Source organism: Bacillus stratosphericus (assembly GCF_020524495.1).
In the GTDB taxonomy this organism is placed as follows: domain Bacteria; phylum Bacillota; class Bacilli; order Bacillales; family Bacillaceae; genus Bacillus; species Bacillus stratosphericus_B.
On the sequence record NZ_JAIVLB010000023.1, the window covers coordinates 1 to 50752 of the forward strand.

The 50752-nt window shown below is 40.3% G+C and carries 58 protein-coding genes, 3 pseudogenes and 2 riboswitches; of the genes and pseudogenes, 10 read left to right on the forward strand and 51 right to left on the reverse strand.

Annotated elements, in window-relative coordinates:
* Positions 1–97: 97 nt before the first annotated feature.
* Positions 98–721, reverse strand: a complete 624-nt coding sequence (locus LC033_RS10510) for an ECF transporter S component (protein ID WP_226568205.1) — start codon at positions 719–721, stop codon at positions 98–100.
* Positions 722–869: 148 nt separating this feature from the next.
* Positions 870–1000: riboswitch (FMN riboswitch) on the reverse strand.
* A 288-nt stretch (positions 1001–1288) separates the two neighbouring features.
* Between LC033_RS10510 and serA the strand changes: the two genes are divergently transcribed.
* Complete coding sequence (gene serA, locus LC033_RS10515) at positions 1289–2863, forward strand: phosphoglycerate dehydrogenase (RefSeq protein WP_226568206.1); 1575 nt, start codon at positions 1289–1291, stop codon at positions 2861–2863.
* A 35-nt stretch (positions 2864–2898) separates the two neighbouring features.
* On the opposite strand, the gene LC033_RS10520 is transcribed toward serA, so the two are convergent.
* The 15 genes from LC033_RS10520 to LC033_RS10590 form a co-directional block, all read right to left on the reverse strand.
* Positions 2899–3546: a peptidoglycan DD-metalloendopeptidase family protein gene (locus LC033_RS10520; protein WP_226568207.1), complete on the reverse strand. Its 648-nt coding sequence runs from the start codon at positions 3544–3546 to the stop codon at positions 2899–2901.
* Positions 3547–3647: 101 nt separating this feature from the next.
* Positions 3648–4748 carry an RsiX family anti-sigma factor gene (locus LC033_RS10525; RefSeq protein WP_226568208.1) on the reverse strand — a complete coding sequence of 367 codons (1101 nt, stop codon included), beginning with the start codon at positions 4746–4748 and terminating at the stop codon, positions 3648–3650.
* Complete coding sequence (gene sigX / locus LC033_RS10530) at positions 4660–5268, reverse strand: RNA polymerase sigma factor SigX (protein WP_226568209.1); 609 nt, start codon at positions 5266–5268, stop codon at positions 4660–4662. The genes LC033_RS10525 and sigX overlap by 89 nt, the downstream gene beginning before the upstream one ends.
* A gap of 189 nt (positions 5269–5457) precedes the next feature.
* Positions 5458–7227, reverse strand: a complete 1770-nt coding sequence (locus LC033_RS10535) for an ATP-binding protein (RefSeq protein WP_226568210.1) — start codon at positions 7225–7227, stop codon at positions 5458–5460.
* Complete coding sequence (locus tag LC033_RS10540; RefSeq protein ID WP_226568211.1) at positions 7224–7946, reverse strand: response regulator transcription factor; 723 nt, start codon at positions 7944–7946, stop codon at positions 7224–7226. The genes LC033_RS10535 and LC033_RS10540 overlap by 4 nt, the downstream gene beginning before the upstream one ends.
* An 85-nt stretch (positions 7947–8031) precedes the next feature.
* Positions 8032–9210 (reverse strand): c-type cytochrome biogenesis protein CcsB, encoded by a 1179-nt coding sequence (gene ccsB, locus LC033_RS10545; RefSeq protein WP_226568212.1) that lies wholly within the window; start codon positions 9208–9210, stop codon positions 8032–8034.
* Positions 9194–10873 carry a cytochrome c biogenesis protein ResB gene (gene resB, locus LC033_RS10550; RefSeq protein WP_226568213.1) on the reverse strand — a complete coding sequence of 560 codons (1680 nt, stop codon included), beginning with the start codon at positions 10871–10873 and terminating at the stop codon, positions 9194–9196. The genes ccsB and resB overlap by 17 nt, the downstream gene beginning before the upstream one ends.
* Position 10874: 1 nt before the next feature.
* Complete coding sequence (gene resA / locus LC033_RS10555; protein WP_226568214.1) at positions 10875–11405, reverse strand: thiol-disulfide oxidoreductase ResA; 531 nt, start codon at positions 11403–11405, stop codon at positions 10875–10877.
* A 90-nt stretch (positions 11406–11495) separates the two neighbouring features.
* A complete protein-coding gene (gene rluB, locus LC033_RS10560; RefSeq protein ID WP_226568215.1) occupies positions 11496–12230 on the reverse strand; it encodes a 23S rRNA pseudouridine(2605) synthase RluB in 735 nt (244 codons plus the stop codon).
* Between the two features lie 132 nt (positions 12231–12362).
* Complete coding sequence (locus tag LC033_RS10565) at positions 12363–12899, reverse strand: spore maturation protein (protein WP_226568254.1); 537 nt, start codon at positions 12897–12899, stop codon at positions 12363–12365.
* 4 nt (positions 12900–12903) lie between these two features.
* Positions 12904–13491: a nucleoside recognition domain-containing protein gene (locus LC033_RS10570; protein WP_226568216.1), complete on the reverse strand. Its 588-nt coding sequence runs from the start codon at positions 13489–13491 to the stop codon at positions 12904–12906.
* Positions 13479–14630 carry a D-alanyl-D-alanine carboxypeptidase family protein gene (locus LC033_RS10575; protein ID WP_226568217.1) on the reverse strand — a complete coding sequence of 384 codons (1152 nt, stop codon included), beginning with the start codon at positions 14628–14630 and terminating at the stop codon, positions 13479–13481. The genes LC033_RS10570 and LC033_RS10575 overlap by 13 nt, the downstream gene beginning before the upstream one ends.
* Before the next feature lie 52 nt (positions 14631–14682).
* A complete protein-coding gene (locus LC033_RS10580) occupies positions 14683–15219 on the reverse strand; it encodes a DUF3907 family protein (protein WP_226568218.1) in 537 nt (178 codons plus the stop codon).
* A 92-nt stretch (positions 15220–15311) separates the two neighbouring features.
* Positions 15312–15905 (reverse strand): SMC-Scp complex subunit ScpB, encoded by a 594-nt coding sequence (gene scpB / locus LC033_RS10585; RefSeq protein WP_226568219.1) that lies wholly within the window; start codon positions 15903–15905, stop codon positions 15312–15314.
* Positions 15895–16653, reverse strand: a complete 759-nt coding sequence (locus tag LC033_RS10590; protein WP_226568220.1) for a segregation/condensation protein A — start codon at positions 16651–16653, stop codon at positions 15895–15897. Before LC033_RS10590 ends, scpB begins: the two co-directional genes overlap by 11 nt.
* 210 nt (positions 16654–16863) lie before the next feature.
* Between LC033_RS10590 and LC033_RS10595 the strand changes: the two genes are divergently transcribed.
* Together LC033_RS10595 and LC033_RS10600 are read left to right on the forward strand one after the other, a co-directional pair.
* Positions 16864–16956 (forward strand): YjcZ family sporulation protein, encoded by a 93-nt coding sequence (locus LC033_RS10595; RefSeq protein ID WP_008359694.1) that lies wholly within the window; start codon positions 16864–16866, stop codon positions 16954–16956.
* Between the two features lie 88 nt (positions 16957–17044).
* Positions 17045–17569: a DUF309 domain-containing protein gene (locus tag LC033_RS10600; protein WP_226568221.1), complete on the forward strand. Its 525-nt coding sequence runs from the start codon at positions 17045–17047 to the stop codon at positions 17567–17569.
* Between the two features lie 24 nt (positions 17570–17593).
* On the opposite strand, the gene LC033_RS10605 is transcribed toward LC033_RS10600, so the two are convergent.
* From LC033_RS10605 to LC033_RS10635, 6 genes and pseudogenes are all read right to left on the reverse strand, one after another.
* Positions 17594–17947: a GNAT family N-acetyltransferase gene (locus LC033_RS10605; RefSeq protein ID WP_226568222.1), complete on the reverse strand. Its 354-nt coding sequence runs from the start codon at positions 17945–17947 to the stop codon at positions 17594–17596.
* A gap of 114 nt (positions 17948–18061) precedes the next feature.
* Positions 18062–18526 carry a 6,7-dimethyl-8-ribityllumazine synthase gene (gene ribH, locus LC033_RS10610; protein WP_226568255.1) on the reverse strand — a complete coding sequence of 155 codons (465 nt, stop codon included), beginning with the start codon at positions 18524–18526 and terminating at the stop codon, positions 18062–18064.
* A 38-nt stretch (positions 18527–18564) separates the two neighbouring features.
* Positions 18565–19176: pseudogene (gene ribB / locus LC033_RS10615) on the reverse strand (3,4-dihydroxy-2-butanone-4-phosphate synthase); the annotation flags it as partial.
* A gap of 11 nt (positions 19177–19187) precedes the next feature.
* Positions 19188–19841 (reverse strand): riboflavin synthase, encoded by a 654-nt coding sequence (ribE, locus tag LC033_RS10620; protein ID WP_226568223.1) that lies wholly within the window; start codon positions 19839–19841, stop codon positions 19188–19190.
* Positions 19842–20089: 248 nt separating this feature from the next.
* Positions 20090–20231: riboswitch (FMN riboswitch) on the reverse strand.
* A gap of 115 nt (positions 20232–20346) precedes the next feature.
* The gene (locus tag LC033_RS10625) at positions 20347–20691 is read right to left on the reverse strand and encodes a hypothetical protein (protein WP_226568224.1); all 345 of its coding nucleotides are present in this window, start codon (positions 20689–20691) and stop codon (positions 20347–20349) included.
* Positions 20692–21311: 620 nt separating this feature from the next.
* Positions 21312–21749 (reverse strand): peptidylprolyl isomerase, encoded by a 438-nt coding sequence (locus LC033_RS10635; RefSeq protein ID WP_226568225.1) that lies wholly within the window; start codon positions 21747–21749, stop codon positions 21312–21314.
* Positions 21750–22070: 321 nt separating this feature from the next.
* Here LC033_RS10635 and LC033_RS10640 point away from each other — a divergent pair, with 321 nt between their 5' ends.
* Positions 22071–22955, forward strand: coding sequence for a DUF1002 domain-containing protein (locus LC033_RS10640; RefSeq protein WP_226568226.1), 885 nt, complete (start codon positions 22071–22073; stop codon positions 22953–22955).
* Between the two features lie 41 nt (positions 22956–22996).
* Here LC033_RS10640 and lysA read toward each other — a convergent pair whose 3' ends face one another.
* The 23 genes from lysA to LC033_RS10755 all read right to left on the reverse strand — a co-directional run bounded on the left by lysA (position 22997) and on the right by LC033_RS10755 (position 40951).
* Complete coding sequence (gene lysA / locus LC033_RS10645; protein ID WP_226568257.1) at positions 22997–24322, reverse strand: diaminopimelate decarboxylase; 1326 nt, start codon at positions 24320–24322, stop codon at positions 22997–22999.
* 115 nt (positions 24323–24437) lie between these two features.
* Positions 24438–25910 (reverse strand): spore germination protein, encoded by a 1473-nt coding sequence (locus LC033_RS10650; RefSeq protein WP_264188718.1) that lies wholly within the window; start codon positions 25908–25910, stop codon positions 24438–24440.
* Entirely contained in the window at positions 25864–26472 is a 609-nt protein-coding gene (gene spoVAEA, locus LC033_RS10655; RefSeq protein ID WP_226568228.1) for a stage V sporulation protein SpoVABEA, read from the reverse strand. The genes LC033_RS10650 and spoVAEA overlap by 47 nt, the downstream gene beginning before the upstream one ends.
* Positions 26473–26478: 6 nt before the next feature.
* Positions 26479–26829: a stage V sporulation protein AE gene (gene spoVAE, locus LC033_RS10660; RefSeq protein WP_226568229.1), complete on the reverse strand. Its 351-nt coding sequence runs from the start codon at positions 26827–26829 to the stop codon at positions 26479–26481.
* A complete protein-coding gene (gene spoVAD, locus LC033_RS10665; protein WP_226568230.1) occupies positions 26829–27845 on the reverse strand; it encodes a stage V sporulation protein AD in 1017 nt (338 codons plus the stop codon). Before spoVAD ends, spoVAE begins: the two co-directional genes overlap by 1 nt.
* 12 nt (positions 27846–27857) lie before the next feature.
* Complete coding sequence (spoVAC, locus tag LC033_RS10670; protein ID WP_226568231.1) at positions 27858–28310, reverse strand: stage V sporulation protein AC; 453 nt, start codon at positions 28308–28310, stop codon at positions 27858–27860.
* 21 nt (positions 28311–28331) lie between these two features.
* Positions 28332–28748: a stage V sporulation protein AB gene (locus LC033_RS10675; RefSeq protein WP_226568232.1), complete on the reverse strand. Its 417-nt coding sequence runs from the start codon at positions 28746–28748 to the stop codon at positions 28332–28334.
* Complete coding sequence (locus LC033_RS10680) at positions 28738–29358, reverse strand: stage V sporulation protein AA (RefSeq protein WP_226568233.1); 621 nt, start codon at positions 29356–29358, stop codon at positions 28738–28740. The genes LC033_RS10675 and LC033_RS10680 overlap by 11 nt, the downstream gene beginning before the upstream one ends.
* Before the next feature lie 114 nt (positions 29359–29472).
* On the reverse strand, positions 29473–30240 hold the full coding sequence (gene sigF / locus LC033_RS10685; RefSeq protein WP_226568234.1) for an RNA polymerase sporulation sigma factor SigF: 768 nt from the start codon (positions 30238–30240) through the stop codon (positions 29473–29475).
* 12 nt (positions 30241–30252) lie between these two features.
* Positions 30253–30693 (reverse strand): anti-sigma F factor, encoded by a 441-nt coding sequence (spoIIAB, locus tag LC033_RS10690; protein ID WP_226568235.1) that lies wholly within the window; start codon positions 30691–30693, stop codon positions 30253–30255.
* Positions 30690–31043: an anti-sigma F factor antagonist gene (spoIIAA, locus tag LC033_RS10695; RefSeq protein ID WP_226568236.1), complete on the reverse strand. Its 354-nt coding sequence runs from the start codon at positions 31041–31043 to the stop codon at positions 30690–30692. The genes spoIIAB and spoIIAA overlap by 4 nt, the downstream gene beginning before the upstream one ends.
* 162 nt (positions 31044–31205) lie before the next feature.
* Positions 31206–32360: a D-alanyl-D-alanine carboxypeptidase family protein gene (locus tag LC033_RS10700; RefSeq protein ID WP_512699438.1), complete on the reverse strand. Its 1155-nt coding sequence runs from the start codon at positions 32358–32360 to the stop codon at positions 31206–31208.
* Between the two features lie 157 nt (positions 32361–32517).
* Positions 32518–33330, reverse strand: coding sequence for a purine-nucleoside phosphorylase (locus LC033_RS10705; RefSeq protein WP_226568238.1), 813 nt, complete (start codon positions 33328–33330; stop codon positions 32518–32520).
* Positions 33331–33341: 11 nt separating this feature from the next.
* The gene (deoB, locus tag LC033_RS10710; RefSeq protein WP_226568239.1) at positions 33342–34526 is read right to left on the reverse strand and encodes a phosphopentomutase; all 1185 of its coding nucleotides are present in this window, start codon (positions 34524–34526) and stop codon (positions 33342–33344) included.
* 153 nt (positions 34527–34679) lie between these two features.
* Positions 34680–35570, reverse strand: a complete 891-nt coding sequence (gene xerD, locus LC033_RS10715) for a site-specific tyrosine recombinase XerD (protein ID WP_226568240.1) — start codon at positions 35568–35570, stop codon at positions 34680–34682.
* A 6-nt stretch (positions 35571–35576) separates the two neighbouring features.
* Positions 35577–35804, reverse strand: a complete 228-nt coding sequence (locus LC033_RS10720; protein WP_226568258.1) for a YqzK family protein — start codon at positions 35802–35804, stop codon at positions 35577–35579.
* 118 nt (positions 35805–35922) lie between these two features.
* The gene (gene fur, locus LC033_RS10725; protein WP_003215577.1) at positions 35923–36375 is read right to left on the reverse strand and encodes a ferric iron uptake transcriptional regulator; all 453 of its coding nucleotides are present in this window, start codon (positions 36373–36375) and stop codon (positions 35923–35925) included.
* A gap of 121 nt (positions 36376–36496) precedes the next feature.
* The gene (gene spoIIM / locus LC033_RS10730; RefSeq protein ID WP_226568241.1) at positions 36497–37141 is read right to left on the reverse strand and encodes a stage II sporulation protein M; all 645 of its coding nucleotides are present in this window, start codon (positions 37139–37141) and stop codon (positions 36497–36499) included.
* A 115-nt stretch (positions 37142–37256) separates the two neighbouring features.
* Positions 37257–38387, reverse strand: coding sequence for a S8 family peptidase (locus LC033_RS10735; protein ID WP_312887866.1), 1131 nt, complete (start codon positions 38385–38387; stop codon positions 37257–37259).
* 110 nt (positions 38388–38497) lie between these two features.
* A complete protein-coding gene (brfA, locus tag LC033_RS10740) occupies positions 38498–38752 on the reverse strand; it encodes a ribosome rescue factor BrfA (protein WP_226568242.1) in 255 nt (84 codons plus the stop codon).
* A 24-nt stretch (positions 38753–38776) separates the two neighbouring features.
* Positions 38777–39229, reverse strand: a complete 453-nt coding sequence (locus tag LC033_RS10745; RefSeq protein ID WP_226568243.1) for a GNAT family N-acetyltransferase — start codon at positions 39227–39229, stop codon at positions 38777–38779.
* Positions 39216–40397 carry a TIGR00375 family protein gene (locus tag LC033_RS10750; protein WP_226568244.1) on the reverse strand — a complete coding sequence of 394 codons (1182 nt, stop codon included), beginning with the start codon at positions 40395–40397 and terminating at the stop codon, positions 39216–39218. The genes LC033_RS10745 and LC033_RS10750 overlap by 14 nt, the downstream gene beginning before the upstream one ends.
* On the reverse strand, positions 40394–40951 hold the full coding sequence (locus LC033_RS10755; RefSeq protein WP_226568245.1) for an NUDIX hydrolase: 558 nt from the start codon (positions 40949–40951) through the stop codon (positions 40394–40396). Before LC033_RS10755 ends, LC033_RS10750 begins: the two co-directional genes overlap by 4 nt.
* A gap of 167 nt (positions 40952–41118) precedes the next feature.
* On the opposite strand from LC033_RS10755, the gene LC033_RS10760 reads away from it, so the two are divergent.
* Together LC033_RS10760 and LC033_RS10765 are read left to right on the forward strand one after the other, a co-directional pair.
* Complete coding sequence (locus tag LC033_RS10760) at positions 41119–42045, forward strand: aldo/keto reductase (RefSeq protein ID WP_226568246.1); 927 nt, start codon at positions 41119–41121, stop codon at positions 42043–42045.
* Between the two features lie 224 nt (positions 42046–42269).
* The gene (locus tag LC033_RS10765) at positions 42270–43196 is read left to right on the forward strand and encodes an alpha/beta hydrolase (protein WP_226568260.1); all 927 of its coding nucleotides are present in this window, start codon (positions 42270–42272) and stop codon (positions 43194–43196) included.
* 26 nt (positions 43197–43222) lie between these two features.
* Here LC033_RS10765 and LC033_RS10770 read toward each other — a convergent pair whose 3' ends face one another.
* On the reverse strand, positions 43223–44485 hold the full coding sequence (locus LC033_RS10770) for a Rap family tetratricopeptide repeat protein (RefSeq protein WP_226568247.1): 1263 nt from the start codon (positions 44483–44485) through the stop codon (positions 43223–43225).
* Between the two features lie 496 nt (positions 44486–44981).
* On the opposite strand from LC033_RS10770, the gene LC033_RS10775 reads away from it, so the two are divergent.
* On the forward strand, positions 44982–45398 hold the full coding sequence (locus tag LC033_RS10775) for an IS3 family transposase (protein ID WP_226568248.1): 417 nt from the start codon (positions 44982–44984) through the stop codon (positions 45396–45398).
* A 68-nt stretch (positions 45399–45466) separates the two neighbouring features.
* Here LC033_RS10775 and LC033_RS10780 read toward each other — a convergent pair.
* A pseudogene (locus tag LC033_RS10780) lies at positions 45467–45658 on the reverse strand (transposase); the annotation flags it as partial.
* A 275-nt stretch (positions 45659–45933) separates the two neighbouring features.
* On the opposite strand from LC033_RS10780, the pseudogene LC033_RS10785 reads away from it, so the two are divergent.
* Positions 45934–46047, forward strand: a pseudogene (locus LC033_RS10785) (IS3 family transposase); the annotation flags it as partial.
* 139 nt (positions 46048–46186) lie between these two features.
* Here the strand turns inward: LC033_RS10785 and LC033_RS10790 are convergent.
* The 4 genes from LC033_RS10790 to LC033_RS10805 all read right to left on the reverse strand — a co-directional run bounded on the left by LC033_RS10790 (position 46187) and on the right by LC033_RS10805 (position 48186).
* Complete coding sequence (locus LC033_RS10790) at positions 46187–46426, reverse strand: YqkC family protein (protein WP_024422884.1); 240 nt, start codon at positions 46424–46426, stop codon at positions 46187–46189.
* A 12-nt stretch (positions 46427–46438) separates the two neighbouring features.
* Positions 46439–46765: an iron-sulfur cluster biosynthesis family protein gene (locus LC033_RS10795; RefSeq protein WP_226568249.1), complete on the reverse strand. Its 327-nt coding sequence runs from the start codon at positions 46763–46765 to the stop codon at positions 46439–46441.
* A 111-nt stretch (positions 46766–46876) separates the two neighbouring features.
* On the reverse strand, positions 46877–47857 hold the full coding sequence (locus LC033_RS10800; RefSeq protein WP_226568250.1) for a GNAT family N-acetyltransferase: 981 nt from the start codon (positions 47855–47857) through the stop codon (positions 46877–46879).
* Positions 47854–48186 (reverse strand): hypothetical protein, encoded by a 333-nt coding sequence (locus LC033_RS10805; protein WP_226568251.1) that lies wholly within the window; start codon positions 48184–48186, stop codon positions 47854–47856. The genes LC033_RS10800 and LC033_RS10805 overlap by 4 nt, the downstream gene beginning before the upstream one ends.
* 281 nt (positions 48187–48467) lie before the next feature.
* Between LC033_RS10805 and LC033_RS10810 the strand changes: the two genes are divergently transcribed.
* Together LC033_RS10810 and LC033_RS10815 are read left to right on the forward strand one after the other, a co-directional pair.
* On the forward strand, positions 48468–48917 hold the full coding sequence (locus LC033_RS10810) for a YfmQ family protein (protein WP_226568252.1): 450 nt from the start codon (positions 48468–48470) through the stop codon (positions 48915–48917).
* 464 nt (positions 48918–49381) lie between these two features.
* Positions 49382–50617, forward strand: a complete 1236-nt coding sequence (locus LC033_RS10815) for an MDR family MFS transporter (protein ID WP_226568253.1) — start codon at positions 49382–49384, stop codon at positions 50615–50617.
* Positions 50618–50752: the final 135 nt, after the last annotated feature.

Here is a 50752-nt window from a genome sequence, read left to right on the forward strand (position 1 = left end):
AGAATAGTGTTGAAATTGTTGTCCCTTTCTAGCCATAAAAAATCCCCTCCAAGTATAGTGTAACAGCCAAGATATGTTCTTGGGCTTTTTACACTGTCTACTTAGAGGGGATAATATCATATGCAGGGGCTTTTTTATATTCATTATTTTGAAGTTGGCGTTTATCCTCAAACCATGGACGCATTTTCACAAAAATGAAGCTAAACACGATGGTAATGATGATTCCTTTAATAAAGTTAAAAGGTAAGATTCCTGCTGTAATGGTTGTCTTGAGCGCATGATCAGAAAGTTCAGGTGCATTTAAAAACCATGTATAAGCGGGAAGGAACAAGAAGTAATTTAAAATGCTCATCATTACGGTCATGAGCAATGTTCCCATAATCATAGACCATGCCATCCCTATTACTGATTGAATTTTTTTAAACATAAAGGCTACCGGCAAGATGAATAATGTACCTGCGATAAAATTGGCTACTTGCCCAACAGGAACGCCAGACATACTGCCTTGAATGAGGTAATGCAATACATTTTTTAATGCCTCAACGGCTATTCCTGCACCCGGCCCATAAATTAAAATCGCAATAATCGCTGGAATATCGCTGAAATCAATTTTTAAATATACTGGAAGCCCTGGAAAAGGAAAATCCAATAAAATTAAAACAAACGAAATACTGCTAAGCATACTTGTGACAACTAAACGTTTCACTCTACTTTGATTCAAAGTTCTCTCTCCTTTTCGATCAGATCTTTCGAAAAGAGGATTGTTCAATTCAACCATAAAAAGACCGCTCTCGATAACATCACAGGAGCGGGAAATTTAGGCTACACAAATAGACGTTTGAACAGTTATGTTTTCAACGTTTATGAACCTCCATCTTCTCCCATCCAGACTATACTGTCGGCTTCGGAATCACACCGAATCCTGCCAAAAAGGCTCGCGGGCTTAGAGACTAAGCTCATCACCGCCGGTAGGGAATTGCACCCTGCCCCGAAGATTGATCATTATTCAATTCGAAATCATTATATATGATATATGAGCATTTGTACAGAAATAAAAATCCTGAGCAATTTAATCAGTTTTAACAAATGTTTAAAAACAAAAAATGATAATGACAAATGCGTAAAAATTGGTGATCTTTTGTTTAAAGGTGTCCATTACCCATAATGACATAAAGAAATGTTCGTGTTTTCTTTTTCGCTTTACTGCTTTAATTTGATTGACATAGTGAAAAGGAATATGGTAAATTATCAGATATTTATGACGTTTATTTTAGGAGGAAATCTAACGATGTTTCGAGTATTAGTCTCAGATAAGATGAGCAATGATGGTCTTTTACCACTTTTAGAATCAGATTTTGTTGAAATTGTCCAAAAAAATGTAACAGAAGTAGAAGATGAGCTCCACACGTTTGATGCATTACTTGTCAGAAGCGCCACAAAAGTGACAAAAGAACTTTATGAAAAAATGACTTCATTAAAAATTGTTGGCCGTGCCGGTGTGGGAGTAGACAATATTGACATTGATGAAGCGACAAAACATGGCGTCATTGTTATCAATGCACCAAATGGTAATACGATTTCAACAGCAGAGCATACGTTTGCAATGATCTCATCCCTGATGCGTCACATTCCGCAAGCCAATATTTCTGTTAAATCAAAAGAATGGAACAGAGGCGCATATGTCGGTGCTGAGCTTTACGGAAAATCACTCGGAATTGTTGGTCTAGGCAGAATTGGAAGCGAAATTGCCCAGCGTGCAAGAGCTTTTGGCATGACTGTAAACGTGTTTGATCCATTCCTCACAAAAGAGCGTGCAGAAAAAATTGGTGTCAATGCTAAATCACTCGATGAAGTACTTGAAGTATCAGATATTATCACTGTACATACACCATTAACTAAAGAAACAAGAGGACTTCTCAATCAAGAAACGATTGCGAAAACGAAAATAGGCGTTCGTCTCATAAACTGTGCCCGTGGTGGTATTATTGACGAAGGTGACCTTCTTGAAGCACTTGAAAGCGGCCATGTGGCAGGAGCTGCACTCGATGTATTCGAGGTAGAACCCCCTACTGATAACCCGCTTGTGGATCATCCAAATGTCATTGCAACTCCGCATCTTGGTGCATCTACAAAAGAAGCGCAATTAAATGTAGCGGCTCAAGTATCTGAAGAAGTCCTTCAATTCGCAAAAGGACTCCCTGTCATGTCATCTATTAATCTACCAGCGATGACCAAAGACGAGTTTAAAAAGATTCAACCTTATCATCATTTTGCAGGAAAACTTGGACGTCTTGTCTCTCAATCCATGAGAGAACCTGTAAAAGAAGTGAGCATTTCTTACGAAGGCTCTATCTCAAAACTGGAAACATCCTTTATTACGAAAAGTCTACTGTCTGGCTTTTTAAAAGAACGCGTAGACTCGACTGTGAATGAAGTAAATGCTGGTATGGTGGCGAAAGAACGTGGCATTAGCTTTAGTGAAAAAATTTCCTCTAGCGAATTTGGTTACGATAACAGCATTTCAATTGAAATCAAAGGTGACGTTTCAACCTTTACTTTAAAAGCAACCTATATCCCGCATCTCGGGGAACGCGTTGTCTCTATTAACGGATTTAATATTGATTTTTACCCAGATGGACATCTTGTCTACATTCAGCATACGGATGCACCTGGTGTGATTGGTCAAGTTGGACAGATTTTAGGCGAACATGATGTGAACATTGCGACAATGCAAGTGGGACGTAAAGAAAAAGGCGGCGAAGCCATCATGATGCTTTCTTTTGACAAGCATCTTGAAGACGAAATTGTCCAAAAGTTAACTGAAGTGAAAGATATTCTATCTGTACGTCTGATTGACCTATAAAAAACAATGGTAAACCTCATGCAAAAGCATGAGGTTTATTTTGTTGAAATCATTAAACGGTCTCCCGTTCGAATTAAGTGACTTTGTAGCTCATTGATTTTCTTCAATTGATCAACGGTCATCTGATGTGCTTTAGCAATCGACCAGAGGGTATCCCCTTGTTTAATGACGTATGTACTTTTTTCATGTCCATTTACATGAAGGGCTCGCTCTTGAAAACGATCCAGTGCGATGATTGTGAGCGGATCTACCGCATCTTCTTTGTTTACTGACCAATTGCCTCGGTGCACCTCAAAATGCAAATGAGTGCCCCTAGAGGCCCCTGTGTTGCCAATGATGCCAATCAGCTGTCCTGCTTGTACATGGTCTCCGCTTTTAACAAACCGCTTGTGTAAATGGGCATAGACGGTTTCATACCCATTTGGGTGCTGAATAAACACGACTTCTCCATATGTCGCAGATACATAGGAACGAGTGACCACACCGTCGCCCGTAGCCATAATGGATTCTCCTTCTGGCGCAGCAATGTCTAATCCCTTATGCGAACCACCTCTTGTCCCAAACAAATCGGTGACTTCTCCTTTAACTGGTTCCACCCATTCGGTTGTGTTCTGTGCATGTGCAAATGGCGATAAGATCAAGAGAAAGAAATAGCTGGCACATATGAAGCAATACCTTTTCATCAGTGACTTCCCTTTCTTTGAGGTTCTTTTCATGACAGCTTAGTATACAGCAAGGATGACCTTTTCTATACATCCAAAAAGAACGCAATATTTTGCGCCCTTTAACGTTCTTTTATGACAACTGGATTTGGCAGAGCCGGCACCTCTATTGGTTCCTTTAATTCATATGGTCCTACTTGATCTGTCCCTGCATGTTGAATCGTGACATCTGTAAAACCAAAATCTTTCGCTGTGAGCAGAAGACCTTCAATGAGTAGAATATGATCAATTGAGTCTGTTAATTGCCCTGATGCTGTGATGGTCACATGTTTTCCTGTCGATGTCACTTCTTTAATAACTTCTTCTTTAATTAATGGATCAAGTCCTGAATCACTTCCCTGCTTCATGGCCTCAATCGCAGATTTATAAGATGGATAATGACTTTTTGAAGGCACCAAAAATGTCCCGCTCTGATTCTCTAATAGGTAATAAGCGTGCTTTGTTTGTTTATCAATTGAAATGGTGCCAATGCTTCCATGTTCACTCAATTGGAGATGAGAGCCTTTGACTGACTTGACCTGTACTTGCTTATATTGACTCCATTTTAGCGTTTCTTTTACCATGTCTTTAAATCGGTTGGCTTCTTTTAATGTATCAAGAGACAAATCATTTTTTAGCTGAAAGACCAACGTATCCCCTTTTTCACTAATATCCACCATATCCATATAAGATTGAAGAGGCTTGATCATTGCCGGCAGTTGTACCTTTTCATATGTGCTCACCATTGCCTGCACATTGTCGTTTTGATTTTCTTTTCCAATACTAATCGGGACAACTTGAGAAGTGGATTCATCTATGTATGCAATCGTCATATACTTATGTTGGTCAGCTGCTGAAACAACATGTAAGGGCTCATTTGTGTTTTTTACTGCCTCTAGTGTCGCATTCACCTGCCCTTTGTCAGCATTTGATTCCATTTTCACTTTCTTCATATCGTGAGCAGATGGCTTAAATAAATGAGGAGAAATCAAAAACGCCATAAATAAAACCACAACGGTTGCCACCGCTGGACCAATCCATATGACACTTCTCTTCTTTTTCCCGCTTGCCATCAGCATCTTCTGGTAAATCTGCTTAGATGAACGGTTGTCCTCCACCTTTGGAAGCTGACTTAGTAACACCTTGATTCGTTCTTCGCTCCAATCGGACCTGTTCGTTTTCATTCAATAGCTCCTCCTTCAAAAGCTCCATATGTTTTCGGAGCACTTTCAGGCCTCGGTGCTGAGTTGTTTTGACTTTGCTTTCCGAGAACTTTAGCGCCTTTGCCGTCGCGATGATTGAGTAGCCCTGGATAAACCTTAAAATGATGACAGCCCTTTGATCAATGGTGCAATGATCAAGTGCGGCATAGATTTCTTTTACATTTTCATCCTTTACAGCCAATTCATCTGGGAGCAAGTCTGGATCTTTCACATCCTGCTTATCCCAATCAAACGTGCCTAGCACCCGTTGTCTAATGGTTTGCTGTTTGCGAAACCAGTCTATTGCCACATGCCTTGCAATTGAAAACAGCCATGTTTTCTCACTGCTTCTTCCTTCAAAAGTTTCATATGAGTGAAGTACCCGAATGTAAACCTCCTGAACGAGATCCTCTGCCTGATTTTTATCTTTTACCATATAAAATAAAAACTGGTACAAATCTTGATGGTACGAATCATATATTTTTTGAAAGGTTTCATGCATAGGAAACCCCTCCGTTCACTTATTTTTGTCGAGTGACTCTTACAAAACGTTACATTACAACTTTATGACAAATATATTACAAGTTCAACAATTTTGATATGGGTTTTTGTTTAACTTCTCCTTAAAAATATGCAAATAGAAAAAACACTTCATTTTCTTTCGAAAAGAAGTGTTTCTCATTTAACAAGATTAGACGAGTTCCTGCTTTTTTCTCGGAATATAGAAGGTGAAATGTGTACCTGTACCGGCTTTACTGTGAGCATGAATCGAGCCTTGATGTGCCTCTATGATGTTCTTTACAATCGCAAGACCGAGTCCAGTACCAGAACGTCCTCTTGTTCTTGCTTTATCAGCTTTATAGAACCGTTCGAAAATAAATGGCAGGTCCTCTTCGGGAATTCCACTTCCCGAATCTTTTACATCCATCTTCAACCCGTTCTCCACCGATTGAACCGAAAAGTGAACCTCTCCCCCCTTTGGTGTATGCCGAATGGCATTATCAATGAGATTGGTAAAAACCTGCTCAATCTTATCTGGATCGTATACAAAGTGTGGTTCTTTCACTTGAATCTCATACGTGAGATTGATTTGTTTTTCTTTCGCAATCCCAAGAAACTTGCGGTAGATTTTCTCAATTAGCTCTTCTGTATCAGTTGATTCAAGATTAAGCGTAATATGACCAGCTTCCATCCGCGCTAGATCCAGAAGGTCATTGACAAGACGCCCCATTCGCAGTGATTCGTCATAGATAATTTGCGCAATTTCTTTCTTTTCCTCTTCTGATCCGGCAATGTCATCTACAATGGCCTCACTATATCCTTGTAGCATAGCAATTGGTGTACGAAGTTCATGACTGACATTAGCAATGAAGTCTTTTCTTAGCTTATCAAGTCTTCGTTCCTCTGTCATATCTCGAAGCACCGCAACCGCTCCCCTAACATCCTGCTGATTATAGAGAGGAGACATGAGAAGAACCCATGTACGTCCCTGCAATGTTACTTCGATCATTTGCTCTTTTTCCGTGCTGACGGCTGTATGAAAGAGATTTCGTGCTTCTGGCGGAAGTTCATCTCCGTCTTTGATCTTCATATTTTGCTCATAATACCAAGCCTGCAAGAACCTTTCAGCAGGAGGATTTGTCATGAGGATCGTTCCATCAATATTGATGGTGATGACGCCATCCGCCATACTGCTAAGAATATTGGACAAATGCTCCTTTTCTTGATTTAAGGCTGTAATATGGAATTTAAGCTGCTTCCCCATTTGATTAAAGGCGATGGCCAGTTCTCCAATTTCATCTTGCGTTAAAATAGGGATCTTTGTATCAAATTTCCCTTTTGCCAAATCTTGTGCTCCCTCTCTCATCTTTCTCAGAGGATAGGTGACACGTGTAGATAAGAAGAAAGCGAATATTGTGGTAAGAACAATCGCTATTCCTGCTGCTAAAAAGATATAACGCGTCGTATGTTTGGTTGTCTGTTCTACAGCGAGGAGTGACTGAGAAAGAAAAACCATGCCTTTTTTTTCGTTCGCCCCATAAGGAACACCTACTACAATTCGTTCATCCTTCTGATTTCCTGCACGTTTACTGATTTTTTTTCGCTCTTTCAGTGCTTGATTCAACTCTTTATCCGCTACAATTTGTTCCTTTGTTATCGCAGGAAGATTTCCGCCTTTTTCAGACGAATACCATTCTAGTCCATCCTCTTGAATAATCGCAATACTCGTCAATTTGTCAGCAAGCTCAGATGTAATGGACCTTGCAAGCGATTGATCCTCATGGCTTTCTAAAAAGACCGCTACTTTGTTTGCCATTTGTGTTAAATCAGACTTTGCTTCTTCAACATGATAATTATCAATGAATTCTAAAAGAAGCACTGTTAAAATAGATAAAACAATCAGGACGAGGAAGAGAATGGTTAACCATAGCTTTCCTACGACACTTTTCCACAGCTTCATTCAGCGCCGACCTCAAATTTATACCCAACACCCCATACAGTCACGATGTTTTTCGCAGCTTCTGGTGACACTTTATTCAGTTTTTCTCGAAGTCTTTTCACGTGGGTATCCACCGTTCTCAGATCACCAAAGAATTCATATTGCCACACTTCTTTTAGGAGCTTCTCCCGATCATAAACTTTATCCGGGGTTTTCGCCAAAAAGTATAAAAGTTCATATTCCTTCGGCGTGAGGCTGACTTCTTTGCCATCAGCTGTCACTCTATGCGCATCATGATCAATGGATAGATGAGAATACACAAGAACATCCTTTGTAGTAGATCCAGTATTCAGATACGATGTTTGAGACGACCTTCTTAGCAATGCCTTCACACGTAAAACAACTTCACGCGGGCTAAAAGGTTTGACGATATAGTCATCCGTTCCTGCCTCAAATCCTTGAACACGGTTGGCTTCCTCACCTTTAGCCGTCAGCATAATGATGGGTGTGGCTTTTTTATCTCGAATTTGATTACACACTTCAATCCCATCTGTGCCAGGCATCATTAAATCGAGCAAAATCAGGTCATAGTCTGTTTGAAGCGCTTTTTGAATCGCCTCATCCCCATTTTCTGCTTCATCGATTTCATAATTTTCACGTTCTAAATACATTTTTAAAAGGCGCCGAATTCTTGCCTCATCATCTACGACCAATATTTTCGTTTGTGTTGTGTGTTCCATTAAACAATCCTCCTGCTTTCTCCGTGTTACACTCATTTTAACAAAAAAACGAATTTAATCATAAACGTTGGCTTTTTTCTTGTGATTACGCGTAAGAATGAAGCCCCGCAATCACAAGATTGACAAAGATAAGATTAAACATAATAATGGCAAACCCGATCACGGCAAGCCAAGCGGACTTTTCGCCATGCCAGCCTCGCGATAACCGAAGATGGAGATAGGCTGCATAAAATAAAAACGTAATCAATGCCCATACTTCCTTCGGGTCCCAGCCCCAAAATCTTGTCCATGCAATTTGCGCCCAGATCATAGCAAAAATAAGTCCACCTAACGCAAATACAGGGAAACCAATTGAAACAGCCCTGTACCCAATTTCATCTACTAAATCGAGATTCACCTGTCTCACGAGCGGTTGAAGCAGGGCACTAAGTCGTTTACGAATGATCAATCTAAGCAGTCCGTAAATGATCAGCCCGACACCAAATGACCATAACACTGTATTAACTTTTCTGCCTGAAAAAACAGGTGGTAAATCAACGACAGGCTCCAATCGATTTTTGGTCACGAGCTCTCCTTTATGAGGCCCGACCAAGGCTGGCAGCTCGTAGACCATGACACTTTCTTCTTTATTTTTATCTACCCAATTAAACTTCGCTTCATACCCTGTCATTCTAAAGACTGAAGTGACAGCGATAAATGAAAGTGTGACCACAACCATAAACATGACAAGCTCTAAACCAAACGTCTTCTTGCCTGGCTTTGTTTGATCGACATGTTTTAAAAGGAAGATGACGCCTGCCACAAAACTGATCGCTAAAATGGCTTGACCAAGTGCTGCTGTCGTTACGTGAATATATAGCCACTTGCTTTGAAGTGAAGGAATCAGCGGTGAAATATCTGATGGAAACATGCTTGCATAAGCTATAATCAATAAGGCAATTGGAAGAGTAAATAAACCAAGCACAGACACTTGATACAAAAAATATAAAATGATAAATGCAAGCACCAGCATCATACCGAAGGCCGTTGTGAACTCAAATAAATTACTGACTGGTGCATGACCAGACGCAATCCACCTTGAAATAAAATAGCCAAATTGGCTCAAAAAACCAATGATGGTGAGTGTAATGCCGATGAGTGCCGCCTTATTTTTGCGCGGTCCATCCTCTTTCTTTTTTCCTTTAATGGCACCACCAAAAAAAGGAACTGCCGCTAAATAAAATAGAAAAGCTGCAAATAACAGATTTTCACTGACTGCCGCCATCTAACCCTTCCCCCTTGCTTTTGCTGATACTTGTTGTATCAGGCAGTTCTTTTTGATCAACTGGCTGTTTGATGCCACTGCCACTCAGTAACACGCTTAGATCAGACTTTAAGCCGAACCAGTTTTTGTTTGTGTGTCCTGCCACAAATACTTTTCCATTCTTCAATGACAGCCAGATTCTTCTATGCTGCCAATACATCCCCTGCACAACACCGATCATAAAGATAACCCCACCAACGATTAGGACACCAAGTGTTAAGTCTTTTCTAACGGTTAAACCTGTTACGTTTTTCGTTTCAACTCGATCAAACTTCATCTTATAAATATTGTTATCAGAACCCTCTACTGTCTCTTGAATGGCGACAAAGCTTTTTTCACCTTTTGGTTTTTCAGGAGAAAACATTTCAAACACGAAAGCAGGATTATTCGGATTCCTTGTTTTCGTACTCGGCGTTCCATCTTCGTCAAAATAAAAATCAGGCAAATAGCTCACAACCTTGACTTTGTAACCGCTACCAAGATCATATTCTGACTTAGGCTCCAGCAGATTAATCTTCACTGTACCGAAAGATTTTTCTGTATCTTTTCGAATCAGTTGAAAGACCATTTGATCGAGTTCATTTTGTTTAAAATCCACTTGGTATAATGAAAAATTGTCAAACTTGAGCGGTTCATTCACTTTAATATCGTGTTCTGTTACCTGCTTAAGTTTTGGCTTTTCACCGAGAACAACTTCCCCTTCACGTTTGTATAAAATAGCATCGGTTTTATAACTTTTAACAACTTGACCGTTGCCGGCTTTTTCAATGGCATTTTCAAACACTTCTTTTTCATTTCCAGATTCATAGCGATCAATTGTAAACGCATTATTTCTCAAGAAGTATTGTCCACCCGTGCCGGGGATCGGTGCTGTTTCACCTTCTCTAACCCACAGCGTTTCATCCACATACATTCCTGGGACAAACCGGAGCATCGATCCAATGAGAAATATAATTAATCCGATGTGATTGACGTAAGGTCCCCAACGTGAAAAGCGGCCTTTTTCAGCTAAAATATGTCCATCTTCTTCTCGCACTCGGTAACGCTTTTGTTTCATCGCTCTAACGATGCCTTCATATGTATGCTGATCTAATGTTTTATCTGTTTCGCTGAAAAGACGTTGCCTTCTCATGAAGCCTTCTTTTTTGGAAATACCTTGATTTTTGAGTGCCCGATAAAGCGGAATCACTCGGTCGAGACTGCAAATCACAAGGGAAATTCCGATAGATGCTACAAGAGCTAAGAACCACCAAGAACTATAAAGATCATGGAACCCAAGTATGTAATATAGCTTGCCAAACGAGCCATATTGCTCTTCATAATAGGTGGAAGCAGATGCTCCCGGCGGAATAAATCGCTCCTGCGGAAAAATGGTTCCCAGCGAGGAAGCGAAAAGTGTGATGACAATCAACCATACACCTACTTTAACGGAAGAAAAAAAGTTCCATACTTTATCAACAATCGTTTTGTTATACGTTTGCGAGCGTCTCGCACTGCCGTCATATCTCATATCTAGTAGCTTTGAAGAGTATTTCTCTTTTGCGGCGATGGGATTTCCGCAAGATTCACATAGAACAGTACCTATTGGATTAATATGTCCACACTCGCACTTTACCTCTTTCATTCTATGACCCCTTTGGTTTAATCAAATTCATATATTCATAGACATTACGTTCTGTCATGGTTCCCTTTATGACTTTGATTACCTTTCCTTCAGGATTAATTAAAAATGTGGTTGGCAGCGGCGTAATATCATATGCCTCTGTTACTTGACGATCTTTGTCCATAGCAACAGGAAAATTCACGTCATAGGCATCCATAAAATTCTTAACGGCAATATCTGATTCTCCAACATTCACTGCAACAATTTCCACACCGCGATCCTTGAACACTTGATACTGATTCGCCATATAGGGAAATTCTTGTTTACATGGACCGCACCATGTACCCCAAAAATTAAGAAAGACGCCTTTGCCTTTTAAGTCCTTTAATTCAATCCGCTCCCCATCCACAGATTGAAGGACAAAGTTAGGTGCAGTAGACCCTTCTTTGACTCGATCCTGTTTGGCAAATACTGAGTTATACATGGTATAACATATTGCAGCAAGCATCAGGAGGAGAATGCCCGTCCGTATGAAAAATCGTCTTTTCTTCATCTGAAGTACCCCTTCCCCATAGACATTCAGGTAAATTATAGCATTCTCCCTCTTTTGATGCTTCTTCATTTTTTGAAGTTTATGTGAAAATTAGAAAGCACTTTTCCCGTGATCAGCAATCGCTCTTAGGCGCTTCACTTCATGCGGAGTCAATTCTCTGCGCTCTCCTGGCCTCATGCCTTCAATATGAAGAAAGGCATAATGCTCTCTCTTTAGCTTTAACACATCATGACCGATCGTTTCAAACATACGCCTTACCTGTCTGTTTCTGCCTTCATGAATCGTTAATTGGACAATACATGTTTGCTTTCGTTTATCAATTGATAGCATTTTAGCACGAGCAGGTGCTGTTTTTTTATGATCTAACATGATTCCTTTTTCTAGCTTTCTGAGCAATTCCTTTGAAGGAATGCCTTTTAGCTTCGCTGCATACGTTTTATGAATTTCATATTTCGGGTGCATGAGCTTGTGGGCAAATTCGCCATCATTTGTTATCAAAATTAAGCCGCTCGTATCATAATCTAAACGACCGATTGGATAGAGACGCTGAGGGACATCATCAAAGAAATCTGTCACAACTCTACGTCCTTTATCATCCTCGGCAGCTGAAATGACGCCGCGCGGTTTATAAAGCATAAAGTAAACCGGTTCTTCTCTTTCTAATTTCAACCCATTGACTTCAATTTTATCTGAAGAACCCACCTTCATTCCGAGCTCTTTTACTGTTTGACCATTAACGGTAACTCGTCCTTCTTTAATTAGTTCTTCAGCCTTTCGTCTAGACGCCACGCCTGCATGTGCAATTACTTTCTGTAAACGTTCCATTTGTCTTTCACCTCATGTACTATCTTACTTGCTTGACTAGAAACAAACAAGCATTCGTGGAAAAATAAGCGATTTGTCTGTCTAATTTCAGCTAAAAAGCTGTTTCCATCTCAAATACAAAAAAGCGCCTGATTAGGCGCCGCTAAATAACAAACTGACGATAATAACAGATGCAATGACACCAATAAGATCTGCTAACAGACCTACTTTCAGCGCATCTCCCATTTTTTTTATACCGACTGCTCCAAAATAGACCGTTAAAATGTAAAGAGTGGTGTCTGTTGACCCTTGCATGACAGCTGCAAGCTTACCAATAAAAGAATCTGGACCATATGTCGCAATTAAGTCTGATGTCATCCCGAGTGCTGCCGTTCCTGATATCGGGCGAATAAACGCAAGCGGTACCACCTCTGTAGGGAAGCCAAACGCTGTAAACACGGGTTTTAACAGCCCCATTACAAAATCAAGCGCACCTGACGCACGGAATATCGTAATGGCCACAAGCATACCGACTAAATACGGAATGATTGAAAAGGCTATTTGAATGCCCTCTTTCCCGCCTTCCACAAATGTTTCATAAGTCGGTATCTTTCTAATGGTTCCCACAATCAAAATTCCTGCGATGATCAGTGGAATCAAAGCAAGTGACAGCCAGTTAATAAACGCCACAAGATCACCCCCGCCTGCTTCTACGATAGTGGAAATAGCGATCAATGATAATCGCACCAATTCCTGAAATCAGTGTCGCCAATATGGTTGGTCCTACAATATCTGTTGGCTGATCTGCGCCATATGTCATTCTAATAGCAATGACGGTCGTTGGCACAAGTGTGATAGAGGATGTGTTGACAGCTAAAAATGTAATCATGGAACGGCTCGCCTCATTCTTCCCTCCATTTAATGCTTTCATCTGCTCCATCGCCTTAATCCCAAGCGGTGTGGCGGCATTTCCGAGTCCAAAGAAATTTGCCATGAGATTGGACAGGATATACCCCATCGCCGGATGATTAGGGGGAATATCCGGGAATAGCTTTGAAATAAAGGGGCGGCACATTTTACTAAAGAAGTTTAATAGCCCCGCTTCTTCTGCAATCTTCATCAGTCCCAGCCAAAAAACAAGTACACTGATCAACCCGATTGAAATGGTGACCGCTTCTTTTGAGCCCTTAAAAACAGCTTCATTCACTTCCTGCATCGTCCCGTTTAGCATCGCATAGACAAGACCGATAACAGACAGAAACACCCAAATTAGATTGACCATAAAGACCCGCCTACAGATGCCTGAAAGACAGACTTAAACATTTCTTGAAAGCTTTTTTGGGGCATTCGATTGCGTTTATTCTCATAAAAAATGGGCACCTGCTCGATCACCTGACCATCTAATAAGAACGTCATTTTCCCCACAACATCTGGGATAGCCTCAGCGTTTCTTTCCCATTTCTTTTCAGGTGTGAGCATTTCAGTTTCAATTTTCACTAGCTTTTTCTCATCTTCATTTAGGAAATAGGCCACATCACGCTTAATAAACGCTTTTTTTTCATAAAAGGTCCCTTTTAACGAAGTAAGCCTGCCTTTTTTAGCAAGCATATACGTTTTATAGTGACCAAATGCATACTCAAACATAGAGATATGATCCTTCCAGTCATCCGGCGCATTAATGGTCACAGCAATTAATGCAGCATTCCCCTTTGCAGCTGTAGAGACGAGTGTGCGTTTTGCAAGCTTTGTATATCCTGTTTTCCCCCCAGTGGAATATTGATATAAACCGGTGAGCAGCTTATTTTTATTTTTCCAATAGCCTTCCATTGTCTTAGCTTTATAGAAAGTCGTGCCGGCAATTTTTTGATATTGTTTATGCTCCATGGCGTACTTTGTTAAAATCGCCATGTCATAGGCTGATGAATAATGGTTTTGATGATTATCAAGCCCATGCGGATTTTGAAAATTTGTATTCTCCATTCCTAGTTCAGTCGCCTTTTGGTTCATCATAAAAATAAAGCCTTCTAAGCTGCCGCCGACATGTTCTGCAATGGCGACAGCTGCATCATTTCCAGAACGCAGCATAAGCCCGTATGTCAAGTCTTCTAAGCTTACCTTCTGCCCTTCCTTCAAATAAATCGATGAGCCTTCAGCTTTAATCGCACGTTTTGATACTTTGACGGTTTCTTTCATTTTTCCTGATTCAATGGCTAATACAGCCGTCATAATTTTTGTGATACTGGCGATTCTTCTTTTTTCGTGCTCATCCTTTCCAAATAGGACTCTGCCTGATTGTCCATCTACTAAAATGGCGCTTCTTGCACTTACCGATAATGATATGTCTGCTTGAGCATTTGAGGATAACGGCAGTAAGAGTGTAAATAGAAGAAGGACTACTGTTCCAATTTTTAAATAGGGCATGTTCATTCACGTCCTTGTCCGTTTTGTACAAGTGTATGCGCGGCTGAAAAAGTTATGATGCCTCGTCCATAAAAAAAGCGTCTCTACATGAGGCGCTTTCACTCTTGCTTATACCATTTTTCACTTGCTGATGAGATGTCGTATATTCTACCTCTTCTCTCATCGTTAAAAAGTCTTTTTCTAAAGAAGAAAATAATTGCTTTACATCAGCCGATACTTCATGGTGGAAAACAATGCTGCTTTTTCCTGTATAGGCCGAACGGCTATCTTCATACCATATATCCTTTTTTGGTGTAAAAAATTCTTCAATACATTGATGATAATTACGGTGAAGCGTCTGCTGTGCGGCTTGCTGTGGAAAAGTCTGCTGCTGCCCGATTTTATTGCAAACAGACGCTGCATCCTCGCTATACACTGCAAGCTTCCATAATGTAGTCAATATGTCACAATAATAGGTATCCACTTCTTGGTTTAATCGTGTCAAGCTCGATAAGGTAGCTTCGTTCAGAAAGTCATTCACTTCAGTTGCAACCTTTGATAAAAAGACGCCTGCTTGATCAACTTGAGCCTTCACATTCATATGTGCCATTTGTTTCGTTTTTACCTTCCCAACATGTCTTTGTCACCATTTTTGACCTGAAATATTTTTATATTTTATCATACATTATTCCTTATTTTGAACTATTTCATCTCTTCAAATGTTTGATTGAAGTTTTCAAAAAAGAGATCAGCCTCTTCTTGCTCACCATCCGCTTCAACATTCTCTGGAAGCGGCGGCAATTCATCTAGAGATTTTAAGCCAAATTGCTCTAAAAAGGTAGATGTCGTGCCATAAAGAATCGCTCGTCCTGGACCATCTGCACGTCCAACTTCACACAGCAGCGCTTTGGCAACTAAACTATGAAGCACCCGTTCTGATTTGACTCCCCTGATCTCCTCTACCTCACCACGCGTGATCGGCTGTTTATAAGAAACAATCGCAAGCACCTCCAGTGCAGCCTGTGACAAACCTTTGGATGGAGTTTCTACTAATTTTTTTAAATAAATGCTGTATTCCTTTTTCGTGAGCAACATATATGAATCTGCATACTCAATGAGCTCAATGCCTCGTTCTTGTTTTTGATATTCTTCCTTTACAACAGACATAATGTCGATAAATGCCGCCTCATCAACTTCAAGAACAGACATGAGCTGTTTTCTTGTTAAGCCTTCGTCACCTGCTGCATAAAGTAGCGCTTCTAAGATGGCTTTCCAATTCACGATATTAAGCGTCATGAATCGTTTCACTCCCTATAATATAAATGTCTTCAAAGTTCCCTTCCTGCTCTAGCATGATTTGATGGATTTTCATCAATTCGAGAACAGCAAGAAACGTCACGACAAGGTGTTCCTTTTGATCATGTTGAAATAGAGTTTTAAAATTGGTCCGATTTTTTGTTTTTCTCAAATGGTTCATGATCTCATTCATTTTGTCTTCAATCGGGATTTCTTGTCTTGTAATCTTGGATGGTACTGGTTTCGTTATTTTTTTCCGGTTTAATACCTTTTGGAACGCACCTAACATATCGTACACCGTTACATGTAAGTTTGTGTCCTTCGCTTCCGCTTCTTTTGCAAACTCACTTAAATCGCTTGGTGGTTTTGTAAAGGCATTTTGTCGATCTTCTTCACGTTCTTTTAGTTCTTGCGCTGCATTTTTATACTTGCGGTATTCAATTAATTTTCCAATCAGCTCTTCACGAGGATCTTCTTCCTCTTCCAGCAGGTCTTCATCAAATAGCTCTTCCTCCTGTTTTGGAAGAAGCATTCTGCTTTTAATACTCAGGAGGGTTGCAGCCATCACCAAATATTCACTTGCAACATCGAGTTCAAGTTCCCTCATCGTGTGGACATATAATAAATACTGCTCCGTAATTTTAGCGACGGGAATATCATAAATATCAATTTCCAAACGGTTGATTAAATGTAAAAGCAAGTCCAAAGGACCCTCAAACGAATCTATTTTCACCTGATATTCCAGCATTCTTTTCTCACCATTTCTACTGTCTTCTAAAGTACCATTTCACCGGCTAACCTTTAGTATAAGACACGATAAAGCTCTCGTCCAATATAATTTCGACCATGATGCAATAGGCAAAACAAGAAAAACAGTGGATTCGCCCATACCAATAAGGGCACTTATACATAGAATACCATTGTAAACAGAACTGATGAAAAAGGAGGCCGTAACATTATGGGAGATGGTTATTACTTCGGCGGAGGATTTGCGCTTATTGTTGTGCTGTTCATCTTGCTGATCATCGTTGGCGCGGCTTGGGTTTATTAAAGAAACAGAGCGTCCTTTCACCAAGGGACGCTCTTTCTTCTTTTCTTTTCCGTGTGTTAGACTGTTAGTGGAAAAGGAGATGACCGGTGTGTACCCTGAAGCGTACCTGACTTTTTTACACGAATTTCATACGACAAGAGATTATTTTGAGTGTCATGAAATTCTTGAAGAATATTGGAAGGAATATCCCCCTGAGCAACGCAAAGAATACTGGGTTGGTCTGATTCAGCTTGCTGTCGCTTTGTATCATCAAAGACGGGGAAATAGAAAAGGAGCGAAACGGCTCATTTCAAACAGCCTTCACCTGTTAGAATCAAATCGCTCCGTATTATCGAACCTAGGTTTTGATGACGAAGCATTTCTTTTACTTCTTAGAACACTAAAAAAGAAAATGGATGAAGACATGCCATACGAGAGTGTGATGCTTCCAATCAAAGATCAAGTGCTCCTTTCTCTCTGCAAAGAGATGGCCCAAAAAGAAGGGTTGACCTTTGGGCAGGAAAGTAACTTATCCCACACGTTTCTAATCGAAAAACATAGATTGCGTGACCGGACAGATGTATTGCGTGAACGGGAGAAACAAATCAAACGTAAAAAAAGCAGAGGAATATAACCTCTGCTTTTACATGTGTGATATTTAATTTGTTTTGCTGTGACACTTATGAAAGAAGCCTTGCGTCAATTCATTTGGAATGAGTGTTTTGGTTCTAAATATCTCTTCCACTGCTAAAACCATTTCCTTGCCGATTCCTTGATCACGATGGGATGGATTGACACTTATATGCTCGATTTTCACTTGGTCGTCTATTTTCAGCACACCAATGGCACCTACGATATCCTCGCCATCCTTCCAAAGAAACAGCTGCCGTTTTTCATCCGTTTCATATGACTTCATCGTCTGCTGAAGCTGTTTGACGTCTTTCTCACCTGGCATAAAGGAAAGGAGTCCCATAGCAATTTTTTCAAAAGACCTCTTATAACGAATTAACATATATACCCCTCAATATTAAATATGTTCCTATTTCCCAGCAAATGTCTTGTGAATCATTTGCTCATCACACATTATAAACATTTTCATACCGTTTTTAAACTCTTTTTCATGAAATTAACGAAATGTTCGATTTAAATTGGCCATTTCAATGGCTGCTGCAGCCGATTCACTGCCTTTATTTCCAGCTTTTGTGCCGGCTCTTTCAATTGCTTGTTCAATGGATTCTGTTGTCAGTACACCAAAGATCATCGGTACCCCTGTTGAGATGGCACTTTGAGCAATTCCTTTGGCCGCTTCATTACACACATAATCATAATGCGTTGTTGCGCCTCGGATTACTGTTCCGAGTGTAATGACTGCATCATATTTTTTTGTTTCTGCTAGTTTTTTTGCCATATAAGGAATTTCAAAAGCACCTGGTACCCACACGACATCGATATCGTCACCGTTTGCTCCGTGTCTAAGCAGTGTATCTTCTGCGCCATCTAGCAGCTTACTTGTAATAAAATCATTAAATCTGGCTACTACTATTGCAAATTTTAATCCTTCTGCAACTACATGGCCTTGTATTGTATTCATATGTTCATCATCCTTTTTTGTCATTTTTATTTTGTTCCTATCGTCGTTGTTTGATTATTTAGATGTGTTTGCAATGCTTCAATTGTAAGCATCTTTAAATCATGTTCTTTTTGAATCTCCTTCAGTTCAGGTACGCGCGCCATTGTTCCATCCACATTCATAATTTCACATATGACACCCGCATGCTCTGAACCCGCAATCTTGGCAAGGTCAACGGCCGCCTCTGTATGACCTGGCCTTTCTAATACTCCGCCCTCTTTTGCAATGAGCGGAAATACATGACCTGGACGTGCAAAGTCTTCGGGTTTTGCCTCTTTATTTAACATGGCCAAAATGGTGGTTGAGCGCTCGAAGGCACTAATACCAGTCGTCGTTGACGTATGGTCGATGCTCACTGTAAATGCAGTATGATATGCATCCGTATTTCGCTCTATCATTGGATGCAAGTCCAGATGTTTGGCAATCGACGCATGGACTGGTGTGCAGATGAGACCCCTTCCATGTAAAGCCATGAAGTTAATGACTTCCGGCGTTGCATGCTCAGCAAGTGCCACAAAGTCTCCTTCATTTTCTCTGTCTTCATCATCAACTACAATAATGATTTCTCCTTGTTTGAGGGCATTCACTGCCTCATCAACAGAATGAAACATAAAATCGCCTCCTAGAATCCGTGCTCTTTTAAAAATGATGGGGTCAATCGGGATGGATGTTTTTGGTCATGCTCTTTTGTTAAAAAGCGATAAATATATTTGCCGATCATGTCACACTCTATATTCACTATATCACCCATAGATTTAGTTGGGAAAATAGTGCCTTCAAGTGTATGAGGAATAATAGAGACTGTGACTTGACGATCATGCAAATCGAAAATGGTCAAGCTGACGCCATCTATGGCAATTGATCCCTTTTTGGTGAGCATATCTGTGAGGGACTTGTCCATCTCTAAATCATAATAAATTGCATTACTCTTTTTTTCTATTCGGGTAATCAAAGCCGTTCCATCAACGTGGCCTGATACAAAATGGCCTCCGAATCGCCCATTAGAGGACATGGCCCGCTCTAAATTGACTGAACTTCCTGATGTCAGGCGATTTAGCGATGTGGCTTTGACCGTCTCAGGCATCACATCTGCCGTGAACTGTTCTTTTGTAAAGCTTGTGACTGTAAGACATACACCATTGATCGCAATACTGTCCCCAAGATGAACATCTTCTAGCACACGGCTGCATTTTATGACGATTTCCATGGCATCTGCTGCTCTTTTGCTGCTTAATGACTGGACTGTGCCAACTTCTTCTATAATCCCGGTAAACATGTGATCCTCCTTTTCTCTTTCTTTTGTATTTCTCACTTTATTCAAAAGCGATGTTAGGGACATGTGATCGATTGAGCACCTTCGTCGCTTTTTATGGTCCATACAAGGTAGATGAGGGATCACCTAATAAACACTGTATGCCTTTCACTAATTTACATACAGAAAGCCCCGGAAAAATTCCGGGGCTTTGGTTTTTTTGCATTAGAAATAAAACTATGATCAACCAATATTTTTCGTTCATAGCTTTCTTTATCCTTCTCCCATCCAGACTTTCACTGTCGGCTTCAGCTTCTCACTGAATCAACCGTTAATAAATTAACGGGTCACGGGCTGTAAAGCATATGCTTTATTACCGTCGGTCGGGATTTTCACCCTGCCCCGAAGGATACAATCGATATTTAACTGTCCTTAGGGGCTATTATAGCGATCCTTGTTGACAAATGCAACAATCAAGATTTATTTACCTGTTCCATAAAAAAAGCCTCCTTATATGATAGGAAACATGTCAATTAACAATTTTCACTACTTTTATAAGACCATCTATTCTTTTTTCATTACTAAAATATGCTTTGATACGATCGCCTTTCTTCAAATCGGAGACATCATCTTCAAATTTCTTTCCATTAAAAATGATCTTCGTTCCGTTTTTCGCTTGACCGTAATATTCATCTCCATCAATTTTTGTAATGGTATACTCATAGATAGTATAATCTTTATCATTATTCGTTAAGCTTTCGCCAATGGCTGTTGGCACGTCTTCAATTTTCATGCCATTCATGTATAAATAACCTGCACCTAAACAAAGCAGTAAAACAAATAAAATCCCAATTTTTAATTTAATTTTCCCCATATTTAGAACCTCCATCATCTGCACTTCTCCTATTTGTATGTTTTATTCCTTCTATTGCTGAAATAAAACCAAAAAAGCTGATTTTCAATAATGGTTACTTATATAACGATTCAGACGGACCTTTGGTTTCCACCTTTTAATCATTACATATGATACGAATATTCGTTCTTTATTAAGAGGGTGTTCGTTAAATTTCTCCTTATAACGACAGTAAACGACATAGACACTAAAGAAAATAGCGACTTTTCTCCTATACTCTTTTTTCAAGTGCAAACAAGTCTTCTTCTAAGGCCTGTGCACGTTGGACAGCTATGTCTCGACTATCGCGCACCCCCTGATTATAATAATACTTCCAATGTGATGTGTGATAAAAGGCAATACTTGAACAGTTGCCACTTCTCCAATAACTTCTTCTCTCTCATTTAAAAAAACGTTGTATTTCATCGATCATTTTCTTTTTTCTTCTGTTGTCAATGATTTCATATCATCCACCAGCTTTCTTTTCATTTTTGCTTGTACGATCACCAAACCAATTTTAGTATGTTCTTATATATCATAAATGGCATCTGCTGTATTCTCTCCATAAAGAAACACCGCAAATGCGGTGTTTCTTTTCATTATTATGCGTCGACAACTTCGACTTTTTCCATGCCTTGGCCTTGCTCCATATCAAGAACAGCCTCGATACCTGATGTTACCTTTCCAAAAACAGTGTGCACACCGTTTAGATGTGGCTGCGGGTCATGTACGATAAAGAATTGGCTGCCGCCTGTGTCTTTACCAGCATGCGCCATTGATAATGAACCTCTTTCATGTTGATGAGGATTGCCTTCTGTTTCACATTTAATTGTGTAACCAGGACCTCCAGTTCCATTACCGTTTGGGTCGCCCCCTTGGCTTACGAAGCCTGGAATTACGCGATGGAATTTTAGTCCATCGTAAAAACCTTCATTTGCTAGCTTTTCAAAGTTTGCTACAGTTCCTGGAGCAGCCTCTGGATAAAGTTTAAACTCAATTTTCTTTCCATTTGTTAGTTGTATGTATCCTTTTTTCGCCATTTTTCATATTCTCCTTTCAGGTTAAACAACGCTCATTATAGCACATTTTCTATGATGTTAAACATCCCTTGCTTCTTGGTTGTTATTTATCTCTTCTTTCAATATTGATAAAATGAAAGAACCTGCTACTTTTCTCCTAAAGGAAATGATGGCAGACTGCTCAAAACGGCTTCATTTTATGGAAGATCAAAACATCTTCAAAGAAAATTGAAACGTCAGACTGATTTGCTACGTCTATATGATGGAGTACGCTCAAAAGCGAGTACTCAAAAGATGAGTTTCTCTTGAAAGAGGAACGCTTTCGAATTGAAGGAGGTCAACATGTTTAAAAAAACGATGCTTGGTATGATGGCAGCGCTCCTTTTACTGATAGGTGCGCCAAAAGTCAGCTTAGCGGATGCAGCTGTCGGCGATGTCATCGTCACACTCGGGCAAGACTTAACACCGGCTGATCGCCAGAAGGTGCTTGACGAGTTGAATCCACCTGAAAATGCGACAAAAATTGAAGTAACCAATAAAGAAGAGCACGAATATTTAGGAAAGTATATCCCTCGTTCTCAAATCGGGACTAGAGCATTATCATCTTCATCCATCACAATTCAAAAATCAGGTACTGGTCTGACTGTGGATACACATAACATTAAGACCATTACAGATGAGATGTATTTAAATGCTTTAATGACAGCAGGTGTCAAAGACGCGAAGGTTGTCGTAACTGCCCCGTTTGAGGTATCTGGTACAGCAGCGCTGACTGGTTTATTAAAAGCCTATGAAGTCTCAAGCGACAAAGCCATTCCAGAAGATGTGAAGCAGGTCGCAAACGAAGAGCTTGTGACAACATCTAAATTAGGTGACTCCATTGGGAAAGACAATGCATCTGCCCTCATTGCAAAAATCAAAGATGACATTGCGAAAAACGGTGTCCCTAAAACAACAAAAGAAGTGGAAGAAAAAGTGGATCAGGCTGCGTCTGATTTGAACTTAAGTCTGACGCAAGAACAAAAAGATCAGCTTGTCTCTCTATTCGATAAAATGAAGAACATCAATATCGATTGGAAAGAAGTTGGATCCCAAATCGATAAAGCAAAAGACAAGATTACGAAATTCATAGAATCTGATGAAGGGAAAAACCTTTTACAAAAGATTTGGGACTTCTTTGTCTCGATTTGGAACGCAATTGTATCTGTATTTACTGGTGGAAAATAATTCTCATAAAAAGAAAGCTGCCTGATGATCTGGCAGCTTTCTTAAGTAGATGATTTCACTTTTGATTGATAAGGTAAATCAAGCTTGACAATGTCCTCATATGTTTCACGCTCAACCACAAGCTGAGCTTCCCCATCTTCTACAAACACGACAGCCGGGCGCGGGAGACGGTTATAGTTGTTTGACATACTATAGCCGTAAGCGCCTGTACAAAAGACAGCTAGTAAGTCTCCCTGTGATAACTCTGGCAAGTCAATATCCCAAATGAGCATATCTCCGCTTTCACAGCATTTCCCTGCAATTGAAACAGTTTGATCATGTTTTTGACTCATTTTATTAGCACTTGCAGCTTCGTATTTCGCTTGATATAAAGCTGGACGAATGTTGTCACTCATTCCCCCGTCAATAGCTACATAATCACGAATTCCAGGTACATGTTTTGAAGAGCCGATCGTATACAGAGTTGTCCCTGCATCGCCAACAAGAGAGCGGCCTGGCTCAATCCAAATTTCCGGCATCTCAAACTCGTAGCGGACTACGTTCTCTTTGACAGCTTGAATAATTTTCTCAACGTATTTTGTCGCAGGTAGTGGTTCGTCCTCTGCTGTATAACGGATTCCAAAGCCACCGCCTAAGTTTAACACCGTGGAAATAAAGCCAAATGATTCTCTCCATTCATCCAGCTTCATAAAAATTTTATCTGCTGCAAGGACAAAACCAGTCGTATCAAAGATTTGCGAGCCTATATGGCAATGGACACCTAGAAGCTGGATTACTTCTGATCCAAGCATCTGTTTCACCGCTTCGTCTGCTTGTCCATTATGAAGATCAAAGCCAAATTTTGAATCCTCTTGGCCTGTCGTAATGTAATCATGAGTATGCGCCTCGACACCTGGCGTAATACGGAGCAGCACTTTCACCTTTTTTGACAGCTCTTGACCAAGCTGCTCAATGAGCTTCATTTCATAGAAATTATCAACCACAATACAGCCGATCCCATGCTCTAATGCCATCTTTAATTCTTCTCTACTTTTGTTGTTGCCATGAAAATGAATTTTATCTACTGGAAATCCGGCGCAAATAGCTGTGTGCAGCTCGCCGCCTGATACGACATCAAGTGATAATCCTTCTTCTTTGGCAAGCTGAAACATTGCAATGGAAGAAAATGCTTTACTCGCATATGCCACCTGTGCCGTTAATTCTTCTTCAATAAACGCTTTCTGGAAGCTTTTTGCGCGCTCCCGTATTAAAGCCACATCATATACATAAAGTGGTGTCCCATACGTTTCAGCTAAAGAAACGGCATCAACACCACCAATTTCTAAATGACCGAGTTCATTTTGTCTGCAAGTGCCGTGTAAATACAATGTCATTCCCTCTTTCTCTGCCTCGGCTGAAAAAAGACAGCTGCGTGAGCTGCCTTTTGCCGTTTCTCAAAGTTAAAAATACAATATCACAATCTTCAGCCACTTTCAATGAACGTTAAGAATTTGGCGGAATTTTTGATCTGTTTTGAGGGTGAACGATGCTTGGCCTTACTTTGGAGCCAGGAACAGAAGTCCGAATCAGCACTTGCCACAAAGCTTTTCCATTAAAAGGAATGAACGGCCACATATATGGCGTCTGCAATGAACGAATGGATGTTAAATAAATAATTAACAACGTAAAACCAATGATGAGTCCATTCAGTTTAAAGATCGCCACTAGTGCTAATATGATCAGTCGTATGATTTTATTGGCGACACTTAACTCATAGCTAGGAGTGGTAAATGTGCCGATTGCTGCTAGTGAGACGTATAAAATGACCTCTGGTGTAAATAAACCAACATCAATGGCAATTTGTCCAATTAAAACGGCTGCAATTAACCCCATGGCGGTCGATAGTGCTGTTGGTGTATGAATCGCTGCCATCCTTAAAAATTCCACCCCAAAATCAGCAAGGAATACTTGGAGAATGACAGGAATACGAGAAGGTTTATTCAACCCAATATATTTTAAATTGTCAGGTAACAGATTTGGTTCTAGGATAAAAAGAAACCAAATCGGCAAAAGGAAGGTAGAACATAATATTCCTAAAAAACGCACCCACCTTAAAAAAGTGCCCACTGCTGGTGCTTGGCGATATTCTTCTGCATGCTGAACATGGTGAAAAATAGTGGTCGGTGTAATGATGACACTAGGGGATGTATCTGTAATGATGATAACATGTCCTTCTAGAATATGGTTAGCTGCTACATCTGGTCGCTCGGTATACCGCACAAGTGGAAAAGGGTTATACCCTTGCTTAATAATAAATTCTTCAATCGTTTTATCAGACATCGTCAGTCCATCTACTTTGATCCCTGATACTTCTTTTTCAATAATATTCACAAGATCTGGGTCTGCAATATCTTCAATGTAACAAACACATACATCTGCTTTTGAACGTTCGCCTACTTTGAGCATTTTGTATCGCAGTTTTTCATCTCGCACTCTTCTTCGAATGAGTGCTGTATTTACATTTATGTTTTCAACAAATCCGTCTCTCGCCCCTCTGACAATCTTTTCTGTATCCGGCTCCTCTGGCATTCTGCCAGGATAGCTCCTGACGTCAATGATAAATGCGTAGTTTTCCCCTTCTACGATGACTGCAACAAGCCCTGACAGCACTTGATCCACAGCTTCATCAAGCGTGTCGACTTTTGAGACTTCTTGATTGACAAGACGGTTCTCTACTACACGTGCGATGTGATCTGATTCTGGTTCGTTGTCATTGATTTCAATCAGTTCTTTTAATAAATAGATGACATGCTGTGTATCATACAAACCGTTTACATAGTAAAGTTGTATTTCCTGATCATGTATATAAATTTTTCGAACGCCAAGGTCAAAGCTGAGACCCATGCCGACATTTTCCTTGAAGTAATTTTCATTTTTCTTCGGATCTCGGTACACGTTTACTTTGTCTTTCTTCATGGAAGCCACTCCTCTCTAATATTAATTCAACTGCTTTCATTGTGATTGGAGATCCTTTGCTTAGATCATCTTTCCGTCCCATCTTGCCAATATCTCCAATCCCAACAACAAACGGAAGATGGAGTGAGTCGAGACAATATACCGTATCCCCGCTCATTTTATGAGGCTCCATTTCTGGAAGTCCATGTTTGTCCACACCGTATTCTGTCAGTTCACCTTCCCGGTCAATAGAGACATGTACCTTTGTCCATTCGGCTTGATGCGTCTTTGATGCAACTGCAATGGCTCCAATCACTTCGATTTCGGGGTGGCGTGCTACATACTTCATAGCCGTCTCCCCTGTTCCTTCACCTGTTAGACCAGAATCATCAAACATGACAAACACCGGATCAGACGGCGTCTTTAAAATCATCTGTACAAGTTCAGGTCCTGTTCGTTTGCTCGGATTCCCTTTTGAGCTAGAAATACATCTTCCACCGACTTTTTTTGCGGCAAGTTCAATGGTCTTGGCAGCATATATATCTCCGTCTGTCACTAAAATGACTTTACGTCTTTTCCCCATATGAAGTTATCCTTTCGGTTTAAATATAAGTGCGACAAGAAATGAGAATAAAATCGCAGCTGATATTCCAGCAGAGGTTAATTCAAAAATACCGATCCCGATTCCGATGAATCCGTGTACATCTGCCTGGTGCATCGCCCCATGAAGCAGGCTATGACCAAAGCTAACGATAGGAACGGTAGCACCCGCACCTGCAAAATCAATAAATTTATCATAAATACCAAACCCGTCTAATATAGTTCCCGCCACAACAAAGGTGGTCATGACATGTGCAGGCGTGAGTTTGAGTACGTCCAATAAAAGCTGTCCGATGACGCAAATAAGTCCGCCTGCAACAAAAGCGATAAGATAATCCATTAGCTTTCTCCTCCTGCACGTTCAAATACGACACCATGTGCAATGGTTGGAATGGTCTCTTTTTGCTGGACCATCATCGGGCTAAGAAGCGCCCCAGTTGCCACAACCAATACTCTTTGCAAATTCCCAGCTTTCATTTCTTGAAAGATGTGACTGAACGTCACAACAGCTGAACAAGCACATCCGCTGCCTCCAGCGAACACATTTTGATCAGGTGTATAGATGATTAAGCCGCAATCATCGTGCTTTCGGCCAAGCTGAATGCCATCTTCTTTGAGAAGATCCTTTAAAATCGGTGAGCCAATGCCTGATAGATCACCTGTTAAAATAAGATCGTACTCATCAACCGTTCTGCCTAAGTCTCCTAAGTGCTGCTTAATGGTGTCTGCTGCTGCCGGTGCCATTGCCGATCCCATGTCAAATGGGTCTGTGATCCCAAGATCCATGACTCGTCCAACGGTTGCGCTTGTAATTTGAATTTGAGAGGGCTCTTCGCTGATGATCACGGCCCCGCTCCCAGTCACTGTACTTGTCGCTGTATCTGGTTTTTGTCCACCGTATTCTGTCGGATTACGAAATTGACGCTCTGCTGTCGCATTATGACTACTGGTAGCAGCGATGGCTCTTTTTGCAAAACCACCATCTACTAATGCTGAGGCAATCGCAACCGACTCCATTGATGTGGAGCAAGCCCCAAATAAGCAAAGAAACGGGATCTTCAATTCTCTTGCCACATAGTTTGCTGTGACGTTTTGATTCAGTAAATCTCCTGCTAACAATAGATCAATATCGCTTTTTTGCAAATTTGCTTTTGAAAGAGCAGATGATATCGCATCATCCATGAGCTGTCTTTCAGCCATTTCCCAGTTCTTTTGATAACAGTGCATTTCATCATATGTCTTATCAATTAAATGACCAATCGGGCCTTCTTTTTCTTTCGGACCTGCAGCTGTTCCTTCTGCATTGACATAAAGCTTGTGCTCAAATACCCAAGATTGTTTACCTGTTAATTTCACGTTTCATTCCTCCTACGAAAACATCTTTTCCAAGAAGTATCGAATGATTCCTACGATATATGCAGAAACGACACCAAAAACAATGACGTTCCCAGCGAGCTTAAACATGTTCGTGGCAACACCTAAAACAAGCCCTTCACTTTTATGCTCAAGAGCAGCACTTGTCATACTGTTAGCAAAACCTGTGACCGGAACAGCTGAACCCGCTCCAGCAAACTGACCGATTCTATCGTAAATACCAATACCAGTTAAAATGGAAGAAAATAAGATGAGGGTCGCCACCGTCGGATTCCCAGCTGTATTTTCATTAAAATCAAAAAAGTGAATATAGAAGTTTTGCAATCCCTCGCCTATAGTACAAATCAAACCCCCAACAAGAAAAGCCTTGATGCAGTTGAGTACATAAGGAGGTTTGGGTTGATATGTTTTTACCTTAGATGGATAGTTCTCTTTTAAACTTGACACGTGTTGTTCCCTCCAAATTTGTTAAATATAAATAAGCCAATGAAATAGTGAACCAAACACCTTTCCTAAAACGATGGCCATGAGCAGTAAAACAATTTTTCCGTCCATTCCAATTCTTTTTGTTAAGATAGGAAGTACATTTAAAACTTCAGTCAAAGCGGCTGCAAGCATTCCAACGAAGATGCCGGATAAAAGTCCGATCGGAAGAGTCAGCCATTTGGATAAATGCAAATGACTTAGACTTAAGGTCCCCCAGCCGCCAACAACCGCACCACAGATGACAGCCGCCTCGTACCCTTGTATGAAGCGCTGCGTTTTGGTTAATTGCATTAATCGAGGTATAATCCCAAGGACTGTTAGAAATGCCACAAATCCAGCCCCTACCGTTAAACCGCCGCCAAGCCCAACGAACACAACAAATAGCCACTTACCGATCATGGATATCTTTCAATGTTTCTTTATTTTCCCTGAGCGCAACATAATGATCGAGATCGAGCTGGTATTTAAACATTTCCACTTCTAGCGGACTTGGTTCTTCATTTAAACGCTTTTTAAATACATGATTAAAAAATAAAATCATGCCAAAACCTAGTCCAAAGCTATATGGAATTTGTAATAAATAAGGATGCTCAACCGTTTTTCCAGTGATCATTTCATATAGGCGAATATGAACAATCCGCATACTGACATCCTCGTGGAAATTCATGATGGCGAGGGCCGCTCCAACAAATAATAGGAGCCATACAAACACAAATAAAATGGGAGAAAGCTGACGTTTGCCTGTGTCAATTTCTACAATGGCCTCAGAGCCTCCGACGGTTTGAATATCGATGTCTGGCCACGTATTTTTGATCGTTTTGATCACATGCATGATATCTAAAACCACGATGTGACGATCCTTTTGGCTAACATGATACATCGGCATTTTTCTCAGCTTTTGTACAGCAAACTCATCACCATTGATTTGAGCGATATCCTTTAAATAAATGAGCTGATCATTACCGGTCTTGATTCGATGGCGCAGCCGAATAAAGATTTGTCCATCCATCCAAGTCACTTCCTATACGATGGGTTAAAAATAGTATGTGGTGAAAAATGGCTATCATACTGAAGAAACTTGATTTACCGGTAATTACCACACACAAAAAGCCAGCCGAATTGGCTAGCTGTCTTTTTGATCCATTTGCAATTGGATTTGTTTTAAAATTTTCTTTTCAAGCCGTGAGACTTGTACTTGTGAAATACCTAACCTTTCTGCTACCTCAGATTGTGTCTGGTCTTTATAATACCTTAAGTACACAATCAGTTTCTCTCGCTCTTCTAATTCCTTGATCGCTTCTTTCAGTGCAATTTTATCGAACCATCTTTCTTCTGAATGATCTGCAATTTGATCAAGTAACGTGATGGGATCTCCGTCATTCTCATACACGGTTTCATGAATAGAAGACGGCGAGCGAACCGCTTCTTGGGCGAGGACGACATCCTCTGGTGTGATGTCTAGATAATGGGCAATTTCCTGTACCGTCGGCATCCTGCCATGAGACTTAGATAATTCGTCTCTTGCACGGCGGATTTTATTTCCAAGTTCTTTTAATGATCGGCTGACTTTGACCGTTCCATCATCACGAATAAAGCGCTGAATCTCACCAATAATCATTGGTACTGCATAGGTCGAAAATTTGACATCATAAGACAAATCAAATTTATCAACAGATTTTAGCAGTCCAATACAGCCAATTTGAAACAGATCATCTGGTTCATATCCTCTATTTAAAAAGCGCTGAACAACGGACCAAACAAGACGCATGTTTTTTTCTACGAGGAGGTCTCTTGCTTGCTGTTCTCCGTCTTGGCTTTTTTTGATGAGCTGTTTGACTTCATCATTTGACAGCTGTGCTTTTTTTGCTTGTTTTTTTACCTCCACATCCATATGAGCAGCTCCTTAATTACAAAGCGCTTTGCTTTTTGATAGGTGCTTTGTTAAACGGACCGTCGTGCCCATTTCTGGAGATGAGTCTACTATGAGATCATCCATAAAATTCTCCATAATTGTAAAGCCCATTCCAGAGCGTTCTAAGTCTGGTTTTGTTGTGAAAAGGGGCTGCCTTGCTTCCTCAAGATTTGTAATTCCCATGCCCTCGTCATGAATGGTGAGGTAAACGACATGGTCATCAAGTGTGACACTAATATGCACCTTTCCGTCTGGATTCCCATCATAGCCGTGAATAATAGAGTTTGTCACCGCCTCTGATACAACGGTTTTGATTTCTGTTAATTCATCTAATGTCGGATCAAGTTGAGCGATGAATGCTGCGACTGTGACTCTAGCGAAGGATTCATTTTGACTCAAAGCAGAGAAGGTCAAGTTCATTTCATTTGTCATGATGCCACCCCCAATGTTTGTAGTGCGGATTGCTCTGAAGGCTCCATACGGATAATTTTGAACAAGCCAGACATATCAAATAAACGGTCCACCGCTGACGAGATCGCACAGACGACCATTTCACCGCCAAGCTGTTTGATTTGCTTATATCTCCCTAGTATCACACCGAGTCCAGAGCTGTCCATAAACGATAAATCAGCCAAATTCAGCACGATGTGGCGAATGTCCTCTGTTTCCAAACAATTCGTCACCTTTTGTCTCAATGTTTCTGCGGAGTGATGATCGAGCTCTCCTGTCAACCGAATGCAAAGTACGCTCTCTTTTACTTGAAATTCAATACCAAGGCTCATCTTTTTCTTCCTCCTTGCTCTAATTTCGGATAAAGAATGTTTCTCTTTTATATCAAATAAATCCTTCTCCATGACAAAACTAGTGACCATTCGTCACAATTAGATGTTCTTTTCTTCCCGCTCATAACAAAAAGACTGCCAATTGCAGCAGTCTTTAGTAATTTATTCCCATTTTACAAATTCGCTCATTGCTCGTTTCAAGAAGGTCCAAACACCTGCTTTTTCCATGCCTTCTTTTGCTTCAACAGGGCTTTCATGCAATACTTTACCGTCAATTTTTAAAACAATGGTACCAAGCTCCGTTCCTTTTGAAAATGGGGCAGTGACATCATGTGATAATTTGATTTCTTTTTTGATCTGATCCACATTTTCGCCTTTTTTCGTTAAAAGAGAGATCTGTTCAGATGTGACAAGCTGAATTTTTTTCTTTTTACCTTTGCTCACTTTGACCTCTGCCACGTCTTGTCCTCGTTTGTACATCGGATGGGTTATATATTGACTAAATGCATAATCTAACATTTTAACCACTTGGGCGTTTCTGTCTTTCGGTGTACTTGCGCCGAATACAACAGCAATTACGCGCATGTTACCTTTTTTGGCTGATGCGGTTAAACAATATTTTGCCTCGGCTGTAAAACCTGTTTTCACTCCATCGACACCTGGATAAAATTTAATCAGGCGGTTCGTGTTTACAAGCCAGAATTTTTTATCCGTGTTTTGCCGGAGATAGTCTTCGTATACACCCGTGAACTTAGTGATTTGTTCATATTTCAACAGCTCTTTTGTCATTTTTGCCATATCATGAGCTGTGCTGTAATGATCTTTTTCAGGAAGTCCTGTTGGATTTTGAAAGACTGTTGAGGTAAGCCCAAGCTCTTTTGCTTTTTTGTTCATTTGCTCAACAAATTGTTCTTCAGATCCTGCAATGTGCTCTGCCATGGCAACTGAAGCATCATTTCCTGAAGCAATCGCAATGCCTTTTAGCATTTCTTTCACGGTCATTTCTTCTCCAGGTTCAAGGAAAATTTGTGAGCCTCCCATGGATGCGGCATAGTCGCTCGTTCTCACTTTGTCTGTCATTTTCAGCTTTCCTTGGTCAATGGCTTCCATGATGAGAAGCATGGTCATGATTTTGGTCATACTTGCAGGCGCAAGCTTTTCATCGCTGTTTTTGTTGTAAAGCACCTTCCCCGTGTCACGTTCAATTAAGATGGCTGATTTGGCTTCGTGCGCTAGTTCTGATGTTTGTTTTTCTCCTGGTTTTTCTATCTTTTCTTTTGCTATCGCTGATGGTGAAACCATTGAGATAATTATCATTAAAATAAGCAATGCACATATATGACGTTTCAAGTGGCAGACCTCCATTATCGTAATCCTTTCTATTTTTTCCTCATTAAGGCTCTTTTATTCAGAGATCGTTTGATTGCCATAAAAAAACCTTCTGTTTGATGAACAGTAGGCTTTTGGAAACTTGCTATGAGAGTTGTTTCACAACATCTTTCACTAAATCAAGGAAACTTGCTTTCACTTTTTCCGTCACTTCAATGACTTCATCATGAGAAAGCGGCTGATCTAAAATACCTGAGGCAGCATTGGAGATGCATGAAATACCAAGTACTTTCAATCCTGCATGACGCGCCACAATGACTTCTGGCACAGTGGACATACCGACCGCATCAGCACCAAGGGTTCTGAGGAAACGAACTTCAGCTGGTGTTTCATAAGAAGGACCCGTCATCCCAGCATAAACACCTTGCTGTACAGATATTCCTAAGTGTTGAGCCGTTTTCTCTGTAAGTGCGAGCAAATCCTTATCATAAGGTGCAGACATATCTGGGAAACGAACCCCTTGACTGTCATTTGGTCCAATTAATGGATTGGTTCCCATCATATTGATATGATCCGTAATTAGCATGAGATCGCCTGGATGAAAGGACGTATTCACACCGCCGGCTGCATTTGTCACAATGCATGTCTCAATGCCAATTTCTTTCATCACACGGACAGGAAACGTCACTTGTTTCATATCATATCCTTCATAGAAATGAAAACGCCCTTGCATCGCACATACGACGGTGCCTTTCAGCGTCCCGATTACGAGCTGTCCTGCATGTCCTTCTACTGTTGAAACAGGGAATCCAGGAATATCTTCATATTTCAATTTAATTGGATTTTCAATCTCATCAGCTAAAATGCCTAGCCCTGAACCTAAAATCAATCCTACTGTTGGTACGTATGTCGATGCTTGTTTAATGTATGCTGCCGCTTCTGAAAACTGTGCTCCCACGAGATTTCCCCCTATTTGAGTTTAGATAAAAAGCTTGTTCCGTATTTTGGCATCGTTGACTTGAAATTATCTGCTACCGTTGCCCCAAGATCAGCAAAGGTTTTCGCTGTTGGCAGTTCATTCGCTTCCTGATGCTTTTTGCTGTAAGCAATGAGCGGAACGTATTCTCTTGTATGGTCTGTTCCGTGATGAACCGGGTCATTTCCGTGATCTGCTGTGATCACAAGCAGATCATCCTCTTTTAATAGGTCAAACACTTCAGGAAGACGTGCGTCAAATTCCTCTAATGCTTTTCCATAGCCCTCTGGATATCTTCTGTGCCCATATAGAGCGTCAAAATCAACAAGGTTTAAAAAGCTGAGTCCAGTAAAGTCTGTTTTAAGTGTCTCGACCAGCTTGTCCATTCCATCCATGTTCGATTTCGTTCTGAGAGAAGATGTGATTCCTTGGCCGTCATAAATATCAGAGATTTTTCCAATGGCAATGACATCAAGTCCATCATCTTTCAGTTCATTCATAACTGTACGGTCAAATGGTTTTAAAGCATAGTCATGACGGTTTGGCGTTCTGATAAATACACCAGGCTCCCCGACAAACGGGCGAGCGATAATGCGCCCTACCATATATTTTTCATCTAATGTTAGTTCTCGTGCCATTTCACAAATGCGGTAAAGTTCTTCTAATGGTACTACCTCTTCGTGAGCAGCAATTTGCAAAACAGAATCGGCTGATGTATAAACGATTAAATCGCCTGTTTTCATGTGCTCTTCGCCAAGCTCATCAAGGATTTCAGTCCCAGAGGCTGGTTTATTTCCGATGATTCCACGCCCTGTTTTTTCTTTTAGTTCATTTAATAGTTCCTCTGGAAATCCGTCTGGAAAGACTTTAAACGGGGTGTCTATGTAAAGACCCATCATTTCCCAGTGCCCTGTCATTGTGTCTTTACCGTTTGATGCTTCTTGCATTTTTCCATAATACGCAAGCGGTTTTTCGTCCGCTGGAATTCCTTTGATTTCTTTAATATGACTTAGCCCAAGCTTCGCCATATTCGGCATATAAAGCCCGTTCATTTTTTCAGCAATATGTCCAAGTGTATCTGCACCTACATCATTAAAATCAGCAGCGTCTGGAGCTTCCCCAATCCCTACTGAATCCATCACAATGATGAAAATGCGTTTATACTGATAATCAGGCATTAAAAATCGCCCCCTTTAATATTCTTATCCTTTGACCTTTCAAATGCAGAGAGGTCAGACATCTCAAGTATAAACGGTTTTCAAGTCAAATGACAACCTTAAACGTACAAACATAAAAAAAGCATGATACATGTTCACCGTGTCATGCTTTACTTATGCCCTTGGATGAAATTTATGATACACTTCTTTCAGTCTTGTTTTCGTGACATGTGTATAAATTTGTGTCGTTGAAATATCTGCATGACCGAGCATCTCCTGTACAGCTCTTAGATCAGCACCGTTTTCAAGCAAATGTGTAGCAAATGAATGTCTGAGCGTATGCGGCGTCAATTCCTTTTGAATGCCTGCTTCGAGGGCTCGTTTTTTTAAATTTTTCCAGAAGCCTTGTCTCGACATCTTTTTCCCGTGATGATTGAGGAATAAGGCATCCGCTGGCTTTTTTTTTAGCAGCTTGCTTCTGCCTTTTTCTATATACTCTTCAATTGCACTTGCAGCGGCCTCGCCAATTGGCACAATTCGCTCCTTTCTTCCTTTTCCAAAACAGCGGATAAAGCCCATTGTGAGATGAACATCTGCAAGCGTGAGATCCAGCATTTCACTCACGCGAATACCTGTTGCATATAAAAGCTCCAGCATGGCTTTGTCCCTGTAGTCAAATGGTGTGTGCCGCTTTGGTGTATCGAGCAACTTTTCCACCTCATCAAGGGATACAACCTTCGGTAATTTCCGCTCTGTTTTTTGCGTTTCAATGTTCCACGATGGGTCATCTGTTATCACTTTTTCCCGAAGTAAAAATTGATGAAAGGAACGGATCGATGATAGATGTCGCACAGACGTTTTACTCGATTTCCCTTCCTCTTTTAGCTGCTTTAAATAATGAATGATATGTAGTCGCGTGATATCTTTGATATCCGTCAACTGCTCGTGTGTCATTAAAAAAGACAAGTAGTTCTGTAAATCTCTTTTATAAGAGACAATGGTATTTTCAGATAGCCCTCTCTCTACTGTCATAAAATGAATAAAGTCGGATAATTGATCGTTCAATGGTTTCTACTCCCCGTTTTGATAAAAATAGATCAATCGGTCTTGCCAGTTGTCTTGATTCGGCTGATTCATTTCCATCACTTTAATCGCTGCACCCTCTGGTTTATCATAACGATGATAGCTCTCATATTCTGAATTTATCCATATCATAGCATAATAGAACAAGACGGTAAAACCAGTGAACAAGATAAATACATTTATCACTTCACCTGTTGTTTTGAGCCATTTTTGCATGATCTTCATGTCCTTTCTCATCTTCTCATTACTTCAGCATATGCCAGATGGGACAAGGAATATACAGCGAACATACAAAAAACCTTTTCATTTTGAATGAAAAGGTTCCAATCCCGGATTATTTGCCGGATTCATCATCATGACAGCGATGGCAAATTCCATGGAATGTCAATCTATGATCCTTAATTTTAAATTTCCAGTCTCTTTCAATAATCTCTTCAACATCTTCTAATAAATCATCTTCTATCTCATCGACTGTCCCGCATTCCATGCAGACAAGATGATGATGGAAGTGAGCGGCTCCTTCTTTGCGAAGATCATATCGCGAAACGCCGTCTCCAAAGTTAATTTTATCAACAACTTTCAGTTCAGTTAGCAATTCTAACGTCCGATAAACAGTAGCAAGACCAATTTCAGGAGACTTCTCTTTTACGAGGAGGTATACATCTTCTGCACTTAAATGGTCTTCTTCATTCTCAAGCAGTACTCTTACTGTTGCTTCACGCTGTGGCGTGAGCTTATAGCTGGAAGAATGAAGCTGTTTCTTAATTCGATCAATCCGATTTTCCATTAACTTTCCCTCCTACGCCACATTACTTGATCATTATATCAAATGATGTGCAGAGAGCCAACTATAACCATTTTAAATTGATAAATAAATTTATTATTATTTAATAACAATTATAAAGTTCTCAAAAAAGGACACCCGCGAGTTTTTTCATCAGCATGAATGATAGGTACGATTCAAAAAATGAGGAAAGTGCAGCAAGCGCTAAAATCATAAGCAGCACAGATGCATACCATCCAAACCACTGAACTGGCGCTTGTCTGATGGTTTTTTTCATGAAAAGCTGCCCAATCAAACGAATGGAAAACGCAATCGCACAAGTTCCGATCACTAAATAGGCTGGAATGAGCAAGATATTTTGTGGAAGAACCGATACAAAAGAAAGAAAGAATCCACTGAGCCCCATTTGATTCACTAGAAAACCGACAGTAAATCCAACGACAATTCCTTTTAAGAAAATCATGAGAAAAATGAGCGGCAGGCCAATGATGGAAATTCCTAGTATCCATATGAGGCCTAAATATTTCATATGATGCAGAAAGCTTTGCAAAAACATTTCTTTTGTTTCTCCTGCTTTCTCATTCGTCAACTGACCAAAAAATTGATTTAAATAATAGAATAAATCCTCTTTCTGACTGATTGTCATGCTATTGACGATGATGGCTCCAAAGATCACACCCATTAAAAAGAGTACAGAGACAAACAAATAAATCGATAGATGATCTTTTACGTGCTGAAGTAGATGTTCCTTCCAAGACTTTTTCCGCATGCGTCTTCCTCCCAAATAGTAAAGGTTACTAGATTCTATGAGAGAGATTACGAAACATGACAGTTTTATCGAAGAAAAAGAGAAAGCAGCCAGCACAACTGCTTTCTCTTTTCATTTATCGTGCGGCTTTTTGTACGTTCACAAGCCCAGCACCGTAATAAAATGGATCTCCAAGCTTTGTCGATGTTTTTGAAAGTCTTTCACGCACTTCTTCGTTCGTTAGATTCGGATGTTTTGATAGAATCACAGCCGCTGCCCCCCCTACATGTGGTGAAGCCATTGACGTTCCGCTCTTGTAGCCATATTCGTTACCAGGAATTGTACTTAACGTTGAAACGCCTGGGGCCGATACTTCTACCTCTTCGCCAACAGAGGAATCAAAGGCTCTTTTCTTTCTTTGATCAACAGATGCGACAGCCAGCACTGAGCTGTATTTTGCAGGATAGTCAATCGTATTGAGTGAACCATAACTTCCAGCATTTCCGGCAGAAGCCACAATCAGAATTCCTTTGTCATACGCTCTATCTACAGCTTCCTTCAGTGCCTCTGATTCACTTGCTCCCCCCATACTAATATTGATGACATCCATGTCATTTTCGATGGCCCATTCAATGCCTTTCACAATCCAACTATAGTAGCTATCACCATTTTCATCTGCTACCTTAACAGCATAAATAGAAGCTTTTGGCGCGACACCAACGACTCCAACCTTATTATCTAATGCTGCGATCGTGCCTGCCACATGTGTTCCGTGTTCATGCGGATCAACAAGCGGGTCAGACTCCGTTGGAACAAAGCTCACCCCACCTGTTACGTGTAAATCTTCATGCTTGCCATCAATGCCGCTATCAAGAACAGCTACTTTGACATTCTGTCCGGCGTACCCTCGTTTATGTACCTTTTGCGCTTTAATGGTTTCGATGCCATGTGGGACAGTTTGACCGGTTGTTTTTGCTTTTTGGTCTTCCTCAATAAAGGTGACTTCTTTTGCTTGATTCAATTTCTCTTTCGATACCTCATTCAATGAAACTTTCATCATATCTATTTGTTCTATTGATTCTTTCACATGCCCACCAGCTTCTTCAACAAGGTGTTTTTTTGCTTTGTCTTGAACTGAAGAAGAAAATCCGATCATATACTCTTTTTTTGCTTGCTCCTTTGCAGATATATCTGATGCACCAAACGTGATCGATGTCAGCAGCATCGCTACCATACAAAACCCTGCACCAAATGTCTTGACATTCACAATACTCACTCTCCCTTTTATTGCTTTTTGTCATTTAACTACATTTTGAGACAAAAAGAAACGACCGTTTGTCCTATTTTTTTATAATTTTCCATTTATTTGATTATTCTTCATAAAAAAGCAAAATAAAAATGCTTATGATCTTCTTGATCGCGATCATAAGCATTCCTACCTTTATGTTTCTTCATCAAGGCTTCTTGTTTTGTTTTTGTCTTTCTTTCGTGTGTACTAAAATGCGGCATGTGTCCTCTCGACAGTTCAGGATTTCGGCTGTGCTGCCTTTGTATAGGTTCTCGCTTTTTCTTTGCTTTGCTTTTCCCATTTAGCAAAACCCCTTTCGTTGTCGTAATGATACATGAAAGCATTTAAACAAGATAGACGAAACACGCCTATCTTTCTTTTTTCACCATATCAAGATGCGGGATTCCATCTTCATCATAACAATCTGAGACAGCTTTGAAGCCAAATGATTCGTAAAACGATTTTAAATACGCCTGCGCCTGAATTTTGACACTTGTTTCACCTAATTCACTGAGCTTTTCCAAAGCCTTGCTGAGCAGAATTTTCCCGTAACCTTTTTTCCGGCCAGCCTGGGTTACAAGGATACGACCGATGGATGCCTCCGTGTACATGACCCCCCTTTGGAATATTCGGCAATAAGCCACAATGGCTCCGTTCTCTTTTGCGATTAAATGAAGCGCTTCTTGATCACGATGATCGATTTCAGGATAAGGACATGCTTGTTCTACAACAAACACATTGACTCTTTCCATCAACATCAGGTAAAGATCCTCTTTCGCCAGTTGTTCAAATGTTTGACACGTCCAATTAAGTTGACTCATGATTGATATCCACCTTTCCATAGACTCCGCCTCCGCCAGAGATCAGTCCAACTTCGCCCTTTCTCGCTTTGATGATGTAATTGGCTGTTTTTTCTGGCAGGACAGCTTTTAAATCTTGTTCTGTTGCTTGATGAAGTATATTCATTTCTGTGTGAAAAACAGCTTTTAGCTTTTCTAACGTTTTGGCTCCAACCCCCGGAATAAATTGAAGCGGGAGCTGATGAACATAAGGAGGTCTCTTCCGTTTGTCACTTTCTTGGTCGGCAAGCTCCTTTAAACGTTCACTCACCCCTTTTGTCATCCGGGTATGTCTGCATGCGTGGCATTTTTCTTGGTCTTGGTTGTCAGGTCTTATCCCGCATTTTTCGCAGGTCGTATGATAATACTTTCCAAGCCGCGGAGTGAGGCCATAATTTCCTATGATTTTTCTGCCATCTTTTTCTTGAAGGGCTAGTTTGAATTCTGAAAAGGAGGCATGCTCCATTTGAATTTTTGTATATTCTCGCGCAATTTTCCCTAAGGAATGAGCATCTGAATTCGTTAAAAAGGGATAGCGGTTCAGCTCACTTAACTGGGAGGCCATTGACGTATCACAGCTAAGACCAAGCTCAACAGCATCAATGAGTTCTGGATCTAATACTTCTGTTAAAGAAGTGTTTACCCCTTTGCCGTATAAACTTTTGTGCGGTGTGAATATATGGGCAGGAATAAATAACCCTCCAAGCTCCTTGACCTTACGCTGAAGTGTTCTCCCATCAACATAAAGGCGCTGTGAACTCAAATGCACATTTTTCATGTGTAGAGAGAGCCATGCAGAGAACTCGCACATTTTGTGTAATGTGGGGATAAACGCAAGCACATGAATCGGACCCTTTGAATAGTCATCATTGATTTCTATCTCACTGCCTAAAAGTAAAACCGTTTGCCCAAATGATAGACCTCCATCATTCAATTCAGTGTATCTGCCTTCCTCTACACCTTCTATCAATTCTTCTAGGACTTCAGGAGATTGTGCATCAATCACACCGATCATCCCCATCCCTTTACTTTGTGACGCCTCTAATAAAATTTGGTCAATTGTGAGCGACCTTGCACCTGTAATTTTGACAGCCCTGCCTGTTCTCGTTCTGCCAATATGAATATGGATGTCAGCAAAAAACTCCCTCATTTTGTAGACTTAAGTACCTCTTGCAGCTGTAAGTACTGAATGGCATAGGCTGTTTTTGCATCATAAATATACTGTTTTTCGATGAGGTGCAATGCTTCTTCTAACGAAACTTCCATCACTTCGACAAATTCATCTTCATCCAGATCTCTTTTTTCTTCAAGAGGAACCAACTGATCTGCAAGATATATGTGAACAATTTCATCTGCAAACCCTGGCGATGTATAAAAGGCGGTCAGCTTTTTTAGCTGCTGAGTCGTGTACCCTGTTTCTTCTTCTAATTCTCTCAGTGCTGTATGTGCCGGCTCTTCACCTTGTTCTAATTTTCCAGCCGGGATTTCAACGATGGCCCGCTCTAGTGCTTTACGGTATTGCTTGACCAAAATGATTTTATTTTCTTCCGTACGTGCAATGACTGCTACTGCACCTGGATGTTTGATGATTTCTCGTTTGCCCTGTCTTCCATTGGGCAATTCTACATCTTCAAGAACCAAGTCAATGATTTTTCCGTTGTATAATTCTTTAGACGATAATGTTTTTTCTTCAAAGTCCTTCAATTTTGTCAGCTCCTCGTTCTACTTTCACTTTTTCCTTCATTTATTTTAACATAGATGATTTAGGAGAGTCGAAAAGCGAAAGCTCGCTTCAATGCACCATTTAAAATCACCTAACTTGAATTCCAGATTTTTTTCACTTAAGGTGAAAGGATAGGAGTGTGATGGAATTGAAAAAAAGACGAATTGGTACATCGGATCTTTTGGTGAGCGAGGCGGCACTAGGATGTATGTCCCTTGGAACGGAAAAAGGAAAAGCGCTCTCTTTATTAGATGAGGCTATAGACCTTGGAATTAATTATTTGGATACAGCCGATTTATATGATTTTGGGACAAATGAAGAAATTGTCGGGGAAGCCATTAAAAACAGGCGGCAAGATTTGATTTTGGCCACAAAAGGCGGCAACCGCTTTGAAAAGGGCAAATCTGGCTGGGACTGGGACCCTTCAAAGGCATACATAAAAGAGGCAGTGAAACAGAGCCTCAAACGGCTTCAAACAGATTATATTGATTTATATCAATTACATGGGGGCACGATTGATGACCCAATTGATGAAACCATTGAGGCTTTTGAGGAATTAGTAGAAGAAGGCGTTATTCGATATTACGGCATATCTTCTATCCGTCCAAATGTCATGAAAGAATATGCCAAAAAGTCGAACATTGTCAGTGTGATGATGCAATATAGTTTACTCGACCGCCGTCCAGAAGAATGGCTTTCTCTTCTTGAAGAACAAAGCATTAGTGTCGTCGCAAGAGGTCCTCTAGCGAAAGGATTATTAACTGAAAAACCACTTTCGCAAGCAAGTGCAGCGATTCAAAAGAACGGGTATCTTCAATACTCATTTGAAGAGCTTCATCAGGTCATTCCTTCGTTAAAGAAAGTCGCCTATGACTTATCACTCACTGAACTGTCCATTCAATACTTACTAAAGCATTCTGCTGTCAGTTCCGTTGTTTTTGGCGCAAGCTCGGTGGAACAGTTAAAAGAAAATGTGGCAGCGGCAAATGCACGTTCTTTAAGCGATCAAGAAGTAAAAGCATTGACATATTATACAAGACAGTCTGTGTATGAGACGCACCGTTTCAATAAATAGAACGTAAAAGGAAGCTCCTTATGTGATCTCATTTTTAGCTTTTATGCTTTCTCCATCTAAATGACTTTCATCTAGCAGCTCTGAGGAAGGAGCTCTTGTCGTTTTTGTTTTTCTTTTTTGCCCTAGTGTACCATCCATTTTATTTGCTGAGCAAGAGTGACGCCAAGCTCCCAACATGTGGTATGATCATCATAGAAAAACTTCAGAAAGGAAGAATGAGCTTGATGAAGAGATGGACCGCTATACTTGCCTTTATAATATTTCCACTTGCTGCAATCGGCATTTTTTTCACCAATAAAATGATGTACATTCGTAAATTAACAGATGAAGAGTTAATCAAACGAGAATCAGATGAAGGTCATTATCATCACGAGGAATTTAAACAGTTGAAAAAAGAGAGAGTTTGTATTCCCTCATCATTTGGTTATGATGTTCATGGCTACTTTGTGCCGTTTCCAAAAACAACTCGCACCATCGTGCTTTGCCATGGCGTCACAGTCAGTTTGATCAATTCAGTTAAATATATGAAATTATTCCAAAAGCTCGGATGGAATGTGATGCTTTATGATCATAGAAGACATGGGATGAGTGGCGGAAAAACCACTAGTTATGGATACTATGAAAAAGAAGATTTAGCGCAGGTTGTTCAGTGGCTGAGAAAAAGGATCGGGGAAAGTGCCGTCATTGGAATACATGGAGAGTCAATGGGTGCAGTTACTGCCTTGTTATATGCTTCAAAACCAGAAGCAAACGCAAATTTTTACATTGCGGATTGTCCTTTTGCTTCTTTTAGGGATCAGCTGGTGTTTCGGTTAAAAACGGATTTTCGCCTTTCAGGTCATTGGATTCTTCCACTAAGTGATCAAGTGTTAAAATGGAGGGACGGATATCGCATCCGGCAAGTTTCCCCGCTTGATGTGATCGATCAGGTGAAAGAACCTGTTCTCTTTATCCATAGCCGTCATGACGATTATATCCCGTGCGAACAAAGCCAGCAGTTATATGAACGAAAAAAGGGTGATAAACGGCTATTTATTGCGCCACACGGTGCTCATGCGATGTCTTTTAGTGAAAATAAGGAAGCTTATGAACAAGAGGTCCAAGCATTTCTTCAAACATTTGAACTCAATCAAGAGAAAAGAGGAGAATGAACAGCAGTTCATCTCCTCTTTACTAGTTAACTTATACGATAGTCACCACTGTTGTATGGTGTCTGCCCGCTAGCTCCATATGACTCTCTTCCGATTGCTGTTGACTCATGACCGATAATCCTGCAGTTGCTGCCAATAAAAGAACTATCAAACTCATTTTCATATAAATGACCTCCATTTTGAATTTTTGATATAGCTTGAATTTTCCTTTCGTAAAACCGAGTAGATACTTCAAATAATCCAAGCTCATTATAATAATGAGCTGCATCAAGTGCCAATTCCTCAATATCCGGGTATAAGCGCTTGTCCTCCAACAGGTCTAATGTATCGTCTATGATCTTTATTTCTGCATCAACGTATAATGCTTTTAAAAACTGAAATTTGCAGATATAAATTTCATCTTCTAATTCACAGGCTTTCATAATACCTTGTTGATAGAGGGTTAACGACTCTTCTATTTGTTTTTGTTTAAACAGGATTTGTGTGAGCATAAATAGTGGGTCTAAAGAGCGATTCAGATGGGTTAAATTCTCCTTTTCAAACACTTCAAGAGAGTCTTTCAGATAACGACTTGCTGCCGCAAGGTCGTTCATTTGGTAATAGCAGTTACCTAAGTTGAAAAGGGCCGAACCTATGACTCGAGGGTTTCCAATTGAGCGTGCTCGCTTTAGAGCATTTTTAAAGTAGGGCAATGCATGTTCATAGCATTTCAAATCATCATAGTTTGCACCAATAACAAATTCACAGTGGATGATTCTCAGCATGTACGTTCTGTAGGCAGAGTACGTGTCTAACGCTTGCAAGGCATAGTGCATCGAAAAGTGGGTTTGTTTCATGTGGTAGTATATTTCTGCTAATTTAAAATAAAATTCTGCTCTTTCTATATCATCAGATATGAGATTGAGCTTTTTTTCTGCGGAACGGTAATAAGCAATAGCGCTTAAATAATTTCTCTGTTCAAATTCAAACATTCCTGTGAAAAAATGAACATAGTATTCAAGCATATCGGTTAATTTCGTTTGCGAATGCTCTATCATTTCTAGAAGCTTCTTAATTTCTTCATCATTCGAAGCTTTCTTTGCCGGTTCAAAATATTCGAGCATCACCTTATGGCGAAAATCCATTAGCTGGTAAAATAGCAACAGGTTTTGATCCTGCTCCATCTCAAGGATTTCCTGCTCGATCTCGGCTTTCAGCTTCTCTGCTTTCATGACGTGAAATCCGCAAATTTGCCTATACCATTCGTTTATTTTGATTCCAACCTGAGGCGATGACAGCTTGAGCTTCAATTCACTTTAGTACCTCCCTTCCATATACGATACATGTTGTATTCTATCATATTTCCTCGAATGGAAGAAATATGAAATGTCGTTTTTCGCAAAGTTTTCGGTATCCCGCAATAAACGCTTCCATTGCCTATTTTTCGGCATTTATTGCCACTATTTTTTCATTCCCATTTTTCTCATTTTGTCGAATCATTCGTTGAAAACTGCTTTTTGTCATTTAAAAAGATCATTTATCAAATTAGACAGCTCTGCTGTTTGATGAGATGATGATGGTACGAAAAAAGCCCTCTTCAGTGATATTATCCCCTCTAAGGGTCAGAAAATATCGTGAGGGACAATCTTTTGAAGACCGAAGAGGAAAACAGACAAAGTCAGAAAATCCTTTTAGTGGACGTCCTAAGTTAACGTTTAAAAATGTAGAAGAAGAAAGAGATTATTTAAAGGCATAGGTAGAATACTTAAAAAAGCGTTATCCAAATCTTCATGGGGAGGACGGATTTTGAAGACTGCATGGTTTGAAGCTGTTCATGAATTAAAGAATCTTTATCCGTTGACATGGCTCGTTTGTATCGCCAAAGTATCACGATCGGGGTATTATAAATGGTTTAAGAATAAAAGGACTAGAATGGAACGGAAACAGAATGAACAACTCTTAAAAGAGCACATCATGGCCATTCATCATTCACATCCCTTCTATGGCTATCCTCGGATGACAGTCGCTTTAAAGAAAGAAGGATTTCACATCAACCATAAGCGTGTCTACAGGTTGATGAAAGAGATGAACATCCAATCAATCATTCGAAAAAAACGTCGTTATTTCGGAAGACAAGCTTCGGTTGTCCATCCAAACAGATTAAACCGAAAATTTAAAACCAATCAATACAATCAGTTATATGTAACTGATATCAGACCGTAGACAAACCCCACCTTTACTTCAAGTAAAAGTGGGGTTTTCACTTATTTTGATAAAATTTATCAGTTGTCTTACGCTGGACATGGTCCTTTCCATGTCCAGTTTGCTAGCTTTTTGAGATTCATGGCAGCGAAAGTAAGCATCGCCTGCATTGAAACTTTTTTCAGTCCACGAAGTTTCGTCCAACGCATACCATGCTTTTCTTTTGCATCCGCAAAAACGCGTTCAATCGTTTCTTTACGTTTTGCGTAGATGTTCTTATTCATTGCACAAGATGATCTTCAGGCACTAATTCATCTAAAGCCACTACTTCTAATTGATTTCTTCTCTCTTCTTCACGTTTCGATAACATGTTCATCCCCCGCAGAATTGTGTTATTACCCTTATTATACAAAAAAGCTTGTAGACTTTGTCTACAAGCTGCAATCAGTTATATGTAACTGATATTACCTATATTGCTTGCCAGCATCGTTTCTATTATTGCTATACAAGATCTGTACAACAATGAGATCGTCGCGTGGAAACTGTCAAAGGAGCAGTACTTCATTCTGATCAAGGCTTTCAATACACAACACCAGCATATCAAAAGCGACTAGAAAACGTTGGTTTGAAGGGCAGTCATTCTCGAAGAGGGAACTGCCTAGATAATGCCTTACATTCAATTCTAAAATCACGATCGATTCCAGAAAAAATTAAACCAGTGTGCTCCGGTAGAATACCGTCACACACTGGCAGCTTAGGCTTTTTATATGTGTCTACTTGACAGGGGTAAGACCACAGCAAAGAGCTTTTTATAAGACATCTGTTACTTGATCCATATTCTCTTTGATCCAATTGACAGCTAATTCGAGCGTTGGAAATTCTTCCGTTTCAAATGTGACTTCATCCTGAAGAAGCCAAACGTCCTTTTTCACTGAATCCATTCCACCGATTGACCAGTGCAGAAGGCTATAAGGATGATTATTATTTAAAAACGACACCCACGTTTTATTTTGTGCCGTGTTTTGTATCACTTTCAGCTTTTGATCCACTACTTTTCCACCTTACTTTACAAGTATACCCATTCTCGGGCTGAGTATTTGTTGAGAACTTTTCAACATGAGTGTATTGGTTTTTTCATTAAAATCAATCGTCATTTCCTCTTCAAAAAATACCTTTTGTGCTGTGTGTATATACAGGTTAAATGGTTGATTATGCTTGAGCTGTTCCCACTCACCTGTTCTTTCGCTTGTCAGCCAGATCATTGGTACACCGCTTACTGCACTACCGCATCCATCTGAATCATAGCGAAGAAGCAGTTCTTTTGTTTTATGCTCTGCTTGTCTTTTTGTAAGAAAGGCTGCTGCTGGTTCTGTTATATGAATATACATGACGAACATCCTTTTTTCATTGATTGTTACATTGTAACATATCAGCCATCAATTAAACATGTTCTCGACCTTGCCAGTTCCTACTTCAGAATATCTTGTTCTATGTAATGATCATTCACTTGTCTGATCATTTGTTTCAAGCTGCTTTGACCAATTGTAGGCCTCTTGTTCAATTTCTTTCATGATCGCATCTTTTCCATTTATATAGCTTGCTATATCCTCCGGATGTGCTTTCGCTAATTGGCGCTTTTTGTCTGCATATTCCTTGGCACGCTCAGGTGCTGCTCTTAAATAATCCCGGAACACTAAATGTCTTTTTACATCCTTATGTCCAGCTTCATAGGCGTGAACGTGATGTGATCGGTTCAAGCCGCCTTTTCTAAAGAAACGTCTTCCTTTGAGTCCATTTTCTCCGAGGGCTTCATATCCAAGCTGACTAAACAGGTGATTACACTCATCTAGGTCGTTGATATGCTTCACTTCTAGCAGAATATCAATAATAGGCTTAGCGGCCATTCCTTTGATTGACGTACTGCCAATGTGGTGACCATCTACCCAGTTGTCACCCACTGCTTTCTTCAGTTTCTCTAATTCATGACGGAATTGTTCGTGCCAGCTCATTTTGTATTCAACCACTTCCACCTTTCGAAGCATCGAACGTTCCATCTTTGTTAACATGAGCTCGTTTTCTACTTGAAAACGGTTCGTTTGTTTAAACCCAAGCTTTTCATAGAGCCGGATCGCTGGTATATTCGCTTCCGCCGTTGTGAGTTCAATTGGTTGATGATGCTCGATAATGGAATGCATCAACTTTGTTCCAATCCCTTGATGGGCATGCTGAGGATGCACGGCTAACCGGCTGAGGACGATTCGGTCCTCATACATTTCATATGAAGCGATCCCTAACAAAGACCCTTCTTTTTCAAACCCTATGAACATCTCATCTGTTTCCATGATGTCCTTGACCGTTTCTTTTAAGGGCGGTAAATATTGGTAGCCAATTTGCTCTGCTTCCCTCTGATATGCAGCCAATTGGATATGTAAGATCTGTTTTGCTTGTTCTTTATTTTTTTGATCTAGCTGACTGATCATCCTTTCTCCTCCAGCCTCTTCACAAATAACACACGGTCTTCATGAATTCCATCATAATCTGAAAAAACCGAGATACCGTCTACTTTTTTATCTCCCTTTTCTATCTGAAAACCGAGTTTTGTATGGTAAGCAATGAAGACTTTATTGATAGAAGCTGTCACAGCCTTAATTGTTGTTCTCCATTCCTTTTCAACGACAACAAAGCTTGTATGCTGGAAATGTTCAAAAAAGAGCTTTGGCAATTTTGCACGTAAATCTCTGCCTCCCCACCAGCTTTGAATAACGGATGTGACGGCGTAAAAATCTGACGGCTTTACTTGACGTATCATGATGGCCTCGCCCCTTTTCAATTTGCTTTCCTTGTTTGAATCGCTTTTTTCTCAAAAATATGATTGTTTCGATAGTCTACCTGTCTGATCAAATGGTTGTAAAGACAGTATGCCAGCCTTTTTTCATTTTCATTTGTTGGTTCTTCTTTTGGCCGCCACCTCCTTTTAAACCTTCACACTTATTTCAAAAAGTTCACTTTTTGTGCGAAAGTTTCTTTCTTTGGTTATGTTAAGATGGATCATATAGGAAATGTAACAAATGTTTATTGGAGATGATGATATTGGTTTGGGTTGTTATTTCCCTTGTTGTGTTTAGTCTTTTAAAACTGATTGTCACCTCGCTGCCTTCTGGTGTGGTCGAACGCCTGCTGAGTCGTTATGCGGTGCATGCAAAAGTAACAAGTGATCAAACAAATATTACTTTTCAGGGTCGTTCGCTTGATGATCAGCGAACATCTGAAGTCATTCAACATTTTAATGATGCGATCTTTATTGAACGCTACTATATTTATCCTGGTGATGAAGAGCGCTTTCTTCACCCGAATGAAGGACCAGCCCCGCTTACCTTGCAAACAAAGCTTGGTAAGCACGATGTCACCCTTTATCTGTTCCATTATGATGATCACGTGGACGTGGTGCGGCAGTATACACATAAGCCAAAGAAAAAGCTTACGGCTTATCGTTTGCGTTCTGAACCGCTCCAAACGTTCCACAACATGGCACATGCTTGAAAATACACTACAGATTGGACGAAGTGGAAGACACTTCGTCTTTTTTGTATGGTTCTACAAATTTCATTGCTTCTTTTCTTATGATGTTTTCCCAGTATCAATTACGCCTCCTGTTGGTTACAACAGAAACAGAGCATACGTTCCAATAGGGTCAAAGCCAATCATTATGAAATGAAACGCAGCGCATGAAAATGGTGAATAACGAAGATGTTCTAACCCTTTCCTTATAGCAAATTGTCAATATTGATCTCGATTAATATGGATTGTCGTCAAATGGCTATAAGCAGATAGATGGAAAGTCATTGCCCATTAAGTCCTCAACACATCGGCAAAAAGAAACATTCTTATGACCAGTTCAAGCTTCTCTACCATATGGCGGATGTCTCCTCCATCAAATTGTGTATTTAATTTGCACAATTTTTCATGTATGATGGGAACATCTTACAAACTCAGGGGAGGACAGCATGAAAAATAATTTACGTACTTTGCATCCGCTTAGTTGGACGATCATCATCGGTACGATATTTGGCCGAATGGCGACGTCCATGAGCATTCCTTTTTTAGCCGTCTATTTGACACAAGTCAAAGGCGCCTCAGCCTCTTCAGCTGGATTAATCATTGCCGTTAGCTCTCTTATTGGGATCGTTGCGAGTTTTTATGGTGGCTATATTTCTGACAGAATTGGAAGAAAAAAGGTCATGCTTTTATCGATCTTCGGTTGGACACTTGTCTTTGTTGGTTTTGCGTTTGCAGATGCCATTTGGGTCTTCTTTATCATGAATGCTTTAAACGGACTGTGCCGAGCACTGTTTGAGCCAACTTCTAAAGCACTCTTATCGGATGTGACACCGTCAAGCATTCGGTTGTTTGTTTTCAATCTACGGTATACGGCCATTAACATTGGCGTAATCTTCGGCCCGCTGCTTGGCTTATATCTTGGGTCATCAAAAACAACCTTTCCGTTTCTCGTTGCTGCCTTGATTTACTTTCTATATGGCTTAACGCTGGCATGGCAATTTCAAAAACACCCAGTTGCTGCACCAGAAAGCAACAAACAAATTAGTGTCAAAAAAGCTCTTTCTATTATCCAGAAAGATACGGTCTTTAGCATTATTCTCATCGGCGTTACCTTATGTTCGTTCGGTTATTCACATCTAAGCTCAACACTGCCACAATATTTATCAGCGTCTCCTGTTATTGAGGATGGCCCTAAGCTGTTTGGATATCTTTTATCATTAAATGCCGTCGTTGTCATTGTCGTTCAATACCCGCTTATCATGATCGCCAAGCGCTACTCGACCATTTTGTCGTTGACGACCGGAAATGTTCTTCTTGCAGGCAGTTTGTTAGCCATTGCTTTTTCACAAAGTCTTGGCATGCTTGCTTTCATCATTGTCGTGTTTACGATTGGTGAAGTCCTGCTCTTTGCGATGATGGATCTCTTTGTGGACAATATTGCAAACCCTGAAGTGAAAGGATCGTACTTTGGCGCGATGGGATTTTCTCAGCTAGGCAGCGTCGTCGGTCCATTTGTCGGCGGATTGTGTATTGACTTTTTTGGCGCAGCCCATCCCTTTTCCATTTTTTCCGTCCTGTCGATTGTCACCATTGCAGGTGCCCCGTTCTTACTCATCGGATACTACCGCTTTAAAAAACGAACGGCGGCTATCGTGGCTGTTAAAGTCAGTGGAGGTCATTAGAAAAACCGCTCTGATATGGGGACTGACCCCCTAAGATGAGACAAATAAAAAACACCTTCAAGTTTGAAAACGGACCGTTGTGATCCGAAATAAAACATGGAGGTGTTTTTTCTATGGGGACAAGAGTGAGTTATC

What these genes read in the sequence shown, in the direction of transcription:
- LC033_RS10575 (WP_226568217.1), bottom strand. Translation starts at nt 14,630, where the DNA reads ATGCCCTATTTAAAAATTGGAACAGTAGTCCTTCTTCTATTTACACTC.
- LC033_RS10625 (WP_226568224.1), bottom strand. Translation starts at nt 20,691, where the DNA reads ATGGGGAAAATTAAATTAAAAATTGGGATTTTATTTGTTTTACTGCTT.
- LC033_RS10535 (WP_226568210.1), bottom strand. Translation starts at nt 7,227, where the DNA reads ATGAAGCTGTGGAAAAGTGTCGTAGGAAAGCTATGGTTAACCATTCTC.
- fur (WP_003215577.1), bottom strand. Translation starts at nt 36,375, where the DNA reads ATGGAAAATCGGATTGATCGAATTAAGAAACAGCTTCATTCTTCCAGC.
- LC033_RS10795 (WP_226568249.1), bottom strand. Translation starts at nt 46,765, where the DNA reads ATGTATATTCATATAACAGAACCAGCAGCAGCCTTTCTTACAAAAAGA.
- sigF (WP_226568234.1), bottom strand. Translation starts at nt 30,240, where the DNA reads ATGGATGTGGAGGTAAAAAAACAAGCAAAAAAAGCACAGCTGTCAAAT.
- resA (WP_226568214.1), bottom strand. Translation starts at nt 11,405, where the DNA reads ATGAAGAAAAGACGATTTTTCATACGGACGGGCATTCTCCTCCTGATG.
- LC033_RS10580 (WP_226568218.1), bottom strand. Translation starts at nt 15,219, where the DNA reads ATGGCACATATGAATGTGAAGGCTCAAGTTGATCAAGCAGGCGTCTTT.
- LC033_RS10640 (WP_226568226.1), top strand. Translation starts at nt 22,071, where the DNA reads ATGTTTAAAAAAACGATGCTTGGTATGATGGCAGCGCTCCTTTTACTG.
- resB (WP_226568213.1), bottom strand. Translation starts at nt 10,873, where the DNA reads ATGAAAGAGGTAAAGTGCGAGTGTGGACATATTAATCCAATAGGTACT.
- LC033_RS10750 (WP_226568244.1), bottom strand. Translation starts at nt 40,397, where the DNA reads ATGAGGGAGTTTTTTGCTGACATCCATATTCATATTGGCAGAACGAGA.
- spoVAEA (WP_226568228.1), bottom strand. Translation starts at nt 26,472, where the DNA reads ATGGGGAAAAGACGTAAAGTCATTTTAGTGACAGACGGAGATATATAT.
- LC033_RS10805 (WP_226568251.1), bottom strand. Translation starts at nt 48,186, where the DNA reads ATGATACGTCAAGTAAAGCCGTCAGATTTTTACGCCGTCACATCCGTT.
- LC033_RS10700 (WP_512699438.1), bottom strand. Translation starts at nt 32,360, where the DNA reads ATGATAATTATCTCAATGGTTTCACCATCAGCGATAGCAAAAGAAAAG.
- spoVAE (WP_226568229.1), bottom strand. Translation starts at nt 26,829, where the DNA reads ATGGATTATCTTATCGCTTTTGTTGCAGGCGGACTTATTTGCGTCATC.
- LC033_RS10720 (WP_226568258.1), bottom strand. Translation starts at nt 35,804, where the DNA reads ATGCAAAAATGGCTCAAAACAACAGGTGAAGTGATAAATGTATTTATC.
- deoB (WP_226568239.1), bottom strand. Translation starts at nt 34,526, where the DNA reads ATGCCTGATTATCAGTATAAACGCATTTTCATCATTGTGATGGATTCA.
- LC033_RS10650 (WP_264188718.1), bottom strand. Translation starts at nt 25,910, where the DNA reads ATGAAGAAAGACAAAGTAAACGTGTACCGAGATCCGAAGAAAAATGAA.
- LC033_RS10590 (WP_226568220.1), bottom strand. Translation starts at nt 16,653, where the DNA reads ATGCTGGAATATCAGGTGAAAATAGATTCGTTTGAGGGTCCTTTGGAC.
- spoIIAB (WP_226568235.1), bottom strand. Translation starts at nt 30,693, where the DNA reads ATGACAAATGAAATGAACTTGACCTTCTCTGCTTTGAGTCAAAATGAA.
- LC033_RS10815 (WP_226568253.1), top strand. Translation starts at nt 49,382, where the DNA reads ATGAAAAATAATTTACGTACTTTGCATCCGCTTAGTTGGACGATCATC.
- LC033_RS10680 (WP_226568233.1), bottom strand. Translation starts at nt 29,358, where the DNA reads ATGGATGGACAAATCTTTATTCGGCTGCGCCATCGAATCAAGACCGGT.
- LC033_RS10800 (WP_226568250.1), bottom strand. Translation starts at nt 47,857, where the DNA reads ATGATCAGTCAGCTAGATCAAAAAAATAAAGAACAAGCAAAACAGATC.
- LC033_RS10570 (WP_226568216.1), bottom strand. Translation starts at nt 13,491, where the DNA reads ATGGTCAATCTAATTTGGGTGTTTCTGTCTGTTATCGGTCTTGTCTAT.
- LC033_RS10765 (WP_226568260.1), top strand. Translation starts at nt 42,270, where the DNA reads ATGAAGAGATGGACCGCTATACTTGCCTTTATAATATTTCCACTTGCT.
- LC033_RS10635 (WP_226568225.1), bottom strand. Translation starts at nt 21,749, where the DNA reads ATGGCGAAAAAAGGATACATACAACTAACAAATGGAAAGAAAATTGAG.
- LC033_RS10520 (WP_226568207.1), bottom strand. Translation starts at nt 3,546, where the DNA reads ATGAAAAGGTATTGCTTCATATGTGCCAGCTATTTCTTTCTCTTGATC.
- LC033_RS10745 (WP_226568243.1), bottom strand. Translation starts at nt 39,229, where the DNA reads ATGAGTCAACTTAATTGGACGTGTCAAACATTTGAACAACTGGCGAAA.
- spoIIM (WP_226568241.1), bottom strand. Translation starts at nt 37,141, where the DNA reads ATGCGGAAAAAGTCTTGGAAGGAACATCTACTTCAGCACGTAAAAGAT.
- serA (WP_226568206.1), top strand. Translation starts at nt 1,289, where the DNA reads ATGTTTCGAGTATTAGTCTCAGATAAGATGAGCAATGATGGTCTTTTA.
- LC033_RS10605 (WP_226568222.1), bottom strand. Translation starts at nt 17,947, where the DNA reads ATGTTAATTCGTTATAAGAGGTCTTTTGAAAAAATTGCTATGGGACTC.
- spoIIAA (WP_226568236.1), bottom strand. Translation starts at nt 31,043, where the DNA reads ATGAGCCTTGGTATTGAATTTCAAGTAAAAGAGAGCGTACTTTGCATT.
- scpB (WP_226568219.1), bottom strand. Translation starts at nt 15,905, where the DNA reads ATGACGCTTAATATCGTGAATTGGAAAGCCATCTTAGAAGCGCTACTT.
- ccsB (WP_226568212.1), bottom strand. Translation starts at nt 9,210, where the DNA reads ATGGCGGCAGTCAGTGAAAATCTGTTATTTGCAGCTTTTCTATTTTAT.
- ribH (WP_226568255.1), bottom strand. Translation starts at nt 18,526, where the DNA reads ATGAATACAATACAAGGCCATGTAGTTGCAGAAGGATTAAAATTTGCA.
- LC033_RS10540 (WP_226568211.1), bottom strand. Translation starts at nt 7,946, where the DNA reads ATGGAACACACAACACAAACGAAAATATTGGTCGTAGATGATGAGGCA.
- rluB (WP_226568215.1), bottom strand. Translation starts at nt 12,230, where the DNA reads ATGGAACGTTTACAGAAAGTAATTGCACATGCAGGCGTGGCGTCTAGA.
- LC033_RS10675 (WP_226568232.1), bottom strand. Translation starts at nt 28,748, where the DNA reads ATGATCGGTAAGTGGCTATTTGTTGTGTTCGTTGGGCTTGGCGGCGGT.
- brfA (WP_226568242.1), bottom strand. Translation starts at nt 38,752, where the DNA reads ATGCTTTCATGTATCATTACGACAACGAAAGGGGTTTTGCTAAATGGG.
- ribE (WP_226568223.1), bottom strand. Translation starts at nt 19,841, where the DNA reads ATGTTTACCGGGATTATAGAAGAAGTTGGCACAGTCCAGTCATTAAGC.
- sigX (WP_226568209.1), bottom strand. Translation starts at nt 5,268, where the DNA reads ATGCATGAAACCTTTCAAAAAATATATGATTCGTACCATCAAGATTTG.
- LC033_RS10595 (WP_008359694.1), top strand. Translation starts at nt 16,864, where the DNA reads ATGGGAGATGGTTATTACTTCGGCGGAGGATTTGCGCTTATTGTTGTG.
- LC033_RS10525 (WP_226568208.1), bottom strand. Translation starts at nt 4,748, where the DNA reads ATGAAAACGAACAGGTCCGATTGGAGCGAAGAACGAATCAAGGTGTTA.